Annotated in this window: 59 protein-coding genes; 24 read left to right on the top strand and 35 right to left on the bottom strand. The window is 69.9% G+C overall.

Annotated features, from left to right (window positions below; all coding sequences use genetic code 11):
- Nucleotides 1-6: 6 nt before the first annotated feature.
- From ACZ7SW_RS34820 to ACZ7SW_RS34795, 6 genes are all read right to left on the bottom strand, one after another.
- Nucleotides 7-747 (bottom strand): ABC transporter permease, encoded by a 741-nt coding sequence (locus ACZ7SW_RS34820; RefSeq protein WP_470234611.1) that lies wholly within the window; start codon nucleotides 745-747, stop codon nucleotides 7-9.
- The gene (locus ACZ7SW_RS34815) at nucleotides 744-1673 is read right to left on the bottom strand and encodes an ABC transporter ATP-binding protein (RefSeq protein WP_470234610.1); all 930 of its coding nucleotides are present in this window, start codon (nucleotides 1671-1673) and stop codon (nucleotides 744-746) included. Before ACZ7SW_RS34815 ends, ACZ7SW_RS34820 begins: the two co-directional genes overlap by 4 nt.
- Nucleotides 1674-1823: 150 nt before the next feature.
- A complete protein-coding gene (locus ACZ7SW_RS34810; protein ID WP_470234629.1) occupies nucleotides 1824-3212 on the bottom strand; it encodes a glycine--tRNA ligase in 1389 nt (462 codons plus the stop codon).
- Nucleotides 3213-3302: 90 nt separating this feature from the next.
- Entirely contained in the window at nucleotides 3303-3962 is a 660-nt protein-coding gene (locus ACZ7SW_RS34805) for a class F sortase (protein ID WP_470234609.1), read from the bottom strand.
- Nucleotides 3963-4075: 113 nt separating this feature from the next.
- Complete coding sequence (locus tag ACZ7SW_RS34800; RefSeq protein ID WP_470234608.1) at nucleotides 4076-4714, bottom strand: class F sortase; 639 nt, start codon at nucleotides 4712-4714, stop codon at nucleotides 4076-4078.
- 3 nt (nucleotides 4715-4717) lie between these two features.
- Nucleotides 4718-5842, bottom strand: a complete 1125-nt coding sequence (locus tag ACZ7SW_RS34795) for a hypothetical protein (protein ID WP_470234607.1) — start codon at nucleotides 5840-5842, stop codon at nucleotides 4718-4720.
- Between the two features lie 913 nt (nucleotides 5843-6755).
- On the opposite strand from ACZ7SW_RS34795, the gene ACZ7SW_RS34790 reads away from it, so the two are divergent.
- Both ACZ7SW_RS34790 and ACZ7SW_RS34785 read left to right on the top strand, forming a co-directional pair.
- Entirely contained in the window at nucleotides 6756-7175 is a 420-nt protein-coding gene (locus ACZ7SW_RS34790; protein ID WP_470234628.1) for an ArsR/SmtB family transcription factor, read from the top strand.
- A 2-nt stretch (nucleotides 7176-7177) separates the two neighbouring features.
- Entirely contained in the window at nucleotides 7178-7591 is a 414-nt protein-coding gene (locus tag ACZ7SW_RS34785) for a Fur family transcriptional regulator (RefSeq protein ID WP_344283995.1), read from the top strand.
- A 637-nt stretch (nucleotides 7592-8228) separates the two neighbouring features.
- On the opposite strand, the gene ACZ7SW_RS34780 is transcribed toward ACZ7SW_RS34785, so the two are convergent.
- From ACZ7SW_RS34780 to hrcA, 18 genes are all read right to left on the bottom strand, one after another.
- Nucleotides 8229-8984 (bottom strand): TIGR03943 family putative permease subunit, encoded by a 756-nt coding sequence (locus ACZ7SW_RS34780; RefSeq protein ID WP_470234606.1) that lies wholly within the window; start codon nucleotides 8982-8984, stop codon nucleotides 8229-8231.
- The gene (locus ACZ7SW_RS34775) at nucleotides 8981-10000 is read right to left on the bottom strand and encodes a permease (RefSeq protein ID WP_470234605.1); all 1020 of its coding nucleotides are present in this window, start codon (nucleotides 9998-10000) and stop codon (nucleotides 8981-8983) included. Before ACZ7SW_RS34775 ends, ACZ7SW_RS34780 begins: the two co-directional genes overlap by 4 nt.
- A gap of 472 nt (nucleotides 10001-10472) precedes the next feature.
- Nucleotides 10473-10892 carry a YbjN domain-containing protein gene (locus ACZ7SW_RS34770; RefSeq protein ID WP_470234604.1) on the bottom strand — a complete coding sequence of 140 codons (420 nt, stop codon included), beginning with the start codon at nucleotides 10890-10892 and terminating at the stop codon, nucleotides 10473-10475.
- Entirely contained in the window at nucleotides 10889-11707 is an 819-nt protein-coding gene (locus ACZ7SW_RS34765; RefSeq protein WP_470234603.1) for an isoprenyl transferase, read from the bottom strand. The genes ACZ7SW_RS34770 and ACZ7SW_RS34765 overlap by 4 nt, the downstream gene beginning before the upstream one ends.
- Nucleotides 11708-11733: 26 nt before the next feature.
- Nucleotides 11734-12510, bottom strand: a complete 777-nt coding sequence (gene recO / locus ACZ7SW_RS34760) for a DNA repair protein RecO (protein ID WP_470234602.1) — start codon at nucleotides 12508-12510, stop codon at nucleotides 11734-11736.
- 49 nt (nucleotides 12511-12559) lie between these two features.
- On the bottom strand, nucleotides 12560-13027 hold the full coding sequence (locus ACZ7SW_RS34755) for a CD225/dispanin family protein (RefSeq protein ID WP_470234601.1): 468 nt from the start codon (nucleotides 13025-13027) through the stop codon (nucleotides 12560-12562).
- 54 nt (nucleotides 13028-13081) lie between these two features.
- On the bottom strand, nucleotides 13082-14269 hold the full coding sequence (locus ACZ7SW_RS34750; RefSeq protein WP_470234600.1) for an RDD family protein: 1188 nt from the start codon (nucleotides 14267-14269) through the stop codon (nucleotides 13082-13084).
- Between the two features lie 182 nt (nucleotides 14270-14451).
- Nucleotides 14452-14856 (bottom strand): DUF2752 domain-containing protein, encoded by a 405-nt coding sequence (locus ACZ7SW_RS34745; RefSeq protein WP_470234599.1) that lies wholly within the window; start codon nucleotides 14854-14856, stop codon nucleotides 14452-14454.
- 40 nt (nucleotides 14857-14896) lie between these two features.
- A complete protein-coding gene (locus ACZ7SW_RS34740; protein ID WP_470234598.1) occupies nucleotides 14897-15229 on the bottom strand; it encodes a CD225/dispanin family protein in 333 nt (110 codons plus the stop codon).
- Between the two features lie 76 nt (nucleotides 15230-15305).
- Nucleotides 15306-16205, bottom strand: a complete 900-nt coding sequence (era, locus tag ACZ7SW_RS34735; RefSeq protein ID WP_470234597.1) for a GTPase Era — start codon at nucleotides 16203-16205, stop codon at nucleotides 15306-15308.
- Nucleotides 16202-16540 carry a cytidine deaminase gene (locus tag ACZ7SW_RS34730; protein ID WP_470234596.1) on the bottom strand — a complete coding sequence of 113 codons (339 nt, stop codon included), beginning with the start codon at nucleotides 16538-16540 and terminating at the stop codon, nucleotides 16202-16204. Before ACZ7SW_RS34730 ends, era begins: the two co-directional genes overlap by 4 nt.
- Nucleotides 16533-17858, bottom strand: a complete 1326-nt coding sequence (locus tag ACZ7SW_RS34725; RefSeq protein WP_470234595.1) for a hemolysin family protein — start codon at nucleotides 17856-17858, stop codon at nucleotides 16533-16535. Before ACZ7SW_RS34725 ends, ACZ7SW_RS34730 begins: the two co-directional genes overlap by 8 nt.
- 9 nt (nucleotides 17859-17867) lie before the next feature.
- Nucleotides 17868-18419 (bottom strand): rRNA maturation RNase YbeY, encoded by a 552-nt coding sequence (gene ybeY / locus ACZ7SW_RS34720; protein WP_470234594.1) that lies wholly within the window; start codon nucleotides 18417-18419, stop codon nucleotides 17868-17870.
- Nucleotides 18416-19480, bottom strand: coding sequence for a PhoH family protein (locus ACZ7SW_RS34715; RefSeq protein WP_470234593.1), 1065 nt, complete (start codon nucleotides 19478-19480; stop codon nucleotides 18416-18418). The genes ybeY and ACZ7SW_RS34715 overlap by 4 nt, the downstream gene beginning before the upstream one ends.
- A gap of 94 nt (nucleotides 19481-19574) precedes the next feature.
- Nucleotides 19575-19952, bottom strand: coding sequence for a histidine triad nucleotide-binding protein (locus ACZ7SW_RS34710; RefSeq protein WP_470234592.1), 378 nt, complete (start codon nucleotides 19950-19952; stop codon nucleotides 19575-19577).
- Between the two features lie 437 nt (nucleotides 19953-20389).
- Complete coding sequence (locus ACZ7SW_RS34705; protein ID WP_470234591.1) at nucleotides 20390-21142, bottom strand: 16S rRNA (uracil(1498)-N(3))-methyltransferase; 753 nt, start codon at nucleotides 21140-21142, stop codon at nucleotides 20390-20392.
- Nucleotides 21143-21144: 2 nt separating this feature from the next.
- Nucleotides 21145-22308, bottom strand: coding sequence for a molecular chaperone DnaJ (dnaJ, locus tag ACZ7SW_RS34700; RefSeq protein WP_037813614.1), 1164 nt, complete (start codon nucleotides 22306-22308; stop codon nucleotides 21145-21147).
- A gap of 41 nt (nucleotides 22309-22349) precedes the next feature.
- Nucleotides 22350-23375, bottom strand: a complete 1026-nt coding sequence (hrcA, locus tag ACZ7SW_RS34695; protein WP_470234590.1) for a heat-inducible transcriptional repressor HrcA — start codon at nucleotides 23373-23375, stop codon at nucleotides 22350-22352.
- A gap of 222 nt (nucleotides 23376-23597) precedes the next feature.
- Here hrcA and ACZ7SW_RS34690 point away from each other — a divergent pair, with 222 nt between their 5' ends.
- The 5 genes from ACZ7SW_RS34690 to ACZ7SW_RS34670 all read left to right on the top strand — a co-directional run bounded on the left by ACZ7SW_RS34690 (nucleotide 23598) and on the right by ACZ7SW_RS34670 (nucleotide 26507).
- Nucleotides 23598-24119, top strand: coding sequence for a YbaB/EbfC family nucleoid-associated protein (locus tag ACZ7SW_RS34690; RefSeq protein ID WP_470234589.1), 522 nt, complete (start codon nucleotides 23598-23600; stop codon nucleotides 24117-24119).
- On the top strand, nucleotides 24119-24442 hold the full coding sequence (locus tag ACZ7SW_RS34685) for a type VII secretion target (RefSeq protein ID WP_470234588.1): 324 nt from the start codon (nucleotides 24119-24121) through the stop codon (nucleotides 24440-24442). The genes ACZ7SW_RS34690 and ACZ7SW_RS34685 overlap by 1 nt, the downstream gene beginning before the upstream one ends.
- Nucleotides 24439-25707 (top strand): PPE domain-containing protein, encoded by a 1269-nt coding sequence (locus ACZ7SW_RS34680; protein WP_470234587.1) that lies wholly within the window; start codon nucleotides 24439-24441, stop codon nucleotides 25705-25707. The genes ACZ7SW_RS34685 and ACZ7SW_RS34680 overlap by 4 nt, the downstream gene beginning before the upstream one ends.
- Nucleotides 25704-26213 (top strand): hypothetical protein, encoded by a 510-nt coding sequence (locus ACZ7SW_RS34675; protein ID WP_470234586.1) that lies wholly within the window; start codon nucleotides 25704-25706, stop codon nucleotides 26211-26213. Before ACZ7SW_RS34680 ends, ACZ7SW_RS34675 begins: the two co-directional genes overlap by 4 nt.
- Before the next feature lie 150 nt (nucleotides 26214-26363).
- Nucleotides 26364-26507, top strand: a complete 144-nt coding sequence (locus ACZ7SW_RS34670; protein WP_470234585.1) for a hypothetical protein — start codon at nucleotides 26364-26366, stop codon at nucleotides 26505-26507.
- 6 nt (nucleotides 26508-26513) lie between these two features.
- Here the strand turns inward: ACZ7SW_RS34670 and ACZ7SW_RS34665 are convergent, their stop codons facing one another.
- Nucleotides 26514-28007, bottom strand: a complete 1494-nt coding sequence (locus tag ACZ7SW_RS34665) for a CoA-acylating methylmalonate-semialdehyde dehydrogenase (protein ID WP_470234584.1) — start codon at nucleotides 28005-28007, stop codon at nucleotides 26514-26516.
- A 130-nt stretch (nucleotides 28008-28137) separates the two neighbouring features.
- Here ACZ7SW_RS34665 and ACZ7SW_RS34660 point away from each other — a divergent pair, with 130 nt between their 5' ends.
- From ACZ7SW_RS34660 to ACZ7SW_RS34650, 3 genes are all read left to right on the top strand, one after another.
- Nucleotides 28138-29784, top strand: a complete 1647-nt coding sequence (locus ACZ7SW_RS34660) for a PucR family transcriptional regulator (RefSeq protein ID WP_470234583.1) — start codon at nucleotides 28138-28140, stop codon at nucleotides 29782-29784.
- Nucleotides 29785-29812: 28 nt separating this feature from the next.
- On the top strand, nucleotides 29813-30184 hold the full coding sequence (locus ACZ7SW_RS34655) for an SSI family serine proteinase inhibitor (protein WP_470234582.1): 372 nt from the start codon (nucleotides 29813-29815) through the stop codon (nucleotides 30182-30184).
- A gap of 445 nt (nucleotides 30185-30629) precedes the next feature.
- Complete coding sequence (locus tag ACZ7SW_RS34650; RefSeq protein WP_470234581.1) at nucleotides 30630-31031, top strand: hypothetical protein; 402 nt, start codon at nucleotides 30630-30632, stop codon at nucleotides 31029-31031.
- Between the two features lie 35 nt (nucleotides 31032-31066).
- On the opposite strand, the gene ACZ7SW_RS34645 is transcribed toward ACZ7SW_RS34650, so the two are convergent.
- The 3 genes from ACZ7SW_RS34645 to ACZ7SW_RS34635 form a co-directional block, all read right to left on the bottom strand.
- On the bottom strand, nucleotides 31067-32539 hold the full coding sequence (locus tag ACZ7SW_RS34645; protein WP_470234580.1) for a DUF4153 domain-containing protein: 1473 nt from the start codon (nucleotides 32537-32539) through the stop codon (nucleotides 31067-31069).
- A 331-nt stretch (nucleotides 32540-32870) separates the two neighbouring features.
- Nucleotides 32871-33926, bottom strand: a complete 1056-nt coding sequence (locus ACZ7SW_RS34640; RefSeq protein ID WP_470234579.1) for a HAMP domain-containing sensor histidine kinase — start codon at nucleotides 33924-33926, stop codon at nucleotides 32871-32873.
- Nucleotides 33923-34594: a response regulator transcription factor gene (locus ACZ7SW_RS34635; protein ID WP_037714914.1), complete on the bottom strand. Its 672-nt coding sequence runs from the start codon at nucleotides 34592-34594 to the stop codon at nucleotides 33923-33925. The genes ACZ7SW_RS34640 and ACZ7SW_RS34635 overlap by 4 nt, the downstream gene beginning before the upstream one ends.
- 241 nt (nucleotides 34595-34835) lie before the next feature.
- On the opposite strand from ACZ7SW_RS34635, the gene ACZ7SW_RS34630 reads away from it, so the two are divergent.
- From ACZ7SW_RS34630 to ACZ7SW_RS34610, 5 genes are all read left to right on the top strand, one after another.
- Nucleotides 34836-36341 (top strand): NCS1 family nucleobase:cation symporter-1, encoded by a 1506-nt coding sequence (locus ACZ7SW_RS34630; protein WP_470234578.1) that lies wholly within the window; start codon nucleotides 34836-34838, stop codon nucleotides 36339-36341.
- A complete protein-coding gene (locus ACZ7SW_RS34625; RefSeq protein WP_470234577.1) occupies nucleotides 36334-37176 on the top strand; it encodes a nitrilase-related carbon-nitrogen hydrolase in 843 nt (280 codons plus the stop codon). Before ACZ7SW_RS34630 ends, ACZ7SW_RS34625 begins: the two co-directional genes overlap by 8 nt.
- Entirely contained in the window at nucleotides 37176-38558 is a 1383-nt protein-coding gene (gene hydA, locus ACZ7SW_RS34620; protein ID WP_470234576.1) for a dihydropyrimidinase, read from the top strand. Before ACZ7SW_RS34625 ends, hydA begins: the two co-directional genes overlap by 1 nt.
- A 7-nt stretch (nucleotides 38559-38565) precedes the next feature.
- Nucleotides 38566-39564 carry a TIGR03842 family LLM class F420-dependent oxidoreductase gene (locus ACZ7SW_RS34615; RefSeq protein ID WP_470234575.1) on the top strand — a complete coding sequence of 333 codons (999 nt, stop codon included), beginning with the start codon at nucleotides 38566-38568 and terminating at the stop codon, nucleotides 39562-39564.
- A gap of 160 nt (nucleotides 39565-39724) precedes the next feature.
- On the top strand, nucleotides 39725-40888 hold the full coding sequence (locus tag ACZ7SW_RS34610; protein ID WP_470234574.1) for a type I restriction enzyme HsdR N-terminal domain-containing protein: 1164 nt from the start codon (nucleotides 39725-39727) through the stop codon (nucleotides 40886-40888).
- A 9-nt stretch (nucleotides 40889-40897) separates the two neighbouring features.
- On the opposite strand, the gene ACZ7SW_RS34605 is transcribed toward ACZ7SW_RS34610, so the two are convergent.
- Genes ACZ7SW_RS34605 through ACZ7SW_RS34590 form a run of 4 tightly spaced genes read right to left on the bottom strand, consistent with a single transcriptional unit; the run spans nucleotide 40898 to nucleotide 43771 of the window.
- Nucleotides 40898-42130, bottom strand: a complete 1233-nt coding sequence (locus ACZ7SW_RS34605; RefSeq protein ID WP_470234573.1) for a serine hydrolase domain-containing protein — start codon at nucleotides 42128-42130, stop codon at nucleotides 40898-40900.
- A gap of 10 nt (nucleotides 42131-42140) precedes the next feature.
- Nucleotides 42141-42959 (bottom strand): siderophore-interacting protein, encoded by an 819-nt coding sequence (locus tag ACZ7SW_RS34600; protein WP_470234572.1) that lies wholly within the window; start codon nucleotides 42957-42959, stop codon nucleotides 42141-42143.
- A gap of 57 nt (nucleotides 42960-43016) precedes the next feature.
- Nucleotides 43017-43367, bottom strand: a complete 351-nt coding sequence (locus ACZ7SW_RS34595; protein WP_470234571.1) for a hypothetical protein — start codon at nucleotides 43365-43367, stop codon at nucleotides 43017-43019.
- Nucleotides 43364-43771 (bottom strand): SgcJ/EcaC family oxidoreductase, encoded by a 408-nt coding sequence (locus ACZ7SW_RS34590; RefSeq protein ID WP_470234570.1) that lies wholly within the window; start codon nucleotides 43769-43771, stop codon nucleotides 43364-43366. Before ACZ7SW_RS34590 ends, ACZ7SW_RS34595 begins: the two co-directional genes overlap by 4 nt.
- Before the next feature lie 95 nt (nucleotides 43772-43866).
- Between ACZ7SW_RS34590 and ACZ7SW_RS34585 the strand changes: the two genes are divergently transcribed.
- Nucleotides 43867-44574, top strand: coding sequence for a TetR/AcrR family transcriptional regulator (locus tag ACZ7SW_RS34585; RefSeq protein ID WP_470234569.1), 708 nt, complete (start codon nucleotides 43867-43869; stop codon nucleotides 44572-44574).
- Here the strand turns inward: ACZ7SW_RS34585 and ACZ7SW_RS34580 are convergent.
- On the bottom strand, nucleotides 44564-45484 hold the full coding sequence (locus ACZ7SW_RS34580; RefSeq protein ID WP_470234568.1) for an NADP-dependent oxidoreductase: 921 nt from the start codon (nucleotides 45482-45484) through the stop codon (nucleotides 44564-44566). The genes ACZ7SW_RS34585 and ACZ7SW_RS34580 overlap by 11 nt on opposite strands.
- A gap of 70 nt (nucleotides 45485-45554) precedes the next feature.
- On the bottom strand, nucleotides 45555-46769 hold the full coding sequence (gene hemW, locus ACZ7SW_RS34575) for a radical SAM family heme chaperone HemW (protein WP_470234567.1): 1215 nt from the start codon (nucleotides 46767-46769) through the stop codon (nucleotides 45555-45557).
- Between the two features lie 95 nt (nucleotides 46770-46864).
- On the opposite strand from hemW, the gene ACZ7SW_RS34570 reads away from it, so the two are divergent.
- The 6 genes from ACZ7SW_RS34570 (at nucleotide 46865) to ACZ7SW_RS34545 (ending at nucleotide 52692) form a co-directional block, all read left to right on the top strand.
- On the top strand, nucleotides 46865-47266 hold the full coding sequence (locus tag ACZ7SW_RS34570) for a putative leader peptide (protein WP_470234566.1): 402 nt from the start codon (nucleotides 46865-46867) through the stop codon (nucleotides 47264-47266).
- Between the two features lie 106 nt (nucleotides 47267-47372).
- Entirely contained in the window at nucleotides 47373-49073 is a 1701-nt protein-coding gene (locus ACZ7SW_RS34565; protein WP_470234565.1) for a nitrite/sulfite reductase, read from the top strand.
- The gene (locus ACZ7SW_RS34560) at nucleotides 49070-49765 is read left to right on the top strand and encodes a phosphoadenylyl-sulfate reductase (protein ID WP_470234564.1); all 696 of its coding nucleotides are present in this window, start codon (nucleotides 49070-49072) and stop codon (nucleotides 49763-49765) included. Before ACZ7SW_RS34565 ends, ACZ7SW_RS34560 begins: the two co-directional genes overlap by 4 nt.
- Nucleotides 49766-49775: 10 nt before the next feature.
- Nucleotides 49776-50696: a sulfate adenylyltransferase subunit CysD gene (gene cysD / locus ACZ7SW_RS34555; RefSeq protein ID WP_354736832.1), complete on the top strand. Its 921-nt coding sequence runs from the start codon at nucleotides 49776-49778 to the stop codon at nucleotides 50694-50696.
- Nucleotides 50696-51958: a sulfate adenylyltransferase subunit 1 gene (locus tag ACZ7SW_RS34550; protein ID WP_470234563.1), complete on the top strand. Its 1263-nt coding sequence runs from the start codon at nucleotides 50696-50698 to the stop codon at nucleotides 51956-51958. The genes cysD and ACZ7SW_RS34550 overlap by 1 nt, the downstream gene beginning before the upstream one ends.
- Nucleotides 51955-52692 (top strand): sirohydrochlorin chelatase, encoded by a 738-nt coding sequence (locus tag ACZ7SW_RS34545; protein WP_470234562.1) that lies wholly within the window; start codon nucleotides 51955-51957, stop codon nucleotides 52690-52692. The genes ACZ7SW_RS34550 and ACZ7SW_RS34545 overlap by 4 nt, the downstream gene beginning before the upstream one ends.
- A gap of 3 nt (nucleotides 52693-52695) precedes the next feature.
- Here the strand turns inward: ACZ7SW_RS34545 and ACZ7SW_RS34540 are convergent, their stop codons facing one another.
- Nucleotides 52696-53562 carry an oxidoreductase gene (locus tag ACZ7SW_RS34540; RefSeq protein ID WP_470234561.1) on the bottom strand — a complete coding sequence of 289 codons (867 nt, stop codon included), beginning with the start codon at nucleotides 53560-53562 and terminating at the stop codon, nucleotides 52696-52698.
- An 8-nt stretch (nucleotides 53563-53570) separates the two neighbouring features.
- Here ACZ7SW_RS34540 and ACZ7SW_RS34535 point away from each other — a divergent pair, with 8 nt between their 5' ends.
- A complete protein-coding gene (locus ACZ7SW_RS34535; RefSeq protein ID WP_470234560.1) occupies nucleotides 53571-54158 on the top strand; it encodes a TetR/AcrR family transcriptional regulator in 588 nt (195 codons plus the stop codon).
- A 180-nt stretch (nucleotides 54159-54338) separates the two neighbouring features.
- Entirely contained in the window at nucleotides 54339-54968 is a 630-nt protein-coding gene (locus ACZ7SW_RS34530; RefSeq protein ID WP_470234559.1) for a cyclase, read from the top strand.
- Nucleotides 54969-55105: the final 137 nt, after the last annotated feature.

Below are 55105 nucleotides of genomic sequence, written 5' to 3'. Positions count from 1 at the left end.
GCCCGGTCAAACCCGGGCGCTGTCCTTACGGTATCGCCTGACCACGACAATCCCGAGCGCCAGCGTCCACGCGCCCAGCACGCCGATCGCGGTCGGCAAGCTCACCAGCAGGTGATCCGTCACCACCGGCCGGACCAGCCCGAGGACCCAGTAGGTCGGCATGATCTGCGCGACGTCGTGCATCCAGGACGGCATGCCCTCCAGCGGGATCCAGAGCCCGCCGAGGAAACCCACGCCGAGCGTGACGATCATGCTGATCGGCTGCATCGACTCCGGTGTGCCGAACTGGCCCAGCAGGAGTCCGAGCAGCACCAGCGGAACGGTGCCGAGGAAGATCCCGAGGAAGACCCGCAGCCAGCCCGCCGGGTCGAGGTGCACGCCCTGGGAGAACGCGGCGATGGCCGGGACCAGGATCAGCGCGGGCAGCCCGGCGAGCATCCCGGACAGCGCTTTGCCACCGAGGTAGCCCGCGCCGGACAGCGGGGTCAGCCGCAGCTGCCGCTGCCAGCCGCCCGCCCGCTCGATCGCGAGCCGGGCGCCGTTCGTGGTGGCCGCGGCGAAGGTGCCGAACGTCATCATGTTGACCATGAGCACGCCCGCGACCGCGACGTGGTCCGGCGCGGACTTGTCGGTGAACACCGTGGCCTGCAACAAAAACATCAGGACCGGGAAGGCCACGACGAAGATCAGGAACCGCGGCGAGCGGAACAGCCTGCGGGTTTCGACGACCAGGTAGGCGGGGTTCATCGGACTGCTTCTTCCGTTTCGTCGGAGGTCAGGGAAAGGAACGCGCCTTCGAGGCCGACCGCGCCGATCTCGATGTCGTGCACGGCCGGGACCGCGGCGAGCAGCGCGCGCAAGGTGGTGTCGGAGTCCGAACTGGACAGTGCGACGCGTTCGCCGCGCAGTTCGAAGGAGGTGACCGCGGGCAGCGCCGAGACCAGCTCGTCGGTGATCCCGGCCGGAAGCACCGCGCGGATGGTGCGGCCGCCGGCCAAAGCGCGGACCTGCGCGACGGACCCGTCGGCGACGATCTCCCCGGCGCGCATCAGCACCACCCGGTCGGCGAATTCCTCGGCCTCTTCCAGGTAATGGGTCGCGAACAGCACGGTGCGGCCGGTGTCGGTGAACGAGTACATCGACTTCCAGAACTCGCGGCGGCTGCCGACGTCCATCGCCGCGGTCGGCTCGTCGAGCACGAGCAGATCGGGGTCGGACACCAGAGCGACCGCGAACCGCACGCGCTGCTTCTGCCCGCCGGAAAGCTTGTTGGCCCGCCGGTCGGCGATGTCCTCGACGCCCGCGCTGCGCAGCGCGTCGCGCACCGGCATCGGACGGCGGTGCAGTTTCGCGACGAGGCCGACGGTTTCGCGCACGGTCAGGTCGTCCAGTAGCGTGCCGCCCTGCAGCATCGCGCCGATCATCCCCGCGCGCACCGCGCCGGCGGGCGTCTGGCCGAACACCGAAACGGTGCCCTCGTCGGGTTCGGTGAGCCCCAGAATCATGTCGACCGTGGTCGATTTGCCCGCCCCGTTGGGTCCGAGCAGCGCCACCACTTCCCCCGGCGCGATGGTCAGGTCGACGTGCTTGACCGCGCGCACGTCGCCGTAGCGCTTCGCGATCCCGCCCAGCCGGATCGCCGCCCCCGCCGCGATTTCCTGTGTGTTGTCCATGGCTTGAAGCGTGCCGCGCCGAGGCGGCCGGCACGCAGGCCGAGCGTCACGACCCGACCGTGACAGGTGTCAGGGGCGCCGGGGGCGAAAAGCCGGACGGCCCTCCCCCGCAGTGCGGGAAAGGGCCGTCCGGAGGGGTTTTCGCGGCGGTCAGCAGCCGAGCAGTCGACCGGCCAGGTACGACTCGACCTGGTCGATCGAGATGCGCTCCTGGCTCATGCTGTCGCGCTCGCGGACCGTCACGGCGTTGTCCTCGAGCGTGTCGAAGTCGACCGTGACGCAGTACGGCGTGCCGATCTCGTCCTGGCGGCGGTAACGGCGGCCGATCGCCTGGGCGTCGTCGAAGTCGACGTTCCAGTGCTTGCGCAGCCGCGCGGCCAGGTCGCGCGCCTTCGGCGACAGGTCGGCGTTGCGCGACAGCGGCAGCACCGCGGCCTTGAACGGCGCGAGCCGCGGGTCGAGGTGCAGCACGGTGCGCTTGTCGGTGCCGCCCTTGGCGTTCGGCACCTCTTCCTCGTCGAACGCGTCGACCAGGAACGCCATCATCGACCGGCCGACGCCCGCGGCGGGCTCGATCACGAACGGCCGGTAGCGCTGGCCCGACGCCTGGTCGAAGAACGACAGGTCCACGCCCGAGTGGTTCGAGTGCGTGGTCAGGTCGAAGTCGGTGCGGTTGGCGATGCCTTCCAGCTCGCCCCACTCCTGCCCGGCGTTGAACGCGAACCGGTACTCGATGTCGACGGTGCGCTTCGCGTAGTGCGAGAGCTTTTCCTTCGGGTGCTCGAAGTGGCGCAGGTTCTCCGGCTTGATGCCGAGGTCCTTGTACCACTCGGTGCGCGCGTCGATCCAGTACTGGTGCCAGGTCTCGTCCTCGCCCGGCTCGACGAAGAACTCCATCTCCATCTGCTCGAACTCGCGCGTGCGGAAGATGAAGTTGCCCGGCGTGATCTCGTTGCGGAAGGACTTGCCGATCTGGCCGATGCCGAACGGCGGCTTCTTGCGCGAGGCGGTCTGCACGTTGAGGAAGTTGACGAAGATGCCCTGCGCGGTCTCCGGGCGGAGGTAGGCCAGGCCTTCCTCGGTCTCGACCGGGCCGAGGTGCGTCTTCAGCATCATGTTGAAGTCGCGCGGCTCGGTGTATTTGCCGCGGGTGCCGCAGTTCGGGCACGGCACCTCGGACAGGTCGTCCTCGGTGGTGGTCTTGCCGGTGCGCGCCTCGAAGTCCTCGGCGAGCTGGTCGGCACGGAACCGCTTGTGGCACGAAAGGCACTCGATCAGCGGGTCGGTGAACACGTTCACGTGCCCCGAGGCGACCCACACCTGGCGCGGCAGGATGACCGAGGAATCGATGCCGACCACGTCCTCGCGGCCCTGCACGACGGTCTTCCACCACTGGCGCTTGATGTTGTCCTTCAGCTCAACGCCGAGCGGCCCGTAGTCCCACGCCGACCTGGTGCCGCCGTAGATCTCTCCCGACGGGAAGACGAAGCCACGGCGCTTGCACAGACTGACGACGGTTTCGATGGTATTGGCGGGCACTCCACGCTCCGGACGCATGCGGGGACGGTTATCGGACTTGAAGGTCCAGCGTATCCGGCCGGTCCCCGGGGCCTCCGCGCAGGTCGGAGGTCACGAACGGGTGACCGGCGAGGCCGTCACGACCCGGTTGTCGTCGTAGCCCTCCTGGCCGCCCACGTAGTCGCCGCCGCACGTGACGAGCACCAGCCGGTGCGGGCCCTCGGGGTCGAAGAGCTTCGCGGATTCGGCGGCGAGATCCGATTTGTGGATCGTGCGCGCCTCGTCGATCTTGTAGTCCCACTGCTTGCCCGCGGCGTCGGTGACGGTGACGAGCTGGCCGGGTTTCATCCGCCAGAGTTCCTGGAACGGCCCGGTCTTGCCGGCCCAGTTGACGTGCCCGGACAGCAGCGTGACGCCTTGGGCGGCCCCGACACCGGATCCCCACCAGGCCGCTTCGGAGAGGCTCTTGGGGATCGGCAGCGCGCCGTCCGCGCCGACCTCCTCCGGGATCAGCTTCGCCTGCCCGCCGCCGGGCAGCTTGACGGTGCCGGGGGTCTGTCCGGGGTCCGGCTGGGTGTTCCCGGCCTGGCTGCTTCCGGCCTGGCCGGCGCCGGCCTGCGCGGTGCCGGTCTGCTGCTGCGGCTGCGCCACGTTGTCATTGCCGGTAAAGAAAATCAGCACCGCGGCGATGACGGCCGCCACTGCCACGACGGCGGCCACGACGATCAGTGCGCCGCGTTTGCGTGCTGGTTGGACCTGTGTCCCCTGCATCGTGCTCCCCTGGTCTGGAGGTTTCTCTGGGGAGACATGCGGTGGGGCGGCGATGGGGTTGCACGGACTTTCGCCGGGCTGGCCGGAGCGTTCTGCCGGTCTTCGCGGACTGCTCAGTCCGGCCGGGAAACCAGATCCGCCGTGACGATCCGGTTCTCGTCGTAGCCCTCGGTGCCGCCGACGTAGTCGCCGCCGCAGGTGACCAGGACCAGACGGTGCGGGCCGGTCTGGGCGAACCAGCCGGGGGCCTGCGCGGGCAGTTGTTCCTTCGGGATCGTCGTCGCGCCGGTGACGCGGTAGAGCCAACGGCCGCCCGACGCGTCGACGATGCTGACGTTGTCGCCGGTGTGGACGCGCCACAGGTCGTCGAAGGGACCCTTCGCGCCCGCCCAGTTGACGTGCCCGGACAGCACTGCCGCGCCTTGTGTCGCGCCGAGGCGGGCTCCCCACCACGCCGCGTCGCTGAGGCCGCGCGGGATCGGCAGGATGCCTTTCTCGGTGATCTCGGTGCGCTTCAGCCGGGCCTCGGAGCCGTCGGGCAGCCGGATGCTGCCGGGGCGTTGCAGGCCGATCGCCTGGCCGTCCGAGGGCAGTTCGGCGGGTGCGCCGTCCTCGCCCGGCAGCGAGCCGGGCGGCGGGTCGGCCACGACGGCCGGGTTCGAGGCGGGCACCCAGGTCAAGACGATCACGCCGGCCGCGATCGCCAGGACGGCGATCACCGCCGACGCGACCGTCAGCACGGTGCGCGGCACGGCCTACTCGCTGCGGGAACGGACGACCCGCGCCGCGCGGCGCCGGCCGAGCACGATCGCGGCCGCGCCGAAGAGCAGGCCGCCGCCGAGCAGGCCGAAGCCGAGCGGCAGGCGCAGATCGTCGGACGGCGCGGCGGCCTGAGCGCCGAGATAACCGGCCGGGACCTCGGTGGGCACCGAGGGCTGCTGCACCGTGCCCCCGGTGCCCGAGCCGTTGCCGGCCACGGCGACGAAGTTCTTCGGGATCGAGCAGCTGACGCCGCCGAGCACCATCGTGGTCTGCACGTCGCTCAGCTTGGTGTCCTTGGCGTCGCGCGCGTGCGTGGTGATCTCGACGCGCCAGCCCGCCTGCGCGGTGACGTCGCCGGAGCGCCAGCCGTCCTGCTTGATCAGCTGGTCGAACGCGGAAACGCGGGAAACGACGACGTCCGAGGTGGTCTTCGCCGGGTCACTCTGCGGCACGCTCGTGGGCGAGCCCATCTTGAGGCCGGTGACGCTGAGCGTGCCGGTGGCGGGCATCGCGACCTGCTTCAGCGCGTCGTCCTCGCCGCGCACCCAGACGCGGGCCGCCGTGGTGGAGCCGGTGGCCTTGCCGGGGCCGGAGCAGTCGACCGAGCTGCGCGCGCCTTCGAGGACCAGCATCGTGTTGTCGAGCTGCTTGAGCTTCTTGCGGCCGTTGTCGCGCAGCGCGTAGTTCGTCTCCGCGACCGCGGTCGGCACGTGGGTGGTCTGCAGCGCGGCGACGACCTGGTGGTCGCGGCTCGCGACGCCGGCCGGGTACGGGCTGGCCGAGCTGTCCCCGTATTTGCCGAGGTCGATCTCGTAGTTCGGGCCGAAGGTGTTGCGCTCGCCGTCGTTCTTCGGCACCGCCACCCGGTCCGTGCCGAGCTGCGACTGGCCAGGGGTGAGCGGGGACCGCTGGGTCTCGGTGATCAGCGCGCCGCCGTGCTGCGGATCGCCGCCGAGGCGGACCGACGCCACGTTGGCGAACGACACCGGCCCGGTCTTCTCGTCAACGGCCTGCCCGGTCGGGGCCTGTCCGGCCGGGGCCTGCGCCGCGGCGGCCGGAGCCAGGGCGGGAAGCGCCACCAGGGCCGCCACCGCGGCCTTCGTCACGAAACGAGTCATGTCTCCCCACTGCCCTCCGGCAACCCCGAGCGATCCGCCACTGTACGAGACGCGACGAAACGCCCCCGCGACAACCTTGCACCGTCCGCCACGACTTGCGAAGCCGACAAGCCAAATCTTCCCGAACTCACCCGATCGGGTCACGCGGAAGGCTAGTCCCCGCGCGACCCGGCGATCACCGGGCCCGGGGAAGGGAACACTACGATGGCGGCGAAGGTTATCGGCAATGACATCCGGCTTCGGAAACGCCGCCCCCGGACAGGCCACGGTTCGCCCCGTGCCGCGCCCGGGACGGTGGCAAGCCGAGGCGGGCGGCGGGACGCGAGTGGAGGCAGCGATGACATCGGCACCTTCGAGCGCCCTGTCCGACGGCCCGGGGGCTGGGTCTCCGGGTGCGGGCGGTTCGGCTGTGGCGGGCTCGGGGGGCTCATCGGCTGCGGCGGGCTCTGAGGGCCCGCCGGATTCGGCCACGGCGGGCTCCGAGGACTCATCGGGTTCGGCTGCAGCGGGCTCCGACGGCCTGCCGGACTCGGCTGCAGCGGGCTCAGGGGGCTCGCCGGATTCGGCCGCGGCGGGCTCCGAGGGCTCATCGGGTCCGGCTGCGGCAGGCTCGGCAGCGGCTGAGAACGCGTCCGCAGAACACAGCGGTCCGGCCGCGGCCAGCTCGGCCGCCCCGGATCCGGCGACGACCAGGAACTCCGAGGCCTTGATGAAGAACGCTGCCGTGGACAAGACAACTGCAGCAGATACGTCCACGGGCGCGACTCTCGCGGAGCACGCGGGCGCGGATGCCGCGAGCTCGGCCCCGGCCGGGCACGTCGCTTCTGCGCGCGCGGACGAGCCGCTCGGCGGCGGACAGGCGGAGCCTCCTGCGGACCCGCCGCATCCCGTCGACGCGGGCGAAGCGGACGCCATCGACGCGGGCGGAGCAGACGCCGTCCATACGGGCCGAGCGGACGCAGTCCATGCGGACGGCGCGGACGCCGCCCACGCGGGCCGAGCGGGCGGTTCAGCCAGCCGGTCCCCCGGTTCCGGACCGGCGGTTCTTCCCCCGGGCGTGCTCGCCGACGCGGGCGAACTGCTCCGGGCGCTCGCCGCTCCGGTGCGGATCGCTATCGTGCTGCAGTTGCGGGAGGCGGACCGGTGCGTGCACGAGCTCGTGGACGAACTCGACGTCGCCCAGCCGTTGATCAGCCAGCACCTGCGCGTCCTCAAGACCGCGGGCGTGGTGCAGGGCGAGCGGCGCGGTCGCGAGGTCGTCTACCGGCTGGTGGACGATCACCTGGCGCACATCGTCGTCGACGCTGTCGCCCACGTGCAGGAAGGGAAGTGACGATGTCCTCGGTCCCCAAACCGGTCCCGGTGCCCGGCCGGCGTTCCACGAAGCAGCGTGCGGCGGTGGTCGACCTGCTCAGCACTGTCGACGACTTCCGTTCGGCCCAGGAACTGCACGACGAACTCCGCAAGCGCGGCGACGGCATCGGCCTGACCACCGTCTACCGGACGCTGCAGTCGCTCTCCGAGGCGGGCGAGATCGACGTGCTGCGCACCGACTCCGGCGAGGCGATCTACCGCCGGTGCTCGTCGCACCACCACCATCACCTCGTGTGCCGAGTGTGCGGGCGCACGGTGGAGGTCGAGGGTCCGGCGGTGGAACGCTGGGCGGAGAAAATCGCGGCGGACCACGGGTTCACCGAGATCAGCCACACCGTGGAGATCACCGGCACCTGCGCCGAGCACTCGAGCTGACCCTCGTCCGGCGCTCTGGACCACCCGGGCACGCGAGCCGACTCAGTCCGGCACTTCAGGGCAGCCGGGCACACGAGTCAACCTGGTCCAGCCCTCAGGCCAGCTGGGCGCGCGAGCCGACCCGGTACTCGGGGCCGCTGGGCACGCAAGCCCCTCAGCCCGACACTCAAGGCCGTAGGGCATGCCGCCGCTCAGTCCCGCTCTCGGGGCCGCCGGGCGCGCGAGGCGACCCGGTCCGACTCTCAGGGCCGCTAGCTAGGCACGCAGGGCGCTCAGTCCGAGGCTCAGGACCGCTGGGCACGCGACCCAACCCGGGTCCCGCGGCGGAACGGTTCCGGGGCCGGCCGGAGCGGCGGCTCGTCGCGAGAGTCGGGGCGCGGTTCCGGGCGAGCGGAGTCGCGGCGAGGCCGTCTGGCTGCGGGGTTTCGCAACGCAGGGTTTCGCAGCTCTGAGCCACTCGGGCCGATCGCGGCCGGGTTCCGTTCGGGAGCCGTCTCAAGCTGCGGGGGCTTGAGCGAACACACGAACCCAGGACCGTTCCGGGATCAGCTGGCGGACTCAGGTGCACCGGGTAGGTTGCCGCGGCGGTGCTCGTTCCGAGGCGGTCGCGGCTGAGGGGTCGGAGGCGTTGCTCCTTTCAGTATTCATACGGATCCTTCGGCGCGGTGATCCGCTCGACTGTCACCGGGACCAGGTCCGGTGTGTAGCTGTTGGCTTGGGTCGCGGTGCCCGGGACGATCTGGCCCGCGACGCGCAGCCACGTATCGCTCGGGAAGCGGTCGGCGGCACCGCCTTTGAGGTGCACGGTGACGGGGGCCGCGTCGGCCGCGCAGCAGCTGATGACCAGGCGGGCCAACAGGGTTTGGCCTCCGGCGTGGACGACGAATCCGGAGACTTCGACGGTGCGTCCGTTCATGGTGCCGTTGGCGTCCCAGCCCGCGCGCGTGACTACCTCGTTCATCGCCATCGGCACTACCGCTCCGGCGGGTAGCGGCGGGAACGCGGCTGCCGACGTGGTCGCGGCGCTCGCGGGCAGGCGCGCTTCGGTGCGGGTGACCGAATCCGCGCCGAGAGCGGGCGGGGCGACGAGGAAAACGGCTAGTACCGGGACGACCAGCAGCCACGCTGAGCGCGCCGGGTGATGGTGGTGGCCGTGTGCGTCTGGGTGTTCGGTGTCCCCTGCGAGCTCTTGGGCTGCTTTCGCTGCGGCGCGGGCGGCCGTGATGTCGCGGATGATGGCTGTCGCGCCCAGCACCAGCATGACCGCGCCACCGGCGATGATCCATGGTTGCTGGGCTGGTTTCACGTAGCGCAGGTAGTCGCCGTTGAGCGCGATCTTCACCAGGGCGCCGCCCAGGAGGATCAGCAGCACGTTTTGGGTTTCGCGCCTCATCGGACGCCTCCGAGGAAGAGCACGCCGGCGATGGTGCCGCAGGCGATCGCCACCACGAAGGTGACCGGGGCGAACCGGGCGGCGAAGGATCGGCCGAAAGTGCCTGTCTGCAAGGCGAAAAGCTTGACGTCGACGGCGGGACCGACCACCAGGAACACCAGTTTCGGCAGCAACGGCACGGCGGTGAGGGAGGCGGCGACGAACGCGTCGGCCTCGCTGCACAGCGCGAGGACCACGGCCAGCACCGCCATCACCACGACGCCGACGATGATCTGCCCGGACAGCACTTCGAACCACTTCGCGGGCACGAGAACGTTGAGGGACGCGGAAATCAGCGCGCCGAGGACGAGGAATCCGCCGGCTTCGACGAGATCGGTGCGGGCGGTTTCGGCGAAGACCCGCCATCGCTGTCCTGGTTGGACGTCGGGCAGCCGGCGCAGCGCTCGTTCGGTGATCCACGAGAGTTTGCCCCAGCGGGCCCAGATCCAGCCCATCGCCATCGCGGTGGCGAGCGAGCCGGCGAACCGCGCGAACACCATTTCCGGGCGGCCGGGGAACGCGACCGCGGTGGCCACCAGCACCACCGGGTTCACCGCGGGCGCGGCGAGCAGGAAGGTGAGCGCGGCGGCGGGTGCGACGCCTTGGCCGATCAACCGGCGCGCGACGGGAACCGACGCGCATTCGCAGCCGGGCAAGGCGACTCCGGCCAGCCCGGCGACGCCGACCGCGGCCGACGCTTTCTTCGGCAGCACCCGTTCCAGCGCACGGGCGGGCACGAACGCGGCGATCGCTCCGCTGATCAGCACGCCGAGCACGAGAAACGGCAGCGCCTGCACGCACACCGCGACGAACACGGTGGACCCGGTGCGCAGCGCGGCCACGTCGAAGAGGTCCTGGAGCTTGCTTTGCGCGAGGACGGCGACCAGCAGCACGGCGCACAGGATCTCGATGGAGCTGATCCTGAACCGCCGCGTGCGGGGGCGCTCCTCGGCGGCGTTGTTGGAAAGGGTTTCCACGAAGGCGATGATGCCAGCCGGGTCCGACAGAACCCCAGCCGCCGGTGTCGCGAGGGGACCCCTCGCGCCGGTTTTGCGTGAATGTCACCCGATTGGGAGGGAGGAAGGGGCGGAATCGGACGGGCGGTGGCGCGGCTTGGACGGAGAAGGCCAAGGGGGAACCGTGCAGGCGCGAGGCGGACGGGGCGAATACGGAACGGACCTCCGACGCGACCAGCAGAACAGCCGGTAGCGAGAGGTCCGCGGCCAGGCATCGTTTCGAGCAAACGGCAAGACCTCAGACGCGGACGCCGAAGCGATCGCGAACGCGGAATCCCGCGGCAAAACCACAAAAGCAGCGGGACGGGCTACATCGCGAAGTTTGGCCAGGGAGATCCGCCGGAGAACCATCACGCCGCTGTTCAGGCGAAAACTCGGCTCAGGCCTCCACGCCAGGCAAGCAACAACACGCCGCGCCCAACCGAAACCCGGCTCAGGCCTCCACACCAGGCAGCTCGGTCCGCAACTGCGACGCCGTAGAAACCACCAGCATCAGCAACGTCCCCAGCGGCGACGGGTCCATCCCCTCCGCCGGGAACGCGTACCGCAGCGTCACGTCCATCCCGCGATCGGTGTGGCCGACGCCCAAAGTCCCGAACAACCCCTGTCCGGCCCGCTCCGCGACCGCGACCGCGAGGGCCGGGTCGTCGGGCAGGTCCCAGGCCACGACGCAGGTCAGGCTGAGGACCGTCAGCCCGTCGGCGAGGCGGGTGGCCTGGATGACGCACGGGACGTCCGCGTGGGAAAACGTGATCGCGCCGTCGTCGTCGACGTGGACTTCCAGGTAGCGTTCCAGCGCCTCGCGCGCCCGGGTGAGCAGTGCGCCGGTCTCGGCGGCTTCCGCGGTGCTCATTTCGTGCTCCCTGCCTGGTCCACCGCGCCGCCGAACCGGCGGTCGCGCTTCGCGAAGTCGAGGCACGCCTGCCACAGGTGCGTCCGGTCGAAGTCCGGGAACAGCGTGTCCTGGTAGACCATCTCCGCGTACGCCGACTGCCACACCAGGAAGTTCGACGTCCGCTGCTCCCCCGACGGCCGGAGGAACAGGTCGACGTCCGGCATTTCCGGCTGGTACAGGTATTTCCCGATGGTGCGCTCGTCGATCTTGTCCGGGTTGATCTTCCCCGCCGCGACGTCCTGGCCGATCCGGCGCATCGCGTCGCCCAGTTCGGCCCGGCCGCCGTAGTTGACGCACATCGTCATGTTGAGCTTGGTGTTGTTCTTCGTCTTCTCTTCGGCGACCTGCAGTTCCTTGATCACGCTGGCCCACAGCTTCGGCCGCCGCCCGGCCCAGCGGATGCGCACGCCGATCGAACCGAGGTAGTCGACCTGGCGGCGGATGGTGTCGCGGTTGAAGCCCATCAGGAACCGCACTTCCTCGGGGCTGCGCTTCCAGTTCTCCGTCGAGAACGCGTACACCGACAGCCACTTCACGCCGATCTCGACCGCGCCGCTCGCGACGTCGATCATCACGGCCTCGCCGCGCTTGTGGCCCTCGATCCGAGGCAGGCCGCGCTGGTTGGCCCAGCGGCCGTTGCCGTCCATGACGAGCGCGACGTGCTTCGGCACCAGGTCCGCCGGGATCTCCGGCGGTTTCGCCCCGGAGGCGTGCGGCTCCGGCGCCCGCAGCTCGTACCCCGCCGAGCGGGTCTCCCGTCCCCTGCGCAGCACTCCCGGCCTCCTGAAGAATGGATTTTCTACCCGGCCGACCCTACTGGGCCCGGCCCGGCGGCCTCCCGGGCACGCCGCTCCACGAGCGGAAGCGACCGCAGCTGCCGTTCCAGATGCCACTGCAGATGCGCCGCGACCAGGCCGGACGCGTCCCGGCGGGTGATCCCCGGCGACGATTCGGCGACCGCCCACTCCCCCTGCAGCAGCGCGTTCAGCAGGGTCAGCACCTCGGGCGCGGGATGCACCGAGCCGGCGATGCGGCAGTCCGGGCACATCGAGCCGCCCGCGGCGATGTTGAACGCGGCGTGCGGGCCGGGCAGGCCGCAGCGGGCGCATTCGGTGATCGCCGGGGCCCAGCCGGCGTAGGCCATGGCCCGGAGGAAAAACGCGTCGAGCACCAGCGACGCGTCTCGCTGTCCGCCGGCCAGGGCTCGCAACGCGCCCACGACCAGCAGGTACAGCTTCAGGACCGGTTCGCCCTCTTCAGCCGAAAGCCGGTCCGCGGTCTCCGCGATCGCGGACGCCGCGGTGTAGCGCTGGTAGTCGGCCACCAGAGGCAGGGCGAACGCGTCGACGGTCTCGACCTGGGTGATGACGTCGAGCGACCGTCCGGGATAGAACTGCACGTCCACGTGCCCGAACGGCTCCAGCCGAGCTCCGAACCGCGACGACGTGCGCCGCACGCCCTTCGCGACGGCCCGGACCTTGCCGTGCCGCCTCGTGAGCAGGGTGACGATCCGGTCGGCCTCGCCCAGCTTGTGCGTGCGCAGCACCACCCCGGTGTCGCGGTAGAGGTTCACCACCCCGACATCGTCCCACTTCGGAGGCGATGCCGGGGCGGGGCGCCCTGGTTCAGCAGTAGCTGCCGGTGCAGTAGTAGCTGTGCACCTCGGACGCGGCCACGAGGCTGATGATGATCATGATGATCGCGAACACCCAGGCGAGCGCGCCGATGATGGTGGCGACCAGGCACAGCGTGCGCGTCGTCTGCGACGCCTGCTGGGCCATCGCGTAGTTGCCCTGCATCTTGTACGTCTGGACTTCGTTCGACTTCATGATCGCGAAGATCGCGACGATCCACATCAGGAAGATGCAGCCGATCGCCCAGCCCTTGTAGTCCTTGATGGCGCTCATGTCGCCGCCGGGCGCGCCGCCGTAGGCGGGCTGGCCGTACGGCGCGGGCTGGCCGTAGGGCTGCTGCGGGTACGGCTGCGCCGGCGTCGCGCCGGACTGCGGGTACGGCTGCTGGCCGTAGGGCTGCTGCGGCTGGCCGCCGTAGGGTTGCTGGGGCTGCTGGGGCTGGCCGTAGGGATTGGTCATCTGGGTTCCCCCGAGTTTCTCGTGCTTACCGTGCTAACCGTGATCCGGTGCGGATCAGGACTGTGCCGGACCGGGCTCCGGTGTCTCCGGCTTGATCATCTGCGTCGCTTCCGGCTCGTCCGCCGGCTTCACGACCTGGGTGCGTTCGGCGGCGCCGAAGGCTTCGGACGGTGCTTGCCGGGGCGCGGCCGGGCGCACGACCTGGGTCGGCTCGGGCTGCTCGAACGCCGTGGGGCCCGGCTGCTGCGGAGATCCGCCCACACCCGGCGCGGCGGGCGGCTGCCCGAACCCCGGCTGCGGCTGGCCGGGCTGCGGCTGTCCCGGCTGCCCGAACGCGGGCTGCGGCGGGACGCCCGGCTGCGCGAATCCTTGCCGCGGCGGGGTTCCCGGGACCGGCGGCTGGCCGAATCCTGGTTGCGGAGCCCCGAATCCGGTTGGTGCGGCGGGAAATCCGGCGTTCGGCTGCGCGGGGAACCCGCCCGAGGCGGGCTGCCCGAATCCCGGTGCGGCGCCCGGCTGACCGGCGAAACCGCCCGGCTGACCGAATACAGGCTGCGGCGCGGCATCCGGCTGCCCCGGGAACCCTCCCGGCTGGCCGAATCCCGGCGCGGCGCCCGGGAACCCGCCCGGCTGGCCAGGCTGCCCGAACCCGCCGGGCTGGCCCGGGAATCCGCCCGGCTGCCCGAATCCGCCGCCCGGCGCACCGGAAGGCGCGGGCCCGGCGGGCACCACAACGGTGCTGAGGATCTTGTCCGAGAACGTCTGCGCCTTGTCGTCCCACAGCGGCCACAGGAAGCCGAGGGCGAACGCCATGCTGTCCAGCGCGTGCGCGACGTCGCGGACGAACGCCATCCCGGCCCCGATCGGCTCGCCGGTGGCCTCGCTGACGAGCTTGACGCCGACGATCCGCTTGCCCAGCGACTGGCCGGTGTTCCCGCCGTTGATCCAGCGGTTGAAGACCGTCCAGGCGAGATTGCCGAGAATCGCCAGCAGGTAGACGATCGTGCCCGCGACGCCCGAGACCAGCGACACGAGCACGGCGATCAGCATCCCGGCGAGCAGCGGGGCGAAATCGATGAGATAGGCGCCGGCGCGCTGGCCCCAGTCCGCGTAGACGGGACCGGACGGCTGCCCGAATCCGGCTGGCTGGGGGTAGCCGCCCGGTGCCTGCTGTCCCGGCGGCGCGCCGAACGACGGTCCGCCTTGAGGCGGGCCGCCGGGCTGGCCGTAGGGATAGGTCATCGAGTGTCCCCCTCGTTCGTGGTCTCGGCGGGCGCGCGCTGATCGCGGCTTGCGCGGACACGCCAGTGCGCGGGAGCGTACCTCGTCCACCTGGGCTGAGCCGAGCAGGTGTCCGCATCGGGTGACGCGTGGGACGCGACGGCGGCCGGACCGGTTCCGGGGACAGCGAAAACGAGGCTAACTCAGACGGACAGGCTGGTGAACGGCGCGAACGGGATGTTGCGCACGACGAACCACAGCACGAACACGACCGCGACGACGTGCGGCGTCCGGCGCCAGTGCAGCCAGGACCGCATCGTCCGGCCGCGCAGCCGTCCGGCGGTCCAAGCGAAACCGCTCCACGCGAACAGCGCGACGAACACCAAAGCCACCGCGTTGTAGTGCACTGCCGCGGAAAAATCGCCGTGCAGCACGCTGTAGGCCATGCGCATCCCGCCGCAGCCGGGGCAGTCGATCCCGAAAAGCAGCTTCGTCGGGCACACCGGGAGCGGGCCGCCGGGCGTGGTCGGATCGCCGAGCCACACCGCGGCGCACGCCAGGCCGATCCCGCCCGCCGCGGCCGCGGGACCGGCGAGAGCCCTTGCCACCGCACGGGTTCCGCGCGCCGGCAGTCCGGTGAGACGGTGCTCAATGCAGCCACCAGATCGCTCTCCCGGCGATCAGCAGGACGACGAGCGCGACGATCACGTACAGCCCGATCAGGATGGCGATGCTGATCGCCGACCACATCGCCCACTTGCGCGCCTCGTCCGCCGCGCGGTGCGCCTCGGCCGCGTATCCCTGATACCACAAGGTGTTCACCTGGCTGGCCTTGACGATCGCGACGATCCCCAGCGGCAGGCAGCAGAACACGGTCGCCAGGATCGCCCACACCAGGTTGCTGTCCGGCGGCGGCGGGTACTGCGGCGGATAGCCGTACGACGGAGGGTACGGGCCCTGCGGCGGATACGGGCCGGTCATGCGGTCCCCCTGGACAAATCGGGTGCGGTTCGGCCCGACGCTACCCGCCCGCGCCGCCGGACACGATCGGAACCGGTCAGAAACCCAGCCGGCGCAGCTGCTTCGGGTCGCGCTGCCAGTCCTTGGCCACCTTGATGTGCAGGTCGAGATACACCTTCGTGCCCAGCAGCCGTTCGATGTGCTTGCGCGCGGTCGCGCCGACCTCGCGCAGCCGTTCGCCCTTGTGCCCCAGGATGATCCCCTTCTGGCTGGGGCGTTCCACGTACAGCAGCGCGTGGATGTCGATGAGGTCGTCGCGGTCTTCGCGCGGGAGCATTTCCTCGACAGTCACCGCGATCGAGTGCGGCAGTTCGTCGCGGACGCCTTCGAGCGCGGCTTCGCGGATCAGCTCCGCGACGAGGATCTGCTCGGGCTCGTCGGTCAGTTCGCCGCCCGGGTACAGCTGCGGTCCCTCGGGCAGCCGCTGCACCAGCAGATCGGCAACGGTCTGCACCTGGAAACCGTCCACAGCGGACACCGGCACGAGGTCGGCGAACTCCATCACCTCTTGCAGCGCGACCAGCTGCTCGGCGATCTGGTCCGGCTTCACCAGGTCGGTCTTGGTGACGACGCCGAGCACCGGGGTGCGCCGGGCGATCTTCTTCAGCTCGGCGGCGATGAACCGGTCGCCGGGGCCGATCTTCTCGTTGGCGGGCACGCAGAACCCGACGACGTCCACTTCGGACCAGGTCTCGTGCACGACGTCGTTGAGCCGCTGGCCGAGCAGCGTGCGCGGGCGGTGCAGACCGGGCGTGTCGATGATCACCAGCTGCGCGTCGTCGCGGTGCACGATGCCGCGGATCGCGTGCCGGGTGGTCTGCGGTTTGCTGGAGGTGATCGCGACCTTCGTGCCGACGAGCGCGTTGGTGAGCGTCGATTTGCCCGCGTTGGGGCGGCCGACGAAGCACGCGAATCCGGAACGGTGCGGCTCGGTCACGGGCGTTGCACCTCGACCACGGCGCCGGACGGGTCGGCGCGGACGATCGGCGCCATCTTCGCGACGTCGCGGACCGCGTTCACGGACGCCTCGGCGACCAGCGCGTCGGCGGTGACCACAGCGGCGGCTTCGAGTCCTTCGGCGCCGCTGGACAAAGCGGCGGCGACGGCCGCTTGCAGCGCGGTGAGCTGGAACGAAGGCTGGTCGACGGTGGTCGCGGCGTAGGTGCGGCCGTCGGTGTCGCGGACCGCGGCGCCTTCGTCCGCGCCGGTCCGCGCGCGGGCCGAACGGGCCAGCGTGACCAGCTTCTGGTCCTCGGCGTCGAGGTCAGGCATGTTCGACTCTCCTGTCGTGCTCTTCGGGCTGGGGCGGGCGGGTGCGCGGGCGCGCCGACGACGGCCGGACGACCACGGACGTGATCCGCATCCGGCCGCGGCGGTCCTTGCCCCCTTCGGCGAACAGCCGAAGACCGGCGACCTCGGCTTCGGCCCCCGGCAGCGGGACCCTACCCAGTCGCTCGGCGAGCAGCCCGCCCACGGTCTCCACGTCGTGGTCTTCGAGGTCGATGCCGAACAGGTCGCCGAGGTCGTCGACGCCGAGCCGGGACGACACCCGGACCGAGCCGTCCTCGAGTTCCTCGACGTCGGGGCGTTCGTCGGCGTCGGATTCGTCGGTGATCTCGCCGACGATCTCCTCGAGGATGTCCTCGATGGTGAGCAGGCCGGCGGTGCCGCCGTACTCGTCCACCGCGATCGCCATGTGGTTGTGCGTGCGCTGCATTTCCTTGAGCAGCTCGTCGAGCCGTTTGGAGTCGGGCACGAAGCTCGCCGGGTTCATCACCGCGTCGACGACCGTGCTCGGCCCGTCCGGACCCATGTACTCGGGCATGAGGTCTTTGATGTTGACCACGCCGACGATGTCGTCCACCGAATCGTCGATCACCGGGACGCGGGTGAACCCGGTGCGCAGCGCGAGCGCGAGGGCCTGGCGGACGGTCTTGGTGCGCTCGATCCAGACGATCTCGGTGCGCGGCACCATGACCTCGCGGGCGACGGTGTCGCCGAGTTCGAACACCGAGTGGATCATCTCGCGTTCGGAGTCCTCGACGACGCCGCGTTCCTGGGCGAGGTCGACCAGTTCGCGCAGTTCGACCTCGGACGTGAACGGGCCTTCGCGGAAGCCGCGGCCGGGGGTGATCGCGTTGCCGAGCACGATCAGGAGCCGCGACAGCGGGCCGAGGACCGTGCCGAGGACGCGGACCGGTCCGGCCACGATCGTGCCGACGCGGTACGGGTGCTGGCGGCCGATGGTGCGCGGGCCGACGCCGATGATGACGTAGCTGACCACGACCATCACCACCGCGGACACCAGGATCGCCAGCCACAGCCGCTCGAACCACGCGACGAAGGACACGGTGACCAGCACCGTGGCGGTGAGTTCGCAGGCGAGCCGCAGCAGGAGCAGCAGGTTGATGTGCCTGCGGCGTTCGGCGACGACCGCGGCGAGCTGGCGGGCTCCGACGCGGCCGCTGCGGACGAGGCCGTCGACCCTGGCTTGCGACACCGTGCCGACCGCGGCGTCCGCGGCGGCGAACACGCCCGCGAGCAGCACCAGCGTCACCGCGATGACGACCTGTGCCGGGGGGTTTCCCATCGTCGGAGCCTAGGGCGTTTCCCCGGGCTGCGGCACGTCGAGCCCGGCGATGCCGAGCACGCGGTCGTCGACGTCGCGCTGCGCGTCGCGGGCCTGGTGCGCCGCGACCGCGGCCTGGAACTCGCCGAGGATCCGCTTCTGCAGCCCGAACATCTCGCGTTCCTCGGCGGGTTCGGCGTGGTCGTAGCCGAGGAGGTGGAGGCAGCCGTGGACGGTGAGCAGGTGCAGTTCGTCGATCAGCCGGTGGCCCGCGGTTTTCGCCTGGTCTTTCGCGAAGGCCGGGCAGAGCACGATGTCGCCGAGCAGCGCCGGGGACGAGTCGGGCGCGTCGGGGCGGCGCGACGAGTCGAGTTCGTCCATCGGGAAGGCCATCACGTCGGTGGGCCCGGGCAGGTCCATCCAGCGTTCGTGGAGGTCTTCCATCACCTCGAGGGTGACGCACAGGATGGACAGCTCGGCCAGCGGGCTGACCTCCATTTTCTCCAGCGTGTAGCGCGCGGCGGAGACGATGGACGCCTCGTCGACGTCGACGCCGGATTCGTTGGCGATCTCGATGCTCATCGGCGGGTGCCCTTCCAGCCGCCGTTCTGCTGCTCTTGCGCGTCCTGCACGGCCTGCCACTTCTCGTACGCGTCGACGATGTCGCCGACCAGTCGGTGCCGGACGACGTCCTGGCTGGTGAGCTCGGCGAAGTGCAGGTCCTCGACGCCGCCGAGGATGTCGCGCACGACGCGGAGCCCGCTGCGCTGCCCGCCGGGGAGGTCGATCTGGGTGATGTCGCCGGTGACGACGATCTTCGCGCCGAACCCGAGGCGGGTGAGGAACATCTTCATCTGCTCGGGCGTGGTGTTCTGCGCCTCGTCGAGGATGATGAAGGCGTCGTTCAGCGTCCGGCCGCGCATGTACGCCAGCGGTGCGATTTCGATCGTGCCCGCCTGCATCAGCCGCGGAATCGACTCCGGCTCGACCATGTCGTGCAGCGCGTCGTAGAGCGGCCGCAGATAAGGGTCGATCTTCTCGTTCAGCGTCCCCGGCAGGTACCCGAGCCGCTCGCCCGCCTCGACCGCCGGCCGCGTCAGCACGATCCGCGTGACCTGCTTGGCCTGCAACGCCTGCACGGCTTTCGCCATCGCGAGATACGTCTTGCCGGTGCCGGCGGGCCCGATGCCGAACACAATGGTGTGCTTGTCGATCGCGTCGACGTACCGCTTCTGGTTCAGCGTCTTGGGCCGAATGGTCTTGCCGCGCCGCGAAACGATGTTGAGGCTCAACACCTCCGCGGGCGACGCGTCGCCGCTGGAGAGCATCCCCACAGTCCGCCGCACCGTGTCCGGCCCGACCTGCTGCCCGCCGCCGGCAAGCTGCACCAGTTCGGTAAAAACACGCTCCGCGAACGCCACGTCGGCGGCGGCGCCGGTCAACGTGACCTCGTTGCCGCGCACGTGCACGTCCGCGGCCAGCAGCTCCTCGGCCACCCGCAAATTCTCGTCCCGCGACCCCAGCAGGCTCAGCTGAGCCCCCTCCGGGATCGGAAATCGAACCTGTGCCGCCCCAGCAGCAGTCGCCTCGGCCGATACCCGATTGTCAGGTCGGGCGGCTCCACCCGTCTCAGTTCCGGCCACGTGGCCTCGGTCCTGCTTTCTGCGCACTTCGCAAGTCAACGTACAGGGACCCCATAGATGCTACTTGTCCCCGACACCCACCCGCAGCCCGGTTTCAGTGCGCCCCGGGCTGAGGCTTCCCGAACAACCCCAGCTGCTCCCCGCCCAGCACATGCGCGTGCACGTGAAACACCGTCTGCCCAGCGTCACCGTCGGTGTTGAACACCACCCGGTACCCGCTCTCGACGATCCCCTCGAGCTCCGCGACCTTCCGCGCCGTCACCACCACCCGGGACAACAACTCCGGATCCGCCTCCGCCAGCTCCCCCACATTGCGATACCTCTTCCGAGGCACCACGAGCACATGCACCCGCGCCTGCGGATTGATGTCCCGAAACGCGAACGTGGCGTCGTCCTCGTACACGACGTCCGCCGGAATCTCCCCAGCAATAATCCGCTCGAACAACGTCTCCGCCGCACCCGCATCGCTCATAAGAACACCCTACAAAGCGCAGACACCCCAAGGCGACCGACGCACGACACGCAACCACCACCGCCCCACCAACGCGACCACCGCCCCACCAACGCGACCGACGCACCACACGCGACCACCGCACCGTGGGGGTCCGGGGGGCTCGGCCCCCCGGGAGCAATTGCCGAAACCGCCGCGGCGAAGGATCGCGCCAGCGATACGAAGACGCCGCGGCGCGGTGGAGCCTGGGGGTCGCTCCACCGCCGCCGCGGCTCCGCCGGACCGAGGGGGGAGGTGCCCGGCGGGGTTCTGGTTCGTACTCAAGAGTAATGCCCGCCCGCGGGCGGGCTGAAACCCTTGTGTTCGCACGTTGCGAAGCAGAGTAGCCGCCGGGGGTGCGGCGCGCCATCACCTGGTGCGGATGTTTAGGGGTTCTGCCGGGTTTTCCGGGTTTCGCGTCAGTGCCAGCGGCCGGTGAGGACGCCTAGCGCGCCGAGGGCGACGGCCGCCGCGGTGGAGGTGCGGAGGACGGTCGGGCCGAGGCGGACCGTCGTGGCTCCGGCTTCTTCGAGGGCCGCGAGTTCTTCGTCGGTGATGCCGCCTTCGGGGCCGACGACGAGGAGGACGTCGCCGCCGTCGGGCAGGTCGAGGTCGGTGAGTTTGGTGGTGACACCGGATTCGAGGACGAGGGTGGCGGACATCGTGGCGGCGAGTTGCGCGAGTTCGCGTGTGCCGACCGGTTCGGCGACGGCGGGCACGTGGGCGCGGCGGGCTTGTTTCGCGGCGGAGCGGGCGGTCGCGCGCCAGCGGGCGAGTGCTTTCTCGCCGCGGGGCCCGTCGTCCCAGCGGGCGACGCTGCGGGCGGCGCGCCAGGGCACGATCGCGTCCGCGCCTGCTTCGGTGGCCAGTTCAACTGCCAGTTCCCCGCGGTCGCCCTTGGCGAGCGCCTGGGCGACGTGAACGCGCAGCGCGGGCGGTTCCTCTTGCCAGCGCTCGAGAACGGTGAGTGTGACCGTCGCCGCACGACCCGCTTCGACGGCGTCCACGGCACAGCGGGCCATCGCGCCGGCTCCGTCGGAGAGCACGAGCTGCTCCCCCACGCGCAGCCGGCGCACGGTGGCCGCGTGCCGGGCTTCCTCGCCGTCGAGCAGCGCCCGGCCTTCGGCGGGCACTGCCGGGGCGAGGAAGACCGGCAGGGTGGTGTCCGGCACCGTCAGCGGTTCTTCGCGCGCAGCTTGGAGAACAGGCCGCCGTGCTTGCTGCCGTTGGCGGCGAGCGTCGGGACTTCTTCGCCGCGCTGCTGGGCCAGGTCGACGAGCAGGTCGCGCTGGGCCTCGTCGAGCTTGGTGGGCACCACGACGTCGATGTGCACGTGCAGGTCGCCGCGGCCGTCGACGCGGCCGGACGAGCGCAGCCGCGGCATGCCCTTGCCGGTGAGCACCAGTTCGGTGTTGGGCTGGGTGCCGGGTTCGATGTCGAGTTCGTAGTCGCCGTCGACCAGGGTGGCGATCGGGACCGTCGCGCCGAGCGCCGCGGTGGTCATCGGGATGCGGAAGTTGCAGTGCAGGTCGTTGCCCTCGCGGACGAACACCTCGTGCGGGGCCTCGTCGATCTCGACGTAGAGGTCGCCCGCCGGGCCGCCGCCGGGGCCGACCTCGCCCTGTCCGGACAGCCGGATCCGCATGCCGTCGCCGACGCCGGGCGGGATCTTCGCGGTGACGCCGCGCCGCGACCGGATCCGGCCGTCGCCGCCGCACTGGCGGCACGGGTCGGGGATGACCTCGCCGAAGCCGCGGCACACCGGGCACGGGCGCGCGGTGACGACCTGGCCGAGGAACGACCGCTGCACGGACTGGACCTCGCCGGCCCCGCCGCAGGTGTCGCAGGTCTTGGTGCTCGTGCCCTCGGCGGTTCCCGCGCCGCGGCACAGGTCGCAGACGATGGCGGTGTCGACGGTGATCTCACGGTCGACACCCGTCGCGCACTCCTCGAGGGTGAGGCCGAGCCGGATCAGCGCGTCGGAGCCGGGCTGCACGCGGCTGCGCGGCCCTCGGCCCCGTCCGCCGCCTCCGCCAGCGGCCCCGAAGAACGCGTCCATGATGTCGCCCAGCCCGCCGAAGCCGGCGAACGGATCGCCGCCTCCCCCGCCGCGGCCGCCCCCGTCCATCGGGTCGCCGCCGAGGTCGACGATCTTGCGCTTCTGCGGGTCGGAGAGCACCTCGTACGCGGTGGTCACCTCGCCGAAGCGGTGCTGGGCGTCCTCCGACGGGTTCACGTCGGGGTGCAGCTCACGGGCCAGCTTGCGGTACGCGCGCTTGATCTCCTGATCGCTCGCGTTCTTGGCCACCCCGAGGATCCCGTAGTAGTCCCTCGCCACGTTGCTCTGCCTTCTCCTTCGTGTTCCGCCCTCGCCGCCGGTCAGCGGCCGGACAGGATCTGCCCCACGTAGTTGGCGACCGCGCGGACCGCCGCGATCGTGCCGGGGTAGTCCATCCTGGTCGGCCCGACGACGCCCATTCCCCCGAGCAGCATGTCGTCCCGGCCGTAGCCGATGGACACGACCGAGGTGCTGCGCATCTGCTCGTCCTCATTTTCCTCACCGATCAGCACGGTGACCGCACCGGGGTTGCGGGCCGCGGCGAGCAGCTTCAGCACCACCACCTGTTCCTCGAGCGCTTCGAGCACCTGGCGCAGCGAACCGGGGAAGTCCGCGACGTTGCGGGTGAGGTTGCCGGTGCCGCCGAGCACGATCCGCTCCTCGGGGTGCTCGACCAGCGATTCGACCAGTGTGGTGCAGATCCGGGTGAGGTGGTCGCGCAGGTCCGCGGGAGCGGCTTCGGGCAGCTCGGCCACGTTCGCCGCGGCGTCGGCGAGGCGCCGCCCGGAAAGCGCGCCGTTGAGCACGGTGCGCAGCCTCAGCACGGTCTCCTCGGTGACCACGTCGCCCAGGTCCACGGTGCGCTGGTCGACCCGGCCGGAGTCGGTGATCAGCACGAGCATGAGCCGCGCGGGCGTGAGCGGGACCACTTCGAGGTGGCGCGCCACGGTGTTGGTGAGCATCGGGTACTGCACCACCGCGACCTGGCGGGTGAGCTGCGCGAGCAGCCGGACCGACCGGCGCAGCACGTCGTCGAGGTCGGTGCCGGAGTCGAGGAAGCTGGTGATCGCCCGCCGCTCGGCGCTCGACAGCGGCTTGATCTCCGAAAGCCGGTCGACGAACAGCCGGTAGCCCTTGTCGGTGGGGATCCGCCCGGCGCTGGTGTGCGGCTGGGCGATGTACCCCTCTTCCTCCAGGGCGGCCATGTCGTTGCGCACGGTGGCACTGGAAACGCCGAGGTTGTGCCGCTCGACGATCGACTTCGACCCGACTGGCTCCTGGTTCGAGACGTAGTCGGCGACGATCGCGCGCAGCACCTCGAAGCGACGCTCGTCCGTGTTCGCCACCGGCACCTCCTTCGCGGTCCTCCTGTGTACTCACAACGAGTTTACGGACCCGGCGGTGCCCGGCGCGCCCTCCCGTCCGGACAGCCCCGGGTAAATGGCTGGCAAACAATTATTAATAGCGACGAACCGGGCAACTGGGATCTTCGCTTGCACCGGGAACCGGAACCCGGTTTTCTGCCTCGGAAAGACTATGAACCACTCGATCCGAAAGCAGTGGCCGACATGAACGCACTTTCTCCCGAAATCGCCGAAATCCGGCAGCGGGCCGCGGAAGCGCAGGAACGGCTGAAGCACGTGTCGGCGACCGCGACGAGCCAGGACGGCGCGGTCACCGCGACCGTCAACACCGCCGGTGCTCTGCAGGAACTCCAGTTCGGCTCCCGCGCGGACGAGATGCCGCGGGCCGCTCTCGCCGCCGCCGTGCTGGCCACCGCCCGGCGCGCCCAGGCCCAGGCGGCGCAGCAGCTGACCGCGATCATGGCGCCGGTGATCGGCGAGAACAGCGACGCGATGAAATTCCTCGAAGAACAGATCCCGGAACCGGAAATTCCGGAGGAACCGGCGCCGCCTTCGACGCCGCAGCCGCAATTCTTCGACGCACAGGAGGATTCCGCCGCGCCGCCCGCCCGGCCCGCGGCTCCGCCCGCGCCGCCGTCCCGGCCCGCGCGACCCGCCCGTCCGCCGGCGGACCCGACGGATGACGACGACTACTACGGCGGCGGCTCGTTCCTGGGGAGGAACTGATGGCAGACGGATACCAAGTCCACCTCGAGGCGCTGCAGCAGCACAAGAGCGACGTGCAGGGCATCGCCGCCGGGGTGCACACCGCGGCGCAGGCGGCGGAACAGGGCCAGGCGCTGGGAGACGACTCCTTCGGCATCGTCGGCCTCCCGTTCGCCGCGGTGATGGAGGGCTTCACCGGGACCGCGAGCATGTTCATCGGCTTGGTGGCCGGTGCCGCCGACGACATCGCCGACCGGCTGGGTTCGGCCCACGAGGCGTACAGCGACCACGAAAAACAGACTGTCGGCACCGTCAACGGAGTCGGGAAGGAGCTGCCGGCATGAGCGGGAACCCGCTGGTCGCGACGAGCGAAGCCCCCTCGGGCGCGCTCACCAACATGGGGTCGTCGAGCAACGAGATGGACAATCTCAACGCCCAGACGTCCGGCACCGGCATCTTCAACGACGTCGCCTCGACCATCACCGACGCCCGCGCGGGCGACTGGGGCAACCTGATCCTGGACGGCGTCACCGACGGGCTCGACCTGCTCGGAGCCGCGATGGACCCGCTCGGCTCGCTGGCCGCCGCGGGCGTCGGCTGGCTGATCGAGCACATCAGCTTCCTCAAGGAAGGTCTCGACAAGCTCGCCGGCAACCCGGAGGCAGTCACCGCCAAGGCGACGACCTGGCAGAACATCTCCAAGCAGCTCGACGAGAGCGCGACGCAGTACCAGCAGGCCGCCGCCAAGGTGAAACCTGACTTCCAGGGCCAGGGCGGCTCCGCGTACCAGACCGCTGCCGCCGGGTACGTGGCCACGCTGAAGGGCGCGTCCGCCCAGGCCAAAGGCACCTCGGTCGGGATGACGATCGCCGCCGCGCTCGTCGGGACCGAGCGCGGCATCCTCCGCGACATGATCTCGTCGTTCGTCGGCGAGCTGATCATCAAGGGGCTGGCCGCGCTGGCGTCGTCCTGGTGCACGTTCGGCGGGACGGTCGCCGCGTTCATCGCCGACACGGTGGTCGAGGGCGGGATCCTCGCGGAGAAGATCTCCGGCCGGATCGCGAAGGTCGTGGAGCAGCTCGAGAAGCTCGCGCAGAAGGCGGGCAAGGCGAAGGGCGCGATCGAGGACGCCGCGAACGCGCTGCGCAAACTCGGCAAGAACGCGGGCAAGCTGACCGACAAGAGCGTCGACGCGGCCGCCTCCGTCGAGAAGAAGGCCAACAGCCTCAAGCAGGCCGGGGCGGACTGGGACAAGCTCAGCCGGGCCGAGAAGTGGGAGAAGGCCGGCGAGAAGGCCGAAGACTGGAAGAAGTCGGCGGGAGCCGACCTCCCGGACAACCTGTCCAAATTCGCCGAACCGAACCGCAGCTCCCTCAACCTGTCGAAGTGGAAGGAAGCCGAGGGCGGCGTGCCCAAGTGGAACACCGCCGACACGACCGGCGTCGTGGCCGAAGGGCGGCGGCAGGAAAACGAGCAGATCGACCGCTCGCACGAGTCCGCCGAGTCTTACGAGAAGGAACGCGCCCGAGAAGGCGGAGAGGGCGGCGGCGAAGGCGGCAGGCCGGAAAGCGGCGGTTCCGAGAGCGGCGGCGAGGGCGGTCCTCGATGACAGTGCGGCCCGCTGACCCGGCCGAGGTCGCGACCGCGAACTTGGCCGGGCGGCTGCACCCGTCCCAGCGATCCCTCCTGGTAGGCGGCTGGTTCCGGTTCCAGCTCGGGCTGGCCGGCGTGCTGATCGCGCTCGCGATCGTCCTGCCGCTGACCACGGGCGTCCTCGACGGGCCGCACCGCGGGCAAACCCTCGGCGCGGCACCGTTCGTCCTCATTCTGATCGTGGCCCTGCTGGTCAGCTGCCTGCGCAGCTACCAGAACCTGACCCGCCCGCTCACCGTCATCACCGGCTGGACCCACAACTTCGAGCAGGACGGCCAATCCCACGCCTACCCGATCTGCGTCCGGCACTACTTCGCCCGCACCTCGCAGTGGGAGATGAACGCGGGCGGCATCACCTACCGGCTCACCGAACGGCAGTTCGAATCCCTCCGACCCGACCGGAACAACACCGTCTGCCTGATCCCGCGCAGCAAACTCGTGGTCAACATCCTCCCGGCGTGACCGGGACCGGCGAGGTGGCCGCCGCCGATCTCGCCGGGAGGACGCACCGGAGCCAGCTCGGCGAAGCGCTCGGCTGCGGCTTCTGGGCGAATCCGCGCGCCGCTGACGATCCTCCCCGGGCATCCCGCGAGGTCCGGGCACCACCGAAAAATGGCAGCTCCGCGTGGGCACCGCACCCACACCGTCAGTCCGGACCGCGGGAAGCGGCTCGCGGCCGAGCTGGTCATCGCGGTGCGCCGCTTCGGGAACAGCGGCTCCGCGGCGAGCATCGTCGGCGAGAACGGCGTGTGGTGAACCGGGTCAGGAGTTCTTCGGGAACCCCAAGTTCACCCCCGCGTGCGACGTGTCCGGCCAACGGGACGTCACCACCTTCGTCCGCGTGAAGAAGTGGAATCCCTCCGGCCCATACGCGTGCGTGTCGCCGAACAGGGAGTCTTTCCAGCCGCCGAAGGAGTAGTAGCCGACCGGCACCGGGATGGGCACGTTCACGCCCACCATGCCCACTTCGACCTCGTTCTGGAAGCGGCGCGCCGCGCGTCCGTCGCCGGTGAAGATGGCGGTTCCGTTGCCGTACGGGTTGGCGTTGATGAGCGCCAGCGCGTCGTCGAAGCTCTCCGTTCGCGCGACGGACAGCACGGGGCCGAAGATTTCGTCGGTGTACACCGCCATACTGGGCGTGACGCGGTCGAAAAGCGTGGGGCCCAGCCAGAATCCTTCGTCCGCGCCGTCTGCTTCCACACCCCGGCCGTCCATTACCAGTTCCGCGCCTTCGGCCACCCCGGTGTCCACATAGGACGAAACGCGCTCGTGGTGTGCCCTGGTGACCAGCGGGCCCATCTCCGACGACGGTTTGCGTCCGTCTCCGACGCGCAGTTTTCGCATCCGGTCAACGATTTTGGCCACCAGTTCGTCCGCGATAGGTTCGACGGCGACCACCACCGACACCGCCATGCACCGCTCCCCCGCCGATCCGAAACCGGCTGACACGGCGGCGTCCGCGGCCAGGTCGAGGTCTGCGTCCGGCAGCACGATCATGTGGTTCTTCGCCCCGCCGAGCGCCTGCACGCGCTTTCCGTGGCTGGTGCCGGTTTCGTAGACATAGCGCGCGATCGGGGTCGAACCGACGAAGGAGATCGCCTTGACGTCCGGGTGCGCGAGCAGTCCGTCGACCGCGACTTTGTCGCCCTGCAGAACGTTGAACGCGCCGGAGGGCAGGCCTGCTTCGGCGAGGAGTTCGGCGATGAACAGCGCCGCGGACGGGTCCTTCTCGCTCGGCTTGAGCACGACGGTGTTGCCGCACGCCAGCGCGTTCGGCACGAACCAAAGCGGCACCATCGCGGGAAAATTGAACGGCGAGATCACGCCGACCACCCCGAGCGGCTGCGCGATCGAGTACACGTCGACGCCGGTGGAGGCGTTCTCGCTGAACCCGCCCTTGAGCATTTGCGCCGCGCCGCACGCGTACTCGACGTTCTCGATCGCGCGCGCGACCTCGCCCGCGGCGTCCGATTCGACCTTGCCGTGTTCGCTCGTCACGATCTTCGCCAGCTCGTGTTTGCGCGCCTGAAGCAGCTCGCGGAAGGCGAACAACACGCGCGTCCGCCCGGCGAGCGACGTGCCCCGCCAGCCTGGCAACGCGGCGGTCGCCGCGGCCACGGCCTGGTCCACCTCGGCCGGTCCGGCGAAGTCCACCTGGGCGCTGACCTGGCCGGTCGCCGGGTCGTACACGTCGCCGGTGCGTCCGGTGCCGACGACCGGCTTGCCGTCGATCCAATGGCTGATGCGGTCGGTCACGACGTCCGCTCCTTCCGGTCGGGTGCCCCCGAGTCTCCGGGCGAGGCGCCCGGGTCCGCCATCGACAACGTGTACGGACTACCCCTCTCCGCCGTACAGTCTGTGCCCTGCCGGCCAGCAAGGGAGACCGATGTACCCGACCGTCGCCGAGGCGCTCGCGTTGCCGGTGCTGCGCCAGGGCTGTCCGCGCGTCGTCGCGGGCAGCTCCGGGCTCGAACGGCGGGTGCGCTGGGCGCACGCGGCCGAGGTCGCCGACATCGCGCACCTGCTGCGCGGCGGAGAACTCGTGCTCACCACGGGCGTCGCGCTCCCGGACGACGACGCGACGCTGACCCGGTACGTCGCCGACCTCGCCGAAGTGGGCGTCGCCGGCCTGGTGGTCGAGCTGGTGCGGCACTGGAACGACCGGCTGCCGCGCGCCCTTGTCACGGCGGCCGAGCAGCGCGGATTGCCGCTGGTGACGCTGTCTCGCGAGACGCGCTATGTCGCGGTGACCGAGGCGGTGAACGGAATGATCGTGGACGCGCAGCTCGCCGAGCTCCGGGCGGCGGAACGGGTGCACGAAACGTTCACGTCGCTGACCGTCGCCGGAGCCGAACCCGCCGCGGTGCTGGCCGAGGTGGCCCGGCTGACCGAACAGCCGGTCGTGCTGGAAACCCTCGAACACGCAGTCCTCGCCTACGACACGGCGGGCACGGATCCGGGCGAACTGCTGATCGGCTGGCCGGCGCGGTCGCGGGTGGTGCAGGTCGGCGAGCGAACCGGCTACCACCCGGCGGCGGGCTGGCTGGTCACCGTGGTCGGCGCGCGCGGGCACGACTGGGGACGGCTGGTGCTGGTGTGCGCCGAACCGCCGCCGCACCGGTACCAGGTGGTCGCCGAACGAGCGGCCTCCGCGCTCGCAGTGCACCGTCTCGTCGCGCGCGACTCCGACACTCTCGAACGGCAAGCGCACCGCGCTGTGTTGACCGAACTGCTGAATTCGCCCGCGCCGACCGCGGAAATCCTCGCGCGCTCTTCTGCGCTCGCGGTGCCGCTGACGGGACGACAGCTGGTCGGTCTCGCGGTACGGCCGCGCATCAGCGCAACTACGCGACCGACGCTGTCTACGCCGCCGCTGTTGCGCGAACTGGCTGAAGCGACCGCGCTCGCGACGCGCCGCGCGAAGGTGTCCGCGCTGGTGTCGACCGACGAGACTGCCGTACGCGCGCTTCTCGCGCTCTCGCCGGAAGCCAACGCCGACGCCGTGCTTCAGCGCCTAGCCGCGGACATTCACGACGCGCGCGCTTCCGCCCCCGCTGCTCTCGGCGTAGGCACGACGGTCACGGGACCCGCTGAGGCACAACGCACTTTGGTCGAAGCCGCGCACGTCGCTGCCGCTGCTCTCGACGAGGCTGACGACCAACCGTTCCACCGCCTCAAGGACGTTCGGCTACGCGGCCTGCTGCACCTTCTCGCCGACGACGAACGCGTACACGCCTTCGCCGCGCGAGAATTGGGCCCGCTCCTGGAACGCGACGCTGCTTCCGGCAGCCGCCTCGTTCCAGCGCTGCGCCACTACTGCGCGCACGGCGGCAACAAGTCCGCCGCAGCCGTTGCCGCCCATACCTCGCGGACGGCTTACTACCAGCAACTCGCCCGCATCGAACAGGTGCTGGGAGTGCGACTGGAAGATCCGGAGTCGATGCTGTCGCTGTACGTGGCGTTACTCGCGCACGACCTCGGCGCCGCCACCCGTCCGAGCGAGGAAAACCCACCCGGACGAGGAGCACAGTGATCGGGTTCGGCGAGCCGATACCCCTCGTATGGTGTTCTCTTCCTTCGCTCCGGTCGCCGCCGCCCTGATCGGCTTCGGCGGCCTGGCCGCCCCGCACGTCCCGGAGTCCGTGCTGCAGCTGACCGTGCACGAGACCTCCGGGCGCGTCACGAGCGCGTCCCTGACCTGCGACCCCACCGGCGGCACGCACCGCCACCGCGACACCGCCTGCGCGACCCTCGCCGCGGTCGACGGCGATTTCGCCCGCATCGCCCCGCATCGGCAGAAGTGCACGATGATCTACTCGCCGGTGGACGTCACGGCGCTGGGCAGCTGGCGGGGCACGCGGGTGACGTACCGCGCGACGTACCCGAACAAATGCGCGGCAGACAGCCAGTCGAACGGGGTGTTCGCGCTGTAGGGCGTGGCTTCCGCGGTTCACGGCCCGGCGAGCGCGAAACGGCGACGGCCGCCGGGCCGCTTCCCACCGGAAGAGGCGGGATCAGTTGCCGCACTGAACAATTCGGCAGGGAGCCGTCGCGATCCTGCGTAGGCTGCGGCGTCGTGACGACCCCGACTGCCTTCCGCGAGCTGTACCACGTGGTGCACGAATACGCTGGCCCGGCGTTGTTCTCCGACGTGCTTTCCCCGTGGCTCGACGAGCACGCGGCCGCCGCGCGCGAGCTGCTCGCCCCGCTGGCGGTCTGGGGAGAATGGCAGCGGACGGAATACGTCTGGGGCGACCTGCTCGAGCAAGCGTATGCGCTCAGCCGGATCAGCGATCTCCTGTCGCTGGGCTTCCAGCCCGGTCTTCGGACGGAGCCGACCTGCCGTCCGCGCATCGCCCGCACCTGCCCGAGCACCTCGTGCGGATCACCGCGGAGGACTACGTCGGCTTCTTCTCCGCGCTGGGCATGCGACGGGTCGAAGTCGCGCAGTTCGATCCGTTCTTTCATGAGATCGCGGCCGTCGAACAGAGCGATGATCCGAACGCGCCGATCGAAATCGTCGCGGAGCGGTGGCCGTGCCCCATGCTCGGCGAGATGCTGTTCGGCCGGGCGAGCGTCGCCGTGCGGGCCGGGGAACGCCGGGCGACAGCCGGGATCGCGGACCGGTCGACGCTGGAGGATACGTTCCTTCGCCGCCATCGGCCGGCCAGCGACGAATCGCTCGGGCGGGGGCACCGGCGAAGCACCGGGACCTGGTGCGCCATCGCCGCTCCGAGCACCTCCCGGAGGACGAGAACCCCGTGGTCGACTGGCGGCTGACCGTGTCCCGGGACTGAAACCCGGCCGCGGCCCCGTCATGCGCACGGTGCCTGCGACCGGACGATCTCCCGGGCCCGGGAACGGCTCAAGTTCCAGGCAGGCCAAGCGTCGTCGGCGAGGGACCCGGCGAGCGGGCGCAGCAGGCAAGCCGCGTCGGGGCGGCGCTGCGCCACCACCGGAGCCACATCCGCGGAGAACCGGCTCAGATAGCGGACGTCCAGGGGTTTGCCGTGCGCCGCCCGGTCCAGGTTGGCGTCGGCGATCAGGGCTTCCGGGTTCGCCGCGGCCAGGCCCAGCAGCGCCAGCGCACCGGTCGCGATCGCCGCGCGGGGCAGCCAGGCCGCGCGGAGCGTGCCCAGCGTGGCAACGGTCAGGAGGAACACCACGCCCAGCCAGATCTCGCAGACCTCCACCACCAAGCGCAGCACGGTGAACCCGTAAGCCTGCTGGTACGTCCACATGCGACTCAACGCCGACAGCACCAGCACCAGGCTCAACACCGCCAAGGCACCGAGCAGTGCGCGCAACAGAGTCCGATCGGCGCGGCTGGCTTTCGGGGCCCAGCGCAGTGCCGCGGTGACGATGCCGAGCGTCAGGACGGTGCAGGCGCAGAGCTGCCAGAACCCGCTGCGGGCGTAGTCGGCCGAGGTGAGGCCGTCGGTGCGGAGGACGTAATCCGTGCCGCCGAAGAGGGCTACCGCCTGAACCAGGACGTAGGCGGTGAACAGGACCGCCAGCGTGGACAACGCCGCCGTCCACAGTAGACGGTCGCCCACGGTGGACGTCCGGTTCTCCCGTTCCGGCAAGGGATCCGCGGAGATCAGGAAGGCACCGGCGGCACCCCCGAAGGTCACGGCGAACACCAGCGCCCACTGGAAGACCGAATCAGGTCGCACAGCCGGGACGAGATCGCCGACGAAGTGCGCGAAGTTGTCGTCCGCGCTGATCAGCAGCGGGAGGAACACGACCATCACCAGCGCGGACACCAGCACGGCCGCGAAGACCCGCGTCTGGCTCCGCCCTTGACGCCGCGCGCGGCGAAGCACCCACGGCACCGCACGGAAGGCTTCGAGGGGAATCGCGAGAGCGTCGTAGGTGGTGCCGTGCACGGTTCGCCGGCCGACCACCGCGAGCGACGCCGCGACTCCCGCCGCCAGCACGCACAGCACGAACAACCAGTCCGCCGCCCGCACCGATCCGACCCCCAGCAACGCGATCGCCAGCGCTGCCCACCCCGCGCGACGCCACCGCAGACCCGGCCCCACCCGCACGACCAGCACCGCGACGCCAGCCAGCGCCGCCGACAACACCCATCCGATCCCCGGCCGATCGACCGGCACCAGCGCCGCGGCGACCACCGCGACCGCCACCGCCGCCAGCCTCGCCCCGCCCGGCACCGCCGCCTCGGCGCGCGCGAACAGCGGTCGCGGTCCTGGACGCCGCTGATCGATCAGCACAATCCCCGGCGGCACGGCATGCGCGGGCCGGACTTCGACGTGCTCGGACATGAAACCTCTCTTCGCATTAGCAAACATCGGACGGGATTTCAGTCCCGGGAAGGAGAAATGAGCGGGTTCAGGAGAGCTCAAGCACGGTGCCGGAGTGCTTCAGCTGAGGCGCTGCGGGAACGGAAGCACCTGGCCAGTCGAAGCGTCTCCGCGATCAGCCATCTCAGCGCTATACGATCCGCCCAATAGCGCCTGCGCCACTCGCCCCGGCCGCTGTCCTCCATCCCCACGGCAGCCGCCGCCGACGCAACCCCCAGCTCAAGCAGCCAGCGCCGCGCGGATCCCGCACGCCTCCGCGCCGACAGCAGCGGCACCCGACCCGAACGTCAGCTCAAGCGGGCAGCGTCACCCGGATCCGGCACCCCGGCCCGCCACCGCCCCCGGCGGCCGCCCGGTCCGGTTCCGCGTCGACCACCGCGACCGTCCCGCCGTGCAGTTCCACCACCCAGCGCACGATCGCCAGCCCGAGCCCGGTCCCGCCGCCCCCGGCGCGCTCTCCCCGGGTGAACCGCTCGAACACCCGGTCCCGGTCGGGTTCCGCGATCCCCGGACCCTGGTCGTGCACCTCGATCCGCGCCTCCCCTGCCTCGACCCGGGCCAGCACCGCCACCTCTCCCCCGGCCGGGCCGTGCCGGGCGGCGTTCTCCAGCAGGTTCACCACGACCTGGTACAGCCGCTCCCGGTCGGCGGGCACCGTCGCGCCCGGCGGCGTCACCGAGACGGTGAACCGGACTCCCCGGCCCGCCGCCGCGGCCATCGCCTCCGCTTCGGCGGCGACCTCGGCCAGCAGGTCCGCCAGGTCGACCGGCGATCGGTCCAGCGGCAGGGTCCCGGCGTCGATCTGCGACAGGTCCAGCAGTTCGGCGACCAGCCTGCCCAGGCGTTCGGTCTGGTGCAGCGCGGTGCGCAACGTCGCGGGATCCGGCGAGGCGACGCCGTCCACCAGGTTCTCCAGGACGGCGTTCAGCGCGGTGATCGGCGTCCGAAGTTCGTGCGAGACGTTCGCGATCAGTTCCCGGCGCTGCTGGTCCGCGGTGGACAGATCGGCGGCCATCCGGTTGAACGCCTCCGCGAGCGAGCCGACCTCGTCGCGCGCGGTGGCGCGGATCCGGCGGGTGTAGTCGCCCTTCGCCATTTCGCCCGCGGCGGCGGTCATTTCGCGCAGCGGACGGGTCATCCCGTGCGCCAGGATCTGCGAGGTCACCAGCGCGATGACCATCGCCATCACTGTCGTCTGCGGCGGCAGCCAGCCGATCTGGTACCGGAAGAACCCGAACGCGATCGCGCCGGAGGCCACCATCAGGATCGCCAGCTTCAGTTTCACCGACCGGATCGGGTCGAGCGGCCGCGGCAGCAGATCGACGGCCTTCGCCACCAGCGCTCTCACGCGGGAACCTCCAGCGCGTAGCCGACCCCGTGCACCGTCCGGATCAAGTCGGCCCCCAGTTTCCGCCGCAGCGCCTTGATGTGGCTGTCCACCGCCCGGGTACCGGCTCCGGTCGCCTGCACGTCCCAGTCCCACACCTCGCTCAGCAGCCGTTCGCGCGGCTGCACCGCGCGCGGCCGGCGCGCGAAATGCACCAGGAGATCGAATTCGATCGGCGTCAGCTGGGCGGGTTCGCCCCCTCGCCGAACCCGGCGTTCGGCGATGTCGATCTCCAGGTCCCCCAGCACGATCCGTTCCTCCGCCGCGGCCGACGAGCGCTCCACCCGCCGCAGCAGCGCCTGGATCCGCGCGGACAGCACCCGCATCGAGAACGGCTTCGTGAGGTAGTCGTCCGCTCCGACGCCGAGACCTACCAGCAGATCGGTCTCGTCGGCGCGGGCGGTGAGCATCAGCACCGGCACCGGCCGTCGCGCCTGGATCCGGCGGCACACCTCGAGGCCGTCGAAGCCGGGCAGCATCACGTCGAGAACCACCAGGTCCGGGCTGGTCGCCGCCTCCGCCTCGACCGCCGCGGGACCGTCGTGCGCGACCGTCACGGAGAACCCCTCCGCGCTCAGCCGGGCGTCGATCGACGCGGCGATGGTGAGGTCGTCCTCGACGACCAGCACCCGTCTTCCCCCGTTGTCCATGCCGCCGACTTTAAGCAATCGCCGTGGAGGCCATCCGGGTGAGCTGTGGAGATCCGGTGGAGATGTTTCCGCCGGTTTGCGCGCGCGTCACGAGCGCGTTGTGACGCAGGTCATGCACCCCGTCCCGGTTCGGCGCAATCGACAGACTGCGCCAAGGGCGTCCGAACAGTGAACAGTCTGTCTCTGCCCCCGGCCCCCGCCCGGCGCGCAGGATTCCGCAATGGAGCCGACGACACGTGAGCACAGCCGGGTGGACCTCGGCGACGTGCGGGCGCTGCGAGGCAGCCGGTTCTTCAACGACGAACTGGCCCCGGTCCCGGTCGAGAAACGGACCTGGACGACCTACAACTATTTCGCGCTGTGGATGGGCATGGCGCACAACATCCCTTCGTACGCACTGGCCGCGTCGCTCATCGCGCTCGGCATGAACTGGCTGCAAGCGCTGATCACGATCACCGTCGGCAACCTGGTCGTGCTCGCGCCGATGCTGCTCAACAGTCACGCCGGAACCAAATACGGCATCCCGTTCCCGGTGTTCGCCCGCGCCTTCTACGGCCTGCGCGGAGCGAATCTCGCCGCGCTGCTGCGCGCGTTCATCGCGTGCGGCTGGTTCGGCATCCAGACCTGGGTGGGCGGCGAGGCGATCTACGTGATCGTCGGGCGCCTGGCCGGATCCGGCTGGCGCGACGCGGCGGTGATCGCCGGGCAGCACTGGACGATGTGGCTGTCGTTCGCGGTGTTCTGGCTGGTGCAGATGCTGATCATCTGGCGCGGCATGGAAGCGGTCCGCAAGTTCGAGAACTGGACCGCGCCGCTGGTGTCGGTCGGGTTCCTGATCCTGCTCGGCTACGTGCTGGTGAAGGCGGGCGGGTTCGGCCCGATCCTGCGCGACAGCGGGAAACTCGGCTGGGGGCCGGGGTTCTGGAAGGTGTTCGCGCCGTCGCTGATGGCGATGATCGCGTTCTGGTCGACGCTGTCGCTGAACATGCCCGACTTCACCCGCTTCGGCGGCAGCCAGCGCAAGCAGATGCGCGGGCAGATCCTCGGGCTGCCGACGACGATGACGTTCATCGCGGTCGTCGCCATCCTCACCACGTCCGGCGGGCACGTGCTCTACGGGCAGGACATCTGGGACCCGGCACAGCTCGCGGACAAGTTCTCCAGCCCGGTCGTGGTGGTCGTCGCGCTGATCGCGCTGGTGCTGGCGACGATCTCGGCCAACCTGGCGGCGAACGTCGTCAGCCCGTCCTACGATTTCTCCAACGCTTTCCCGAAGCGGATCACCTTCGCCCTCGGCGGGCTGATCACCGGCGTGATCGGCATCCTGATCCAGCCGTGGCGGCTCTACTCCGACCCGGACATCTACATTTTCGCCTGGCTCGGCTTCTACGGCGGGCTGCTCGGCGCGGTCGCCGGGGTGCTCGTCGCCGGGTACTGGGCGGTGAAACGAACGCGGCTGAAGCTGGCCGACCTGTACCTGCCGAGCGGGCAGTACTGGTTCACCGCGGGCTGGCACTGGCGCGCGCTCGTCGCGACGCTGCTCGGCGCGGTGCTCGCGGTCGGCGGCGCCTACGGCGGGCCGTTCCCGGCGGACGGGCTGATCCCCTTCCTGAAACCTTTGTACGACTACAACTGGGCAGTGGGTTTTGTCGGCGCTTTCGTCGCCTACATCCTGTTCAGCCTTCCCTTGAACGCGCACCGGAACGAGGAGGAAACCAGTGTCTGACACGGTCCGAGCCGGCTTGGTCCAGCAGCGGTGGACGGGTGACAAGGAGTCGATGATCGCGAACGCGGTCGACGCTATCGGCAAGGCGGCTTCGCAGGGCGCGCAGGTGGTGTGCCTGCAGGAACTGTTCTACGGCCCGTATTTCTGCCAGGTGCAGGACGCGGATTTCTACTCCTACACCGAGGCGATCCCGGACGGCCCCACCACGAAGCTCATGCAGGAGGTCGCCGAGCGGCACGGCGTGGTGCTCGTGGTGCCGATGTACGAACAGGAACAGCCGGGCGTCTACTACAACACCGCGGCGGTGATCGACGCCGACGGGAAATACCTCGGAATGCACCGCAAGAACCACATTCCGCAGGTGAAGGGATTCTGGGAGAAGTTCTACTTCAAGCCGGGCAACCTCGGCTATCCGGTCTTCGACACCGCGGTCGGCCGGATCGGCGTGTACATCTGCTATGAACGGCACTTCCCCGAAGGCTGGCGCGCACTCGGGCTGGCCGGGGCGCAGATCGTGTTCAACCCGTCGGCGACGAGCCGCGGGCTGTCGGAGTACCTGTGGCGGCTGGAGCAGCCAGCGGCCGCGGTGGCGAACGAGTACTACGTGGGCACGATCAACCGGGTCGGCGTGGAACCGCTGGGCGACAACGACTTCTACGGCCAATCGTACTTTGTGGACCCGCGCGGCCAGCTCGTCGGCGAGGCGGCGTCGGACACCGAGGAGGAGATCGTGGTCCGCGATCTCGACCTGGGCAGGCTCGCCGAGGTCCGCGATCTGTGGCAGTTCTACCGCGACCGCCGCCCGGACAGCTACGGACCCCTTGCGGAGGCCTGATGAGTGTCCTGATCTCCGGCGGGCAAGTAGTGTCGCCGTCCGGCGCGTTCACCGCCGATGTTCTGGTGGACGGCGAAACCATCGCGGCGGTCGGCGCTCCCGGCACGCTGACTGGTGAGGAAACTCTTGACGCGACCGGCAAGTACGTCCTGCCCGGCGGAATCGACGCGCATACGCACATGGAGATGCCGTTCGGCGGCACGCACTCAGTCGATTCCTTCGAGACCGGCACCATCGCCGCCGCGTGGGGCGGGACGACGACGATCATCGACTTCGCCGTACAGGCCAAGGGAACTTCGTTGTTGTCCACACTGGACAAATGGCATTCCAAAGCGGACGGCAACTGCGCGATCGACTACGGGTTCCACATGATCGTGTCGGACGTCAACGACTCCACGCTGAAGGAAATGCGGGCGTGCGTCGACGGCGGCGTCGGCAGCTTCAAGATGTTCATGGCCTACCCCGGCGTTTTCTACTCCACCGACGGGGAAATCCTGCGCGCGATGCAGCAGGCGCGCGAGATCGGCGCGACGATCATGATGCACGCGGAAAACGGCATCGCGATCGACGAGCTGGCCGCGCAGGCGGTTGCCGCCGGGCACACCGACCCGGTGCAGCACGGCCTGACCCGGCCGCCCGAACTGGAAGGCGAGGCGACCTCCCGGGCGATCCGGCTCGCCCAGGTGACCGGATCGCCGCTGTACATCGTGCATTTGTCGGCCGCACAAGCGCTCGCCGCGGTCGCCGAAGCGCGGGACAACGGACAGAACGTCTTCGCCGAGACCTGCCCGCAGTATCTGTACTTGTCCATTGAGGACCTGGCGAAACCCGATTTCGAGGGCGCCAAGTTCGTGGCATCTCCGCCGCTGCGGGAGAAATCGCACCAGGCCGACCTGTGGCGCGGGCTGCGCACGAACGACCTGTCCGTGGTCTCGACCGACCATTGCCCGTTCTGTTTCAAGGACCAGAAGGAGCTGGGGCGCAGCGACTTCCGGGCGATCCCGAACGGGATACCGGGCGTCGAGCACCGGATGGACCTGCTGCACCAAGGCGTCGTCGCGGGCGAGATCTCGCTGGGCCGCTGGGTCGAGACGTGCTCGGCGACGCCCGCGCGGATGTTCGGGCTGTACCCGCGCAAGGGCGTGATCGCGGCGGGCTCGGACGCGGACATCGTGGTGTACGACCCTTCAGCGTCGCAGACCCTGTCCGCTACGACTCACCACATGAACGTGGATTACTCAGCGTACGAAGGATTTTCGCTCACCGGGAAGGTCCACACTGTACTGTCGCGCGGCCGGGTCGTGGTGTCGCCGGACGGATTCCACGGCAGCCCCGGGCACGGCAAGTTCTTGTCTCGCGAACTCAATCAGTATCTGAATTGAGGACCTGATGGATTTCGGGATCGTGCTGCAAACCGACCCGCCCGCGGCGGAGGTCGTGCGGATGATGAAGGCCGCCGAGGACGCCGGGTTCCGGTACGGCTGGACGTTCGACTCGTGCGTGCTGTGGCAGGAACCGTTCGTGATCTACGCGCGGATCCTCGAAGCGACGTCGGCGCTGGTCGTGGGGCCGATGGTGACCAGCCCCGGCACGCGGGACTGGTCGGTGATGGCGTCGACCTTCGCGACGCTCAACGACATGTTCGGCAACCGCACGGTGTGCGGCATCGGCCGCGGCGACTCCGCGCACCGGGTCGTCGGCCGCCCGCCGTCCACTTTGGCCACCGTGCGGGAATGCATGCGGGTGGTCAAGGATCTCGCCGAGGGCCGCGAGGTCACGATGAACGACACCGCGGTCCGCATCCCGTGGATCCGCGGCGGTCGGCTGGAAATGTGGATGGCCGGATACGGCCCGAAGGCGCTGCGAACCGTCGGCGAACACGCGGATGGCTTCATCCTGCAATGCGCCGACCCGGCGATCGCCCGCTGGACGATCGGCGCGGTCCGGGACGCCGCCCGCGCCGCCGGCCGCGACCCCGGCGGAATCACGATCTGCGTCGCGGCCCCGGCGTATGTCGGCGAAGACCTGGCACACCAACGGGAACAACTGCGCTGGTTCGGCGGAATGGTGGGCAACCACGTCGCGGACCTGGTCGCCCGATACGGCTCGTCCGGCCCGGTGCCGCACGAGCTGACGGACTACATCCGTGAGCGCGAAGGCTACGACTACTCCCACCACGGCCGCGCCGGCAACCCGTCGACCGCGTTCGTCCCAGACGAAATCGTCGACCGGTTCTGCCTGCTCGGCCCGGCCTCGGCGCACATCGCGCGACTGGAGGAATTGGCGGAGCTGGGGGTGGACCAGTTCGCGCTGTACCTGATGCATGACGAGAGGGAGGAGACGATGGCGGCGTACGGGGCGCAGGTGATTCCGAAGCTGACCGCGTGATCTCCTCCTGTCCGCCTCCGGACCCGGGCGGACAGGAGGGAATTTCTTTCTCGATACGACTCCAGCCTGCCTCTTCGAAACAGAGTTCGATTTCATAACTTCGGTAACAGCACCGAAAATTCCTCCGATCTCAGGCTCACAAAACCTTGAGCCGAGGGAGATGGAAATCGCGGAGCGCGCTCAGGCGCTGGCACTGAAGATCCGCAAGCACAAAGACACCATCGAAACCGAGGAAGCGACCAAGAACGCCTTCGTGATGCCGTTCATCAGCACGGTCCTCGGTTACGACGTGTTCAACCCGGCCGAAGTGATTCCGGAGTTCACCGCGGACGTCGGGATCAAAAAAGGCGAGAAGATCGACTATGCGATCTCCCACGAGAATCAGATCCAGGTTCTCGTCGAAGCGAAAAAGATCAACGAGCCGCTCCGGATCGAGCATGCCTCCCAGCTCTTCCGGTACTTCTCCGCCACCAACGCGAGGATCGCGATCCTGACGAACGGCGAGGTCTACGAGTTCTACACCGACCTGGACGCACCCAACCGGATGGACGCGAAGCCGTTCCTGGTCCTCGACTTCTCCGATATCGACGAGACTCTGCTGCCGGAACTCGCCAAGCTGACCAAAGAGTCTTTCGACCTCGAGTCGGTGATCAGCACGGCCGGCGAGCTCAAGTACATCGGCCAGCTCAAGCGCATCCTGGCGGCTCAGTTCAAACAGCCCGAGGACGAATGGGTCTGTTTTCTCACGACGCGGGTGTACGAGGGCTCGTTCACCCAACGAGTCCGCGACCAGTTCCTGCCACTGGTCGAGAAGGCTGCCCGCCAGTTCCTGAACGAGCAGGTCAACGACCGGCTCAAGAACGCGCTCGGCGGGCCGGATGCCTATGTCAGCATCACCGGGGGCAGCGCCGACCCGGAACAGGCTGCCCCGGCCGAACCTTCCGTCGCGATTGAAGAGACCAACGACCGGGAGCTTGTCACCACCGAGGAAGAGCTTGAGGGGTATCGGGTGGTCCGGGCGATAGTTTGCAGCGAGGTTTCTCCGGCTCGGATCGCCGCCAGGGACAACAAGAGCTACTTCAGTGTCTTGCTGGACGACAACAACCGGAAGCCGATCGCACGGCTATGGTTCAACCGGACGAGAAGATACCTGGGGATTTTCGACGACGGAAAGAACGAAACGCGGGTAGCGATCAACCACGTCGAGGACATCCACCGGCACGCCGACCACCTTCGCCGGACCGTCGCCCGTTATCTCGAAACCGGATCCTCGAACGGCAACGGGCAGTCGCCGGTCGAGGCCATCACCGTGATTGCGCAGTGAGGCGGACGCTCAGTCCACCATCGCCTGATACACCAACTGCCGCAGCTGCTGCCGGATCGGATGGGTCGACGACGGCAGCAGCTGCGTGTAGAACGCCACCGTCAAATCCTCGTCCGGATCCACCCAGAACGCCGTCGAAGCCGCCCCGCCCCACGCGTATTCCCCCGGCGTAGCAAGGGTTTTCGCCTTCACCGAGTCGATCAGCACCGAAAATCCCAGCCCGAACCCGTAGCCGTCGAAAGGCATCTCCGCGAACAACGGACGGCCGTACGCCTCCAAGTCCACGTGCCCCGGCAGATGGTTCGCCGTCATCAGGTCCACCGTCCGCGGGCTCAGCACCCGCACCCCGTCAAGCTCCCCGCGGCGCAGCAACATCTGTGTGAACCGGTGATAGTCAGCCGCCGTCGATACCAGGCCGCCGCCGCCCGAAAGGCAAGCCGGGCGCGACAATCCTGCCGCACCGAAGGTGTCGTTGCGTACCAACCGCTTCGTCTTAGGCGCGGGCAGGTACAAGGCCGCCAAGCGGTCCGTGTCCGAAGTCCAGAAGCCGGTGTCGGTCATGCCCAGCGGGCCGAAGATCCGCTCGGCGAACACCTCGTCGAGCGGCTTCCCCGCCAGCACCTCGACCAAGCGGCCGAGGACGTCGCTGGCCACCGAGTAGTTCCACTCCGCGCCCGGCTGGAACACGAGCGGGAACCGCGCCCACGCCTTGGTGCACTCCGCCAGATCCAGGCCCGGCGGGGTCCCCCACTCGTATCCGGCTGCCCGGTAGACCGCGTCGACCGGGTGCGTGTGGTGGAAGCCGTAGGTGAGACCCGCGGTGTGCGAAAGCAGGTGCCACAACCGGATCGGTTCCGTCGCCGGCTCGGTGACCGGGGCCAGCGCCGAACCCTTCGCGTACACCCGCGGCTCGGCGAATTCCGGCAGCCACCGCGAGATCGGGTCGGTGAGGTCGATCAGGCCGTCCTCGACGAACGTCATCGCCGCCACCGAGGTGACCGGCTTCGTCATCGAGAAGATCCGCCAGATCGTGTCGGTCTCGACCGGGGCGCCGGCCTCGACGTCCCGGGCGCCGTGCGACGCGACGTGCACGATCCGGCCGTGCCTGCTCACCACCGCCAGGAACCCGGGCAGCAAGCCGTCCTCGACGTACCGGGCGAAATGCCGGTCGATCCGCCGCAGCCGTGCCCCGTCGAAACCCGCGTCGGCCGGATCGGCCTCCACCTTCACCTCGGTCGCCATGGCGGCGACCTTACGCCGAACTGGCCGCTTTCCGCTCCGCTGCCTTTTCCTCGCGCCAGGCCTCGTCGTTCTTGCCCGCGCGCCAGTATCCGGACAGCGACACCGCGTCCCGCGCGACGCCCCGCTCGTCGAACAGGTACCGCCGCAGCTCCCGGACGAAGCCGGCCTCGCCGTGGACGAACGCGTGCACGTCCTCGCCCGGCCACGGCAGCGCCTTCACCGCCGCGACCAAATCGTCGGACGCCGAGCGGTGCAGCCACGTGACCTGCGCGTCGGCCTTCGTCACGAGCGGCTGGTGCTCCGAGGAGTCCGCCACGAGCAGGAACACGTGCGCCAGCGCCCCCGGCGGCAGCGCTTCAAGCGCGGCGGCGATGGCGGGCAACGCTGATTCGTCGCCCACCAGCAGGTGCCAGCCGGCGTCGGTGCGCGGCGCGTACGCCCCGCCCGGACCGGCCAGCAACAGCTCGTCACCGGGTTGCGCGCGCTGCGCCCACGGCCCGGCGAGCCCTTCGTCGCCGTGCACCACGAAGTCGAGCACCAATTCGCCCGCGGACTCGTCGTACGAGCGGACCGTATACGTACGCAACCGCGGCGCGTGCTCGCGCGGCAGTTCCTCGCGGATCCGGTTCAGGTCGAACGGCTCCGGGTACTCCACCCCGTCCACCTTGAAGATCACCTTCACGTACGCGTCGGTGAACTCGTTCGGGCGGAAATCGCGAAGCCCCTCGCCGCCGGCCACGATCCGGATCATGTGCGGGGTGAGGTGCTCCTTGCGCAGCACCTCCAGCCGCACCGCGGTCCTCCCCTTGCGCGCCGGACCTTCGGCCATCGAACACCCCTGTTTCAGTAAGGTTTACCTAAGTCGCGTCTCCCACGGTACGCGCCTTCACCCGTTCCGCCCAGTACCGCCGTCCCCGAGTTCGGCGAGCATTGCCCGGAAACCCTCCCCGACGCGGGCCCGGAACCCGACGAAGAACCGGTTCGCGAGCAGTACTCCCCACCACTGCCCGGCGGCGGCGTTCCGGACCCGATGGGTGACGCGGGATCCGGCCGGATCGCCGGCGACCTCGTACTCCCCGCGGTACCACCAACCGCCCTGTGCGGCGAGGAAAAGGCGCTCGCGGTCCACTTCCAGTTTCATCGGGTAGCCCGAAGCGGTCAACCGCCTTTCCAGCCGCGCGAGCACTTCCGCCGGCGCGGCCGGAACGACGCCGGAGACCTCGACGATCGTTCTCATGCTTCCCATGGCTTCGAGACCCGCGTGTTCTGGAAAGCGGTGATCCGCCAGCCCTCGTCGCCCCGCACCAGCACGTAGGTCAGCGAGCTCTCCCGCCCCTCGGCGGCCGGGTCGTCGCCCCCGGTCAGCGACGAGCCGCCGCCGGTCACGACGACCGCGACGTCGTCCCGCAGGAACCGCACCCGCGGCTCGCCGAAGCCGGTGAGCTTCGAGCCCTGAAGCACTCCCTCGAACAGTTCCCGATGCGAGTCCACGATCGCCTGGCGGCCGACGGACCGGAGCCCGAAGAAGGTCACGTAGTCGGCGTCTTCGGTGAACAGATTTCCGTAGGCCTCCGCGTCGCCGCTGTTCCAGGCATCGGCGAGACGAGCGAGGACACCCAGGACTTCTTCGCGCTGCGACATGCTTTTCTCCTTAACGAACGTCGTTCGCGTATGAGGTCCAGTTGTACTCACGAACACCGTTCGCGTCAAGCGCGGGGGTCGTCTAGGCTTCCGGGATGACCGCACCGCCCCCGCCCTGGCGCCGGACGCCGAGCCCGCGCCGGCGCGCCGCGAAGCAGATGCTGTCGCAGGAACTGATCGTGAAAACCGCGCTCGAAATCCTCGCCGCCGAGGGCATCGACGCCGTCTCGATGCGGCGGGTCGCGCAGCAGTTGGAGACCGGGCCCGCGTCGCTTTACGCGTACGTGGCCAACAAAGAGGAACTCGACGAGCTGATGCTCGACGCGGCGCTGAGCGAAGTGCCCTGTCCCGAACCGGATCCGCGGCGGTGGACCGAACAGGTCAAAGAGCAAGTGCGGCACCAGATCCGGGCGATGATGGCGTATCCGGGCATCGCGAAAGTCGCGTGGCAGACGCCGATCCCGGTGACGCCGAATTCGTTGCGGCAGGGCGAAGTCATGTTGCAACTGCTGCGCGCGGGAGGCCTGGATCTCCAGCAGGCGGTGTACGCCGGGGACGCGCTGAGCACGTACACCAAGGCCTTCGCCTACGAAGCGAGCGGCTGGACGTTCGGCGATTACGACCCGGGGAAAATGAGCGAGCGCGAGCGGCAGATGGCCGACTACATGCAGTCGCTGCCCGCGAGCGCGTTCCCGAACCTGTTGCGGGCCGGGGAGTTCTTCACCGCGGACACCAGCCAGGCCCGGCTCGAATTCGCCCTGGAGGCGTTCGTGGCCGGGCTGGCGGCGATGGTCAGAAAGTGAGCACGATCTTGCCGCGCGTGTGGCCCTGTTCCAGCTCGCGGTAGGCGGCCTGGACCTCGGCCAGCGGGTACTCCGCGGCGATCTCGACGTCGAGCAATCCCTTGTCCGCCAACGCGACGAGGTCGCGCATCACCTCGACGCTCGCCCCGGCGATGTTGCCCTCGATCTTCACGCCGTACTTCTCGGCGGCGTCGAAGTCGACCACCGTGTCGATCCGGCCGGGATAAACGCCCAGCCGCAGGGCAAGTTCGACATAGCCGTCGCCGTAAGTGTCGATGAACGCGTCCACCCGGTCGCCAGTCAGCTCCCGGAGCCGCTCTTCGAGCCCCTCGCCGTACGCGATCGGGACGACGTCGTGCTCGCGCAGCCACTCGTGATTCGCTTCGCTGGCAATGCCGATCACGGTCGCGCCGGTGAGCTTCGCCAGCTGCACGGCCAGCGAACCGACCCCGCCGGCAGCCCCGGACACGACGACCGTCTCGCCCTCGCGCGGGCTGACCGCCCGCACCGCGGCGTACGCCGTCGTTCCGGCCACGAACAACCCGCCCGCAACCTCCCACGACAGCCCGCTCGGCTTCGGGACGAGATGCTCCGCCGGGACGAGCACGTACTCGGCGTGACTGGAGCGGGTGTGCACGAAGCCGACGACCTCGTCCCCCACCTGGATTTCTTCGACGTCCGCGCCCAGCTCGGCCACCACTCCGGCCAGGTCGCTGCCCTGCCCGGACGGGAAGGTGGACGGCCAGCGCTCGGCTAACGCGCCGGTGCGGATCTTCGCTTCCCCCGGATTGATGCCCGCGGCGCGGACCCGCACGAGCACCTGCCCGGATTCCGGCGCCGGCCGAGGCACTTCGGCCAGCTGCAGCACTTCGATCCCGCCGTGTTCGCCGTATCTGACCGCCCGCGGCATACGCGTCTCCCTCGCTCGTATGCTTAGCCCAACAAACGATCGAACGGTTTTATGCCCGGCGGGCGAAAATTCAGCCGGCGAGCCTTCGGACCACGGCATCGGCGAGCAGCCGGCCGCGATCGGTGAGCACCGCGCGCCCACTGTCCAAATCGGACACTTCGAGCAATCCCTCCGCGGCCGCCGACCGCGCTTCCCTGACCCCGGACTCGTCGAGCGCCGACAACGCCAGCCCGTCGGAGATCCGCAGCTCCAGCATGATCCGCTCCAGGTGCCGGTCCTCGTCGGTGAGCACCTCGCGGTCCGCCTCCGGGCTCTTGCCCTCCGCGAGCAGGCTGGAGTACTTGGCCGGATGTTTGACGTTCCACCACCGCACGCCGCCGACGTGGCTGTGCGCGCCCGGTCCGGCGCCCCACCAGTCGCCGCCCTGCCAGTAGCCGAGGTTGTGGCGGCACCGCGCGGCCTCGCCGGTCGCCCAGTTCGACACCTCGTACCAGGTCAAGCCCACCCCGGCGAGGACGGAGTCGATCAGCTCGTAGTAGCTGGCCAGCGTGTCGTCGTCCGGCGCGGGCAGTTCGCCGCGCCGCACCCGGCGGGCCAGCGCGGTGCCGTCCTCCACGATCAGCGCGTACGCCGACACGTGGTCGACGCCCGCCGAGAGAACAGCGTCGAGCGACGCGCGCAGGTCTTCGACCCGTTCCCCCGGCGTGCCGTAAATAAGGTCGAGGTTGACGTGCTCGAACCCGGCGGCCCGGGCTTCGCGCGCGGCGTCGACCGGACGGCCGGGAGTGTGCACGCGGTCGAGCACCTTCAGCACGTGCCGGGCCGCGGACTGCATGCCCAGCGACACCCGGGTGTAACCGGCGGCACGGATGCCCGCGAAGAACTCGGGCGAAGTGGACTCCGGGTTCGATTCGGTCGTCACCTCCGCGCCCGGCGCGAGCCCGAACACGGACCGGACGCCGTCGAGCACCTCGGCCAATCCGTCCGCGCCCAGCATGGACGGCGTCCCGCCGCCGACGAACACCGTCTCCGCCTGGGGCGCGTTGCCGAGAACCTCCGCGCCCAGCTCCAGCTCGCGGCGCAGCGCGTCCAGCCACGACCGCGGCGAGGCGGCGGAGCCGAGTTCGCCCGCGGTGTAGGTGTTGAAGTCGCAGTAACCGCAGCGGGTCGCGCAGAACGGCACGTGGACGTACACGCCGAACGGACGGGTGCCGAGCCCCGCGAGAGCGGTCTCGGGCAGTCCGGCGGGAGGGCGGTGAGTGTCGGGAACAGGCACGACATCCATTCTCCCCCGCCGCGCCCGAGCTCCCGCGCGCCCCTGCGCCCCACGCCCGGAACCCCAGGGGCGATGCTGGTCTGGCAGGAGCCGGTTTGTCGTCTGTGAGGGGCACCCTGACGGAATCTGGTTCCCTCGGGGTTCCCCTCACAGACCGCGAACCGGCGTTCCGGGCCATCGGCGACGGCCTCAAGTCGCGGGCGTTGCGGAAAGTTCGGCCGCCGAACGATGCGCCACCCGTCGCGCACCCGGTTGACAAGCGCCCGAAACCGTCTCACGATCCGTCCGAAAGCCGGGAAAGACCTGGCAGATCGCCCGGCCAATGCACATCCGATGCGGATTCGCACCGCTGGAGTGAGCCTTCTCCCACGATCCGGACGCCCTTGGACGACGTTCGGCCCGCGTGGCAATCTGAGCCGGTGAGTCCTGCCGGTGTCCTTCTCGTGGCGCGCCGCCACGTCGACCTTGTCCGGGTCGCGAGCGCGCTCTGCCGGCCTGTTCGCTGACTCCCGCCGAAGCCTGCCCAGCCCACCACCTGGACCACCGGCCCGCTCCCGCCCCGCACCGACGCCGCGGCGGAGCCGCCTCGATCACCCCGCCCGGAGGATCTCCATGTCCGCACCCCCGCGTGAAACGCCCGCGAAGGGCCGCACGCCTCGGACTCGCCAGAAGCGCGGCGAGGGCCAGTGGGCGCTCGGCTACCGGGAGCCGCTGAACCCGAACGAGCGCTCGAAGAAGGACGACAGCCCGCTCAACGTCCGGGCGCGGATCGAGAACATCTACGCGCACCGGGGTTTCGACTCGATCGACCCGGGCGACCTGCGCGGCCGGTTCCGCTGGTTCGGCCTCTACACCCAGCGCAAGCCGGGCATCGACGGCGGCCGCACCGCGCTGCTGGAGCCCGAGGAGCTGGACGACCGCTACTTCATGATGCGCGTCCGCATCGACGGCGGCGCGCTCACCACCGAGCAGCTGCGGGTGGTCGGCGAGATCTCGCGGGAGCACGCGCGCGACACCGCCGACATCAGCGACCGGCAGAACATCCAGTACCACTGGATCGAGATCGAGGACGTGCCCTCGATCTGGTCCCGGCTTGAGAACGTGGGCCTGACCACCACCGAGGCCTGCGGCGACTGCCCGCGCGTCGTGCTCGGCTCCCCGGTCGCCGGCATCGCCGAGAACGAGGTGCTCGACGCCACCCCGGCGATCGACGAGATCCTCGAGCGCTACATCGGCGACCCGCGGTTCGCGAACCTGCCGCGCAAGTTCAAGACCGCGATCTCCGGGCTGCCGGACATCGTGCACGAGATCAACGACATCGCCTTCGTCGGCGTCGACCACCCGGAGCACGGACCCGGCTTCGACCTGTGGGTCGGCGGCGGGCTCTCCACGAACCCGATGCTCGCGCAGCGGCTCGGCGCGTGGGTCCCGCTGGACGAGGTGCCGCAGGTGTGGGAGGGCGTCGTCTCGATCTTCCGCGACTACGGCTACCGGCGGCTGCGTTCGCGGGCCCGGCTGAAGTTCCTGGTCAAGGACTGGGGCGCCGAGAAGTTCCGCGAGGTTCTCGAAACCGAGTACCTGAAGCGGAAGCTGATCGACGGCCCGCCGCCGGAGAACCCCGCGACCCCGATCGACCACGTCGGCGTGCACCCGCAGAAGGACGGCAACTACTACGTCGGCGCCGCGCCGGTCGCCGGCCGGGTGTCCGGCAGCACGCTGATCGCTGTCGCCGAAGCGGCCGAGCGGGCCGGATCGCAGCGGGTGCGGCTGACCCCGCATCAGAAGCTGGTCGTGCTCGACGTGCCCGAGGACAAGGTCCCCGCGCTGCAGACGGACCTGGCCGAACTGGGCCTGCAGACCAAGCCGTCGCCGTGGCGGCGCAGCGTGATGGCGTGCACCGGGCTGGAGTTCTGCAAGCTCGCGATCGTCGAGACGAAGGTGCGCGCGCAGCAACTGGTCGCGGATCTGGAGAAGTCGCTCGCCGACATCAACGCCCAGCTGGAAACGCCGGTCACGGTGCACCTCAACGGCTGCCCCAACTCCTGCGCCCGCGTGCAGACCGCGGACATCGGGCTCAAGGGCCAGATCGTCACCGACGCCGACGGCAACCAGGTCGAGGGCTTCCAGGTGCACCTCGGCGGCGGGCTCGGGCTCGACGCCGGGTTCGGCCGGAAGCTGCGCGGCCACAAGGTCACCGCCGGCGAACTGGTCGAGTACGTGGAACGCGTGGTGCGCGCGTACGTCGCGGGCCGCGAACCGGGCGAACGGTTCCCGCAGTGGGCGCTGCGGGCCGACGAAGGGGTGCTGCAGTGACCGCGGTGACGGACCACCGGGCGCTGGCCGAACGCGCCGGGAAGGAGCTGGCCGAGGCGACCGCCGAGGAGGCGCTGCGCTGGACGGCCGAGACCTTCGGCGACGACTTCATCGTGGCGTCGAACATGCAGGACGCCGTGCTGATCGACCTCGCCACGAAGGTCAAGCCCGCGGTGGACGTGCTGTTCCTGGAGACCGGCTACCACTTCGCCGAAACCCTCGGGGTGCGCGACGCGGTGCGGACGGTGTACCCGGACGTCCGGATCGTCAACGCGCAGGCCGAGCAGAGCGTCGCCGAGCAGGACGCGGAGTACGGGCCGAAGCTGCACGAACGCGACCCCGGCCAGTGCTGCTTCCTGCGCAAGGTGGTGCCGCTGCGGCAGACGCTCGGCAAGTACTCGGCGTGGGTCACCGGCGTGCGCCGGGTGGACGCGCCGACCCGCGCGAACACGCCGATCGTCACCTGGGACGACCGCAACGGCCTGGTGAAGATCAACCCGATCGCCGCGTGGACGGACGACGAGTTCAACGGCTACCTGCACGGGAACGGGATCCTGGAGAACCCGCTGGTGTCGATCGGCTACCTCTCGATCGGCTGCGCGCCCTGCACGGCGAAGGTCGAGGCGGGCCAGGATCCGCGCAGCGGCCGGTGGGCTGGCCAGTCCAAGACCGAGTGCGGTTTGCATGGCTGAGGAAGGACACATGACGACTTTGGAACCGGCGGCCGACGCCGCGGTAGACAATCTCGCCGCCCTCGAATCCGAGGCCATCCACATCTTCCGCGAGGTCGCGGGCGAGTTCGACCGGCCGGTGATCCTGTTCTCCGGCGGCAAGGACTCGACGCTGATGCTGCACCTGGCGATCAAGGCCTTCTGGCCCGCGCCGGTGCCGTTCCCGCTGCTGCACGTGGACACCGGGCACAACTTCGACGAGGTGCTCGAATTCCGCGACCGCGTGGTCGAAAAGCACGGTCTGCGCCTGGTCGTCGCGAAGGTCCAGGACTGGATCGACGACGGGCGGCTCGAGGAGCGCGCCGACGGCCTGCGCAACCCGCTGCAGACCACCCCGCTGCTGGAGACCATCGCGGAGAACAAGTTCGACGCGGTCTTCGGCGGCGGTCGGCGCGACGAGGAGCGGGCGCGCGCGAAGGAGCGGATCTTCAGCCTGCGCAACGCTTTCGGCCAGTGGGAGCCGCGCCGGCAGCGCCCGGAACTGTGGAACCTCTACAACGGACGGCACCGTCCGGGCGAGCAGGTCCGCGTGTTCCCGCTTTCCAACTGGACCGAGGCCGACGTGTGGAACTACATCGCGCGGGAAAAGGTCGAACTGCCTTCGATTTACTACGCCCACCAGCGCGCGGTCTACCAGCGCGACGGCATGTGGCTCAGCGAAGGCCCGTGGGGCGGGCCGCGTCCCGGCGAGGACGTGCGCGAGCTGAGCGTGCGCTACCGGACCGTCGGCGACGGTTCGTGCACCGGCGCGATCGAATCCACTGCGTCCACTGTGGACGAAGTGATCGCCGAGGTCCAGGCTTCGCGGCTCACCGAACGGGGCGCCACCCGCGCCGACGACCGGATGTCCGAGGCGGCCATGGAAGACCGCAAACGGGAGGGCTACTTCTGATGTCGAGCCTGCTGAGGCTGGCCACCGCGGGCAGCGTGGACGACGGGAAGTCCACGCTGGTCGGACGGCTGCTGTACGACACCAAGTCCGTCCTCGCCGACCAGCTCGACGCGGTCACCCGCGCGTCTGTCGACAAAGGACTGTCCACCCCGGACCTGTCGCTGCTCGTCGACGGCCTGCGCTCGGAACGCGAGCAGGGCATCACGATCGACGTCGCGTACCGGTATTTCGCCACTCCGAAGCGGTCGTTCGTGCTCGCCGACACCCCGGGGCACGTGCAGTACACCCGCAATACGGTCACCGGCGCGTCCACCGCGCAGCTCGCGGTGCTGCTGGTCGACGCGCGCAACGGCGTGGTCGAGCAGACCCGTCGGCACGCGGCGGTGCTCGCGCTGCTCGGCGTGCCGCAGCTGGTGCTGGCGGTGAACAAGATCGACCTCGTCGACTACGACGAGAACACCTTCGGCGTCATCGCCAAGGAGTTCACCGCGCACGCGGAATCCCTCGGCTACGACGCGGCGTCCGTCGTCGCCATCCCGGTTTCCGCACTGGTCGGCGACAATGTGGCGACCCGGTCGGAGAAAACCCCGTGGTACGACGGCCCGTCACTGCTGGAGCACCTCGAAAACGTGCCGGTAGCGCCGGATCCGCACGATTCCGCACTGCGGTTCCCGGTGCAGTACGTGATCCGCCCGCGCACCGCTGAGTACCCGGATTACCGCGGCTACGCCGGTCAGATCGCCGCGGGCACGGTGCGTCCGGGCGACGAGATTGTCGTTCAGCCGCAAGGGATCCGCAGCCGAGTCGAGCGAATCGACACCGCCGACGGTCCGCTCGACGAGGCTGGCGCCGGAACCTCGGTGACCCTGCTGCTCGCCGACGACATCGACATCAGCCGCGGCGACCTCATCGCCTCCGCCGACGCGCCGCCGGAGGTCACTGACGAGATCACCGGCACGCTGTGCTGGCTGTCCTCGAAGCCGCTCAAGACCGGCGCGCGGGTGCTGATCAAGCACGGCGCCCGGACCGTGCAGGGTCTCACCGCCGAGTTGCACGCCCGGTTCGACGAGCAGACCCTGTCCAGTGTGGACTCCCCGGAAAGCCTGGAGCTGAACGACATCGGCAGCGTCAGCCTGCGGCTGGCCGAACCGCTGCCGGTGGACGACTACGGCGTCAGCCCGCGCACCGGCGCGTTCCTGGTGATCGACCCGAAGGACGGCGACACCCTCGCCGCCGGTCTCGTCGGAGAGCGGTTCTCGTGACGCCGCCCCTGGTCGCCGTCGCGCACGGCAGTCGTGACCCGCGCTCCGCCGCGACGGTGCGGGCGCTGGTCGACGTCGTCCGTGCGCAGGCGCCGGGGCTGGACGTGCACGAGTCGTTCCTCGATCTGTCGGAGCCGCGGGTCACCGACGTGCTGCGCGGGCTTTACGCGCGGGGGCACCGTTCCGCGGTCGTCGTGCCGTTGTTGCTGGGCAGCGCTTTTCACGCCCGGGTCGACCTGCCCGCGCTGGTCGACGAGGTGACCGCGGAGTGCCCCGGGTTCCGGATCCAGGTGTCGGACGTGCTCGGCGCCGACCCGGCGCTCGAAGCCGTCGCCCTCGAACGGCTCGCCGGAGCCCGCCGCCGCAGCGGAACCGGCGTGCTGCTGAGCGCGGTCGGCTCGTCCAATCCCGACGCCAACGCGGTGGTCGCCGGTTTGGCCGCACGCTGGGAAAAGCAGCTCGGCCTGCCGGTGAGCGAAGCGTTCGCCAGCGCCGCTCAGCCGGACATTCCGGCTGCCGCCGCCCGCTTGCGCGCCCGCGGCGCACGGCATCTCGTGGTGGCGTCGTGGTTCCTGGCCCCCGGTCTGCTGCCGGACCGGATCGCCTCGCTGGCCCGCGAGGCCGACCCGAGCGCGTTCATCGCCGAACCGCTCGCGGACGACCCGCGCGTGGCGGACGTCGTGATCGGCCGGTACGCCGCCGCGATCTCCGGCCTGCTGCGATCCGCCGCTTGACCTTCAGACCGGACAGCCCACCCCGGTCGCCCGCAACGATGCCTCCCACAACCGGCTTTGCAGGCTGTCGTCGTGCGAGCGGGCACTGGACTTGACCGGCTCCGGATAGCCGCGGATCTCGAAAAGCCCGCCCGGGCCGTAGTATTCGCCGTTGCTCGCGCCGGGATCGGTCGCCGCACGCAGCGTTGGCAACGCGCCCATCGCAGGCGTCCGCCCGAACAGCCGCGCGATCGCCAGGTTCGTACGCCGGAACGCGGACGACGAGTGCCGGAAGATCTCCGTGGTCGCCCCGCCGGGATGCGCGGCCAGCGAGACGGTCTCGGTGCCGCGCAAGCGTTTCGCTAGTTCGTAGGCGAACAGCAGATTGGCCAGTTTCGACGCCGGATACCCGCTGGCGGCCCGCAGGTTCGCGGGGTCGATCCGGCCGAACCGGTGCGCGATGCTGCTGACCGTCACGACCCTGGATCCCGGCACCTCCAGCAGCCGGTCGAGAAGCAGCGCCGTCCACGCGAAGTGCCCGAGGTGGTTCACCCCGAACTGCGTCTCGAAACCGTCCGCGGTCCGACCTGGCGCGTTGGTCACGCCCGCGTTGTTGATCAGCAGGTCGATCCGGTCGTGCCGGGCGCGCAGTTCGTCGGCCGCTTCCCGCACCGAATCCAGGGACGCCAGATCCAGCCGGACCACCTCCGCGCGGGGACCGATCCGGAGCGCCGCGTCGTGTGCTTTTCGTCGATCCCGGCAGGCCAGCACGACCCGGGCCCCGCGCTCAGCCAGCGCGCGGGCCGTTTCGAAGCCGATCCCGGTGTTCGCGCCGGTGACCACCGCGACGCGACCGTGCTGATCGCTCTCTAACCTGAACCACTCGTTCATGTTGTATAGTGAACCACCAGTTCACCTTCACCGGCAAGGAGCGACCAGTGCGAGCGGACGCGGCACGAAACCGGGCGGCGATCCTCGCGGCCGCGCGAACCCTCCTGATCGCTCGCGGACCCGAGGCCGGAATGGACGAGATCGCCGCCGAGGCCGGGGTCGCCGTCGGCACTCTCTACCGGCATTTCCCGACCAAACAGGACCTGGTGCGCGAGATCGCCGAGGACCTCGGGACTGCGATCGCCGAAGTACCAGACACCGCCGCGGCCCGTGTCGCCGCTGGTCAAACCACCGCAGCGGACGAACTTCTCGACCTGATCCGCCGAGTCGTCGTCGACCTCGGCGAAGCACGACTCCTCCGCGCCGCGCTCTCGAACCTCTCGCCCGAACCGCTGCGAGCGATGCGCGAGCACGCCATCAAGGCGATCGAATCCCTCCTCGACTCCGCGCACCGAGACCGTGCCCTGCGGCCGGGGATCTCCGCCGACGACGTCGGGCTGCTTCTCGCCACCTCGCCGGGCGCCGACGTTCCGGAGCCCGCCCGGCAGCGCTGGGTCGAACTGGCCTGGCTCGCCCTGTCGGACCACCGTCGGTAGGCCCGAACGGCCGATTCAGACCACTCCTACCGCCACAAGGTGAGCAGTATTCACATTTTCCGTCACAGTGCGCTCCTGTGAACGGTCAATCCTTGACGCGCTACTTAACTTGCCGGTAACTCTCTAATCGCTGCGCAGCTTTCTCTCTCCCCCGTGAAACCCGCAGGTAGGAGCACACAGATGAAAGCACCTCACTTTTACCGGCTGGCCGCGCTGACGGCGGTCGCCGCCCTTCCGCTCGCCCTCGCCGCCCCGGCGTCCGCCGCGACCGCGATCAACTTCGACTGCCAGGCCGACGCACCGGTGGTCGGTCCGCAGCAGGTGTCGCTGACCCAGAACGCCGACGTCACCGCGCCCGCGACGGTCGCCCCCGGCGGCGCGTTCGACGTCGTCATCGACCCCGCGCCCAACACCGTCCCGAGCGACGTGGGCGGCAACAAGGTCAAGAACATCAACACCTTCGCGCTCAAGTTCCCGATCCCGGCGAACTCGACCTACGTCAGCGCCGACCTCGCGGGCGGCTCCGGCCTCGGCGACACCCCGCCGACGATCAGCGTCGCCGACGGCGTCGCGACCCTGAGCTTCCCCGGCCCGATCGCCGGCGGCTCGACCTTCGAACTGCCGACCGTCACCGCGCACCTCAAGGCAGGCGACTCCGGCAAGATCGAGACCAAACTGTCCGGCACCAGCTACAGCGACCCCGGCCTGACCTTCAAGGCCGTGGCCAGCAGCATCATCGGCGACGTGACCGCGCCGACGGCGTGTTTCCCGAACCCGAGCCCGGTCTTCACCACCACGACCATCGGCTGATCCGGACCGGGGGCGACCCCCTGGCGCTGGGTGGGGGAGCCGGGTTAGTGGAAAAGGAACCCACCAAGGAAAACAAGACGAAAAAAAAACAAAACGGGCACAAAGGGAAGAACGGACCCCCGCCGCCCCGTCTAGCT

The sequence above is a fragment of the Amycolatopsis sp. NPDC114484 genome, assembly GCF_055633755.1.
Note: the sequence above shows the minus strand (reverse complement) of the source record. Positions and strands in the feature narration are given on the sequence as shown.

What these genes read in the sequence shown, in the direction of transcription:
- ACZ7SW_RS34785 (WP_344283995.1), top strand. Translation starts at nt 7,178, where the DNA reads ATGTCCTCGGTCCCCAAACCGGTCCCGGTGCCCGGCCGGCGTTCCACG.
- ACZ7SW_RS34600 (WP_470234572.1), bottom strand. Translation starts at nt 42,959, where the DNA reads ATGGCCGAAGGTCCGGCGCGCAAGGGGAGGACCGCGGTGCGGCTGGAG.
- ACZ7SW_RS34780 (WP_470234606.1), bottom strand. Translation starts at nt 8,984, where the DNA reads ATGAGGCGCGAAACCCAAAACGTGCTGCTGATCCTCCTGGGCGGCGCC.
- ACZ7SW_RS34585 (WP_470234569.1), top strand. Translation starts at nt 43,867, where the DNA reads ATGACCGCACCGCCCCCGCCCTGGCGCCGGACGCCGAGCCCGCGCCGG.
- ACZ7SW_RS34550 (WP_470234563.1), top strand. Translation starts at nt 50,696, where the DNA reads ATGTCGAGCCTGCTGAGGCTGGCCACCGCGGGCAGCGTGGACGACGGG.
- ACZ7SW_RS34670 (WP_470234585.1), top strand. Translation starts at nt 26,364, where the DNA reads ATGGCAGCTCCGCGTGGGCACCGCACCCACACCGTCAGTCCGGACCGC.
- ACZ7SW_RS34645 (WP_470234580.1), bottom strand. Translation starts at nt 32,539, where the DNA reads ATGTCCGAGCACGTCGAAGTCCGGCCCGCGCATGCCGTGCCGCCGGGG.
- ACZ7SW_RS34540 (WP_470234561.1), bottom strand. Translation starts at nt 53,562, where the DNA reads ATGAACGAGTGGTTCAGGTTAGAGAGCGATCAGCACGGTCGCGTCGCG.
- hemW (WP_470234567.1), bottom strand. Translation starts at nt 46,769, where the DNA reads ATGGATGTCGTGCCTGTTCCCGACACTCACCGCCCTCCCGCCGGACTG.
- hydA (WP_470234576.1), top strand. Translation starts at nt 37,176, where the DNA reads ATGAGTGTCCTGATCTCCGGCGGGCAAGTAGTGTCGCCGTCCGGCGCG.
- ACZ7SW_RS34660 (WP_470234583.1), top strand. Translation starts at nt 28,138, where the DNA reads ATGTACCCGACCGTCGCCGAGGCGCTCGCGTTGCCGGTGCTGCGCCAG.
- cysD (WP_354736832.1), top strand. Translation starts at nt 49,776, where the DNA reads ATGACGACTTTGGAACCGGCGGCCGACGCCGCGGTAGACAATCTCGCC.
- ACZ7SW_RS34655 (WP_470234582.1), top strand. Translation starts at nt 29,813, where the DNA reads ATGGTGTTCTCTTCCTTCGCTCCGGTCGCCGCCGCCCTGATCGGCTTC.
- ACZ7SW_RS34690 (WP_470234589.1), top strand. Translation starts at nt 23,598, where the DNA reads ATGAACGCACTTTCTCCCGAAATCGCCGAAATCCGGCAGCGGGCCGCG.
- ACZ7SW_RS34820 (WP_470234611.1), bottom strand. Translation starts at nt 747, where the DNA reads ATGAACCCCGCCTACCTGGTCGTCGAAACCCGCAGGCTGTTCCGCTCG.
- ACZ7SW_RS34615 (WP_470234575.1), top strand. Translation starts at nt 38,566, where the DNA reads ATGGATTTCGGGATCGTGCTGCAAACCGACCCGCCCGCGGCGGAGGTC.
- ybeY (WP_470234594.1), bottom strand. Translation starts at nt 18,419, where the DNA reads ATGAGCATCGAGATCGCCAACGAATCCGGCGTCGACGTCGACGAGGCG.
- ACZ7SW_RS34605 (WP_470234573.1), bottom strand. Translation starts at nt 42,130, where the DNA reads ATGGCGACCGAGGTGAAGGTGGAGGCCGATCCGGCCGACGCGGGTTTC.
- ACZ7SW_RS34680 (WP_470234587.1), top strand. Translation starts at nt 24,439, where the DNA reads ATGAGCGGGAACCCGCTGGTCGCGACGAGCGAAGCCCCCTCGGGCGCG.
- ACZ7SW_RS34580 (WP_470234568.1), bottom strand. Translation starts at nt 45,484, where the DNA reads ATGCCGCGGGCGGTCAGATACGGCGAACACGGCGGGATCGAAGTGCTG.
- ACZ7SW_RS34755 (WP_470234601.1), bottom strand. Translation starts at nt 13,027, where the DNA reads ATGACCAATCCCTACGGCCAGCCCCAGCAGCCCCAGCAACCCTACGGC.
- ACZ7SW_RS34590 (WP_470234570.1), bottom strand. Translation starts at nt 43,771, where the DNA reads ATGTCGCAGCGCGAAGAAGTCCTGGGTGTCCTCGCTCGTCTCGCCGAT.
- ACZ7SW_RS34675 (WP_470234586.1), top strand. Translation starts at nt 25,704, where the DNA reads ATGACAGTGCGGCCCGCTGACCCGGCCGAGGTCGCGACCGCGAACTTG.
- ACZ7SW_RS34740 (WP_470234598.1), bottom strand. Translation starts at nt 15,229, where the DNA reads ATGACCGGCCCGTATCCGCCGCAGGGCCCGTACCCTCCGTCGTACGGC.
- ACZ7SW_RS34530 (WP_470234559.1), top strand. Translation starts at nt 54,339, where the DNA reads ATGAAAGCACCTCACTTTTACCGGCTGGCCGCGCTGACGGCGGTCGCC.
- ACZ7SW_RS34710 (WP_470234592.1), bottom strand. Translation starts at nt 19,952, where the DNA reads ATGAGCGATGCGGGTGCGGCGGAGACGTTGTTCGAGCGGATTATTGCT.
- ACZ7SW_RS34795 (WP_470234607.1), bottom strand. Translation starts at nt 5,842, where the DNA reads ATGACTCGTTTCGTGACGAAGGCCGCGGTGGCGGCCCTGGTGGCGCTT.
- ACZ7SW_RS34805 (WP_470234609.1), bottom strand. Translation starts at nt 3,962, where the DNA reads ATGCAGGGGACACAGGTCCAACCAGCACGCAAACGCGGCGCACTGATC.
- ACZ7SW_RS34725 (WP_470234595.1), bottom strand. Translation starts at nt 17,858, where the DNA reads ATGGGAAACCCCCCGGCACAGGTCGTCATCGCGGTGACGCTGGTGCTG.
- ACZ7SW_RS34595 (WP_470234571.1), bottom strand. Translation starts at nt 43,367, where the DNA reads ATGAGAACGATCGTCGAGGTCTCCGGCGTCGTTCCGGCCGCGCCGGCG.
- ACZ7SW_RS34750 (WP_470234600.1), bottom strand. Translation starts at nt 14,269, where the DNA reads ATGACCTATCCCTACGGCCAGCCCGGCGGCCCGCCTCAAGGCGGACCG.
- ACZ7SW_RS34815 (WP_470234610.1), bottom strand. Translation starts at nt 1,673, where the DNA reads ATGGACAACACACAGGAAATCGCGGCGGGGGCGGCGATCCGGCTGGGC.
- ACZ7SW_RS34610 (WP_470234574.1), top strand. Translation starts at nt 39,725, where the DNA reads ATGGAAATCGCGGAGCGCGCTCAGGCGCTGGCACTGAAGATCCGCAAG.
- ACZ7SW_RS34565 (WP_470234565.1), top strand. Translation starts at nt 47,373, where the DNA reads ATGTCCGCACCCCCGCGTGAAACGCCCGCGAAGGGCCGCACGCCTCGG.
- ACZ7SW_RS34730 (WP_470234596.1), bottom strand. Translation starts at nt 16,540, where the DNA reads ATGCCTGACCTCGACGCCGAGGACCAGAAGCTGGTCACGCTGGCCCGT.
- ACZ7SW_RS34685 (WP_470234588.1), top strand. Translation starts at nt 24,119, where the DNA reads ATGGCAGACGGATACCAAGTCCACCTCGAGGCGCTGCAGCAGCACAAG.
- ACZ7SW_RS34630 (WP_470234578.1), top strand. Translation starts at nt 34,836, where the DNA reads ATGGAGCCGACGACACGTGAGCACAGCCGGGTGGACCTCGGCGACGTG.
- ACZ7SW_RS34770 (WP_470234604.1), bottom strand. Translation starts at nt 10,892, where the DNA reads ATGAGCACCGCGGAAGCCGCCGAGACCGGCGCACTGCTCACCCGGGCG.